The sequence below is a fragment of the Bradyrhizobium sp. NAS96.2 genome (genome assembly GCF_001908235.1).
Taxonomy (GTDB): domain Bacteria; phylum Pseudomonadota; class Alphaproteobacteria; order Rhizobiales; family Xanthobacteraceae; genus Bradyrhizobium.
This window is the reverse complement of the sequence record NZ_LGHK01000215.1, coordinates 1-57,671: the sequence shown is the minus strand read 5'-3', so window position 1 is coordinate 57,671 and position 57,671 is coordinate 1. Positions and strand designations below refer to the sequence as shown.

Sequence of the window (57,671 nt, the reverse complement as noted above, 5' to 3'; positions counted from 1 at the left end):
GGAGACCGTCGAGGCCGCGATCGAGGCCATTCTCGATGCGACGGAGCAGCAGACCCGCGCCGTGGTGTCCTCCTGGAAGGACGGCGTGTTCTACGGCGAAGCGTTGCTCGACGATGACGGCCACGGCCGCACCGACATCAAGATCGCCGCCAAGGTGACCAAAAAGGGCAGTGACATCGAGGTCGACCTCACCGGCTCCGATCCGCAGTCGACCAGCTTCGTCAACTCGTCGCATGCCAACATGCAGGCCGCGGTCGCGATGGCATTTGCCTATCTGATCGACGCCGACATCCCGAAGAACACCGGCGCGTTGCGGCCGCTGAAGGTGGTGGCGAAGCAGGGCACCATCGTGTGGGCCGATCCCGGCCGCCCCGTCACCTTGTGCACCAGCCATCCCTCCAACGAGATCGTCGAAGCCATCATCAAGGCGATGTCGGCATCGTGTCCGGATCGCGTGATGGGCGGATGGGGCCGCAGATTCCGCATCGCGATCCAGGGCGAGGACCCGCGCAACGGACGCAATTTCATCTGGCATATGTTCCAGGCGCGGCCGGGTGGCGGCGCCTCGATCGGTGGCGACGGCTATTCCTCGATCGGCGAATGGCACACCGTCGGCGGTCTCAAATTCGGCAGCATCGAGGTCGCCGAGGTGCGCTTTCCCCTGCATTTCCGCAAGCATGAGTTCCGGCCGGATTCCGGCGGCGACGGCCAGCATCGCGGCGGCCTCGGTGTCGCGCTCGACATGGTGCTGGAGACGCAGAAGCCGGCCAAGGGCAACACCGCCGGCGACGGCGCGCGTCACGGTCCTTGTGGCATGCTCGGCGGCAAGGACGGCGAGCCGCATCACTATCGCCTCTTGTCGGAAGGCCGCGAGCCGCGCGTGCTCAGGACAAAAGAGGTCGGCATCGAGCTGCGCCCCGGCGATTGCCTCGAGATCCGCTCGTCCGGCGGCGGCGGCTGGGGTCCGCCCGAGAAGCGATCGGCGGAGGCGCGGACGCGCGACGTCGCACAGGATCTGGTTTCGAAAGCGTAGAGAAGCGATGTACACGATTGGGGTTGACGTCGGCGGCACCTACACCGACCTGGTTGCGACGGATCAAAGCGGGCGCACCGTTTTCGCGAAATCACCGTCCACGCCGGCCGATCAGTCGATCGGCGTGATGGCGGGGCTCGAAGAGCTGGCGCGCCGCCTCGGCGTCACGCGCGCGGCGATGCTCGCCGCCACCGATCGCCTGGTGCACGGCACGACGGTTGCGACCAATGCGCTCTTGGAACGCAAAGGCGCCAAAGTCGCGCTGCTGACCACCGAGGGGCATCGCGACGTCGTCGAGATGCGCGAGGGGTTGAAGCCGGATCGCTACGATCTGCGCACGCCGCCGCCCGAGCCGCTGGTGCCGCGCGAGCGCCGTTTCGGCGTACGCGAGCGGTTGAAGGCCGACGGCCGCGCCGCGATCGCGCTCGATGCCACAGCGCTCGGCGAGGTCATCGCCGAGGTGAAACGATCGGGCGCGAACTCCGTCGCGGTCTGCTTCCTGCACGCCTATCTCAACCCGGCGCATGAGCTCGCAGCGGTCGAGCGGGTGGCAAAGGAGTTGCCCGATGTCAGCGTGTCGCGCTCCAGCGACGTGCTGCCGCAGATCAAGGAATATGAGCGCGTCTCGACCACGATCGTGAACGCCTATGTCGAGCCGACGGTGCGGCGTTATTTGACCAATCTGGAGCGGAGCCTGCACGGGGCCGGCTTCAAAGGCTCGCTGTTCGTCGTGCTGTCGCATGGCGGCATGGCGCCGGTGGAGGAAGCCTCGCGGCTTGCCGCCGGCACCGTGCTGTCGGGCCCGGCCGGCGGCATCTCCGGCAGCCGCCGCTGCGCCGAGATGCTCGGGATTCCCGATCTCGTGCCGTTCGACATGGGCGGCACCTCGACCGATATCTCGCTGATCGCTGACGGCCAGGCCTCGCTGTCGGCCGACGGCATGCTGGCCGGCCAGCGTATCGCGCTGCGCAGCCTCGATATTGCAAGCATCGCGGCCGGCGGCGGCTCGATCGCCAGCGTCGACGGCAGCCGCACCTTGCGGGTCGGGCCGGAGAGCGCCGGCTCGGTGCCGGGCCCGGCCTGCTACGGCAATGGCGGCACGGCGGCCGCTGTCACCGACGCCAATGTCGTGCTTGGTTATCTCGATGCCGCGGCCTTCATGGGCGGCGCGCGGCCGCTCGATCGCGCTGCGTCGGAGGCGGCCGTCGACCGGATCGCCGGGGCGCTCGAGCTGTCACGGATCGAGGCTGCCGCCGGCATCTACAAGATGATCAATCTGAAGATGGCCGACGGCATCCGCCTGATGACCTTGCGCCGCGGCGTCGATCCGCGCAAGTTCGCGCTGCTCAGCTTCGGCGGCGCCGCCGGCATGCACGCGGCCGAAGTCGCGCGCGAGCTCGAGATCAAGCGCATCATCGTGCCGACGGTTGCCTCCGTGCTCTCGGCCTGGGGCATGCTGACCAGCGATCTGCGCTACGAGGTGAGCCGCACCCATTACGGTACGGGGCGGATTTCCGCCGATGAGGTTCGCGTGCTGTTCGCCGCGCTGGAGGAGCAGGCCGCAGGGCGGCTGCGCGACTGGTTCAAGGGCGACATCGCAATCGAGCGCTCCGCCGAGATGCGCTACGGTGAGCAGGTGTTTGAGATCGACGTGCCGCTCGGCGACCTCGATCTCGGTGCTGCCGACCTCGTCGCGCAGATCGAGGAGCGCTTCCATCGCCGCCACGAGGAGCTCTACACCTACGCTTCGCGCGGGCAGGAGGTGGTGTTCGTCAATGCGCGCGTCGCCGCGGTCGGCAAGATTGCGCGCGGTAGCAGTGATGCCGGAAAGGCCGGCTCGGCCGCGCCCTGTGCGCCGCGCGGCAAGCGGCAGGCTTGGCTCGGTGGCTGGCGCGATGTGCCGGTCTATGCGCTCGACGATCTCAAGCCGGGGCAATCGTTGGCCGGTCCCGCGATCATTGAGGCCGAAACCACCACGGTTCTGGTCGATGACGGTGATCGCGTCACGGTCAATCCGCTGGGCTGGCTCGACATAACATTGCGCTGATCGCCGCGTGGGAACTGCGCTCCCTCTCCCGCTCGCGGGGGAGGGTTGGGGTTGGGGGTCTCTCCACCAGTCACATTGTGGAGACAGCCCCCACCCGGATCGCATCTTCGATGCGATCCGACCTCCCCCGCAGGCGGGAGAGGTGAAGACAGGTCCGTCTCCGCCATCAACATTTCATTTTTCCGGCATTGGCTTGGGCGATAAGCTCCGCTCGCTGGGAGGGAGCGCCGGCCTGGTGCCGGCGTTGTGGCGATGTTGATGCAAACAAAAAGACAAACTGCGCTTTCGATATTCCTTGCTCTCGCAGCACTGCTGGCGGCGGCGCCGTTGTGCGCGCAGCCAGCGACGCAGGCGGCCGGCAACGAGATCCGTGTCGGCAACGTCATGCCCTACACCGGGCCGCTCGCCGCGTTCGCGACCATCGGGCGGGCGGAAGCGGCCTATTTCGACATGGTCAACGAGCATGGCGGCATCAACGGCCGCAAGATCAAGTTCGTCTCGGTCGATGACAGCTCCAATCCGAAGACGGCGATGGAGCAGACCCGCGATCTCGTCGAGAAGCAGGACGTGCTGCTGATGTTCGGCTCGTTCGGCACGCCGAGCAACCTCGCCGTGCGAAAGTACCTCAACGAGAAGAAGATCCCGCAGCTGTTTGTCGCCTCCGGCGACGAGGAGTGGGCGCATCCGAGGGCCTTCCCCTGGACCATGGGTTGGCAGCCGACCTTCCGCGCCGAAGGGCAGATCTACGCCAACTACATCCAGGCCGCCTATCCCTCCCGCAAGATCGCGGTGCTCTGGCAGAACGACCAGTTCGGCCGCGATCTGTTCAGGGGATTGCAGGAAGGGCTCGGCGACACCGCAGGGATGATCGTCGCCGATCTCGCCTTCGACGCGTCGGAGACCGCGATCCAGAACCAGATCGGAATCCTGAAAGGCTCCGGCGCCGACATCCTGGTGTTCGATGGCGCTCCCGCGATCGCGGCGCGCGCGATCCGCGTCGCCGCCGACCTCGACTGGCATCCGGTGTTCATCCTTGACAACGCGTCGGCCTCGATCGCCAGCGCATTGCGGCCGGCGGGCCTGCAGAATTCGCTCGGCGTGATCTCGACCTCGTTCCTCAAGGATGCCGGCGATGCCGCCTGGAAGAACGACCCGCAGATCAAGGCGTGGGACGCCTTCATGGACAAGTATTACCCCGACGGCGACAAGGACGACATCTACGCCGTGTTCGGCTATGCCGCGGCCGACACGCTGATGCAGGTGCTGCGCCAGTGCGGCGATGACCTGTCGCGCGACAACATCATGCGGCAGGCGGCCTCGCTGAAGGACTATCAGAGCCCGATCGCGCTGCCCGGGATCGTCATCAACACCGGACCGAAGGATTTCCGCCCGATCAAGCAGATGCGGCTGGTGCAGTTCGACGGCAACGCCTGGCAGCCGATCGGCGACGTAATCGAAAGCGCGTTCACGGCGGTGCGGGAGGATAATTGAGGCGCGGTGATTGAGGAAGCGTCGTCCCGGCGAAGGCCGGGACCCATTACCCCAGCTGGAATTTGTTTTACTCCGCTGGGGCAAGGTTCTTTTTCATACCACGCAGCGGTGGTTATGGGTCCCGGCCTACGCCGGGACGACGGGGGGAGAGAGCCGGCGCTGGTCCTTACTTCTTCAACCCGTAATTCAGCAGCCCGCCCTTGTTCTTCGCCGGATGCGCGCGCAGGCCTTCCTCGTTCGGCTCGGTGCCCCAGCCCGGGCGGTCGGGGATCACGAGATGGCCGTCGACGAATTCGGGTATATGGGTGAACAGCTCGTGGTCCCAGGCCAGCCGATCGATGTCGGTCTCCATGATCCGCAAATTCGGCACCGCCGCGCAGAAATGCGCGTTCATCATGGTGCAGAGGTGGCCGTAGAAATTATGCGGCGCGACGTTGACCTCGAAATGCTCGGCGGCGGCGGCGATCTTCATCGACTGCCAGACCCCGTTCCACGGCGTGTCGATGATCGCGACATCCATCGCCTGCTCGGTGAAATAGGGCAGGAATTCGCGCAGGCCCAATAGCGTCTCGCAGGACGAGATCGGGTGCGGGCTCTGGCGGCGGATATAGCCGAGCGCCTGCGGGTTGAAGGTGTCGATCTCGACCCAGAACATGTCCATCTTCTCGATGGCGCGCAGGATCTTCAGATAGCCCTCGGTCTTGGCGTTGAAATTGAGGTCGAGCAAAAGGTCAACATCCGGCCCCGCGCCGTCGCGGATCGCTTCCAGATGCATGCAGAGATTGCGCAGCACCGTGCGGTCGATATTGATCTCGGGCTGGAACGGCGAGCCGAAGCCGGGACGCCAGCCCATCGGCTTGCCGTCGGTGTAGACGAAGATGTTGGTCTTCATCGCCGTGAATTTCTTCTCGCGCACCTCGGCGCCGATCGCCTTGACGCCGTCGAGATCGGTGATCGCCGGCTTGTACCAGTCGGGATGGTTGATGCGCCAGGTCGCGCAATGCGACCAGTAGACCCGCACGCGGTCGCGGATCTTGCCGCCGAGCAGATCATAGCAGGGCACGCCGAGCGCCTTGGCCTTGACATCGAGCAGCGCGTTCTCGATCGCCCCGAGCGCGAGCGCTACCACGCCGCCGGCGGCGGGGCGCGTCGCGGCGAACAGCTCGACATAGATCCGCTCGTGCTCGAACGCGTTCTTGCCGACCACCCGCGCCGACAGCCGCTCGATCGCCGCCGTCACGCCGGGGGCGCCAAAACCCTCGTCATATTCGCTCCAGCCGACCAGACCGTCCGTGGTCGTCACCTTGACGAAGTGATAATTCCGCCAGCCGGCATCGCAGGCGAGCGTCTCGACGCTTTTGATCGTGGTGGATTTGCTCATGGTTTCCTGCCCGGCTTTTGTTGATGTTGAGCAAGTTCAACAACGGATCGACAGAGGCGTCAATTCGCGCCAGGGCAGGGCGACAATGCGTATTGGCAAGGCGGCGCTCGCCTGTTCGTTAACCGTCACCCTGAGGAGCGCGCTCTTGCGCGCGTCTCGAAGGGCGACCGGCCCGGCTATATCCGCTCGGATGCAACGGCCCGGCTATATCCGCTCGGATGCAGCGGGGCCGTGCATCCTTCGAGACGCCGCTTCGCGGCTCCTCAGGATGACGCGGAGGGAGTGTTCGGGTCTATGGCCGGAACAGCGTCGGCCGCTGGCGTTCGAACGTCTTGCGGCCGTTCTTGAAACCCATCAGCACGTCGGGCAGTTCGGCGATCGCATTGGTTCCGCTGTCGGTGTCGAGCACGACGATGTCGGCGGGATTACCGACCGCGATGCCGTAATCCCTGAGGTTCATCAGCCGTGCCGGCAGATCGGTGACGAGATCGAGGCAGGCATCGAACTCGCCGATCCCGGCATGCGCGGCATTGGCGTAGAGGTTGGCCATCCGCAGCAGCGATGCGTCGCCGAACGGCGTGAAGGGATTTTGCACATTGTTGGTCGCGACCGAGCACAGCACACCGTTGGCGACCAGCCGGTGCGCGGCGGTCAGGCCGCGCGGCGCGTTGTGGGTGGCGTCGCGCCCCATCAGATAGAGGTCGGTCGCGGGCAGCACGGTGACCGCGACGCCGGCCCCGGCAAGCCGGGCGCTCGCCGCCTTCAGCCGCTCCGGCGGCAGTGCAGACAGCTTGGTCGCGTGCCCGATCGCGACGCGGCCGTGATAGTTGCGCCGCTCGGTCTGCCGGCAGACTTCCTCCATATGCGACCAGGACGGATCGAGGTCGAAGTCGAGATGGAGGTCGACATCGAGGTCGAATTGCTGCGCAAGATCGAAGATGCGCGCGATGTGCGCGTTCGGATCGGTGTCGACATAGGGACAGCCGCCGATCGCCTCGGCGCCGTCGTTGAGCGCGGCGACCAGCAGCTCGTCGGCGCCGGGATCGTTGGTCAGGCCCTCCTGCGGAAACACACAAAGGGAGAGATCGAGCGCCCAGGCGTAGTCCCGCTTCATTGCCTTGACCGCCTCGAAGCCGCGCAGTCCGATCCGCGGGTCGATCTCGACATGTGTCCGCATCCGTGTGGTGCCTGCCGCAATCGCGCGCTCGATCACCTTGGTGCCGCGGGCATGGACGTCCTCGACCGTGAAGTCGCGCTTCATCGCCGACACCGCGCGGATCGCCTCGGAAAGGCTCGCATGGTCGTGGCCGCAGCGACCGAGCAGGCAGGCCTTGTCGAGATGGATGTGGGTGTCGACGAAGCCCGGCAGCACCAGCCGCCCGCCAAGGTCAACCTCGACGGCCTCGCAGGAGAGGCGCGGCGCGATCGCGGCGATCCTGCCGTCGGCGATGCCGATATCGACCGCCGACGCGGATGCGCGCGTCACGGCATGACGGAAGACCAGGTCGAAGGCAGGTTTCGCAGTCATCGCGGAAGAAACATCAGGGTGGTCCTAGCCTAGCGGAAGGGCAAGGAATCGGCAGCATCAGATTGTGTGCAGTTTGCTCGATGGATTGTCTAAAAAATATGCATACACTTTGGCGGCCGGATTGTAGAGTCCCGATCATCCCCGGAGGCCCCACCATGTCCGTTACCGCCAAAGCCGATGCCCGCCCGCTGTCCGATGCCGAGATCGTGGAGGCCTATCTGACCGCGTCGATGATCCCCGATCCCGACGCGGCGGCGGCCTATATGAAGCCGGGCACCGTGATCACCTTCACCGGCGGGCGCGAATTCGACCATCCGCGCGGGCCGACCGGCTTCAACGCCAGGCGCTATCGCTGGGTGAAGAAGCGCATGGACCGGTTCGACGTCTGTCCCGGCACCGGCGAGACCGTCGTCTACAGCGTCGGCACGCTGTACGGCGAATGGATCGACGGCACGCCGTTCGAAGGCAACCGCTATGTCGATCGCTTCGTCGTGAAGGGCGGGCAGATCGTCAAGATGGACGTCTGGAACGACAGCGCCGAGCAGATTTTGCTGCAGCGGGGGATTGAGGCCTGATGCCTCAGCCGTCATTGCGAGGAGCGAAGCGACGAAGCAATCCATGCCTCAGCAAGCGGTGCGGTGGATTGGTTCGCTTCGCTCGCAATGACGAGCGCTGTTACCGCCCCCGCACCGCCTTCGGCAGCTTCACCACCTTTTCGCCGCTCGCCTCGTCGGCATAGGGCGCCAGGATATCCAGCAGATCACGTCCGCGCTGCGGGCTGGGCGCGACCAGCGCGCGGGTCGCCACGGAATCCAGGTGGCTGTGCATCAGCCCCATCACCTTGTCGACGTCGCCCTTCACAAGCGCGGCGATGATCGCGCGGTGCTCGTTGATCGCGCATTCCGATGAATGCGGCCGGCTGTACAGCGACAGCGTCAGGCAGCAGCGGTAGGCGACCTCGCTGACATAGCGCACCAGGATCGGGCTGTTCGTCATGTGGGCGAGCAGGATGTGGAATTCGGTGGCGAGCCGGATCGACACCGCATCGGTGCCGTCGCGGGCGCGATCCTCGGCGTCGACATGGGCATTCAGTTCGGCGATCTGCGGCTTGGTCAGCTTGCCGGCGAGCTGCCGCACCACCAGCCGCTCCAGCTCGATGCGGATGTCGAAGGCATCGCGTGCTTCCTGCCAGCTCGGCGTCGCCACCACCGCGATGCGGTTACGGCGCAGCTCGACGAGGCCTTCGGCCGCGAGTTGCCCGAGCGCATGCCGCGCGATGGTGCGGCTGACGCCGAAGCGTTCACCCAGAGAGTCCTCGGGCAGTTTCGCGCCGGGCTCCAGCGCCTGCTCGATAATCGCGCGCCGCAGTGCGCGGCAGATCACGCTGACCTTGTCGGACGATTCAGCCGTCTTGCTGGTGTCGGCCTTGCTGGTGTCGGCGCGCGCCGCCATTGCCGCGAATCCTTCTCGAAACGAGCTTCGAACGCCTCTTTATCATACCGCTAAAACAATCGGGCGCTGCAATTGCATGCAGTTTGAGCTGTGGATTGCCCAAAAGGAATCCGGCTCCGCGCCCGCCGGTCCCACGATCCCCTTGATTTTTAACGGCCGGGCCGCTGGCATCCAGCTTGCATGCACTTTGCCCTCCGTCACCTTCGGCCGCGGCGCCCGCGCCGTGCCGGCCCTGTCCAAGACCACGCTGCGGATCGCCGGCGGCGAGTTCGTGGCGCTGGTCGGTCCATCGGGCTGCGGCAAATCCACCATCCTGCGGCTGGTCTCGGGCCTGGCGCGACCGACCACCGGCGTTGTCATCGTCGGCGGCCGTGAAGTCGCGGCGCGCGCGATGCGGGTCGGCATGGCGTTCCAGAACAATGCGTTGCTCGAGCAGGTCGGATTGAAAGCGTTTGGCGGCCGCTATCCCTGGCAGCTTTCCGGCGGCATGCTCCAGCGCGCCAATCTGTGCCGCGCGCTGATCCACGAACCGCGCATGCTGCTGCTCGACGAGCCGTTCGGCGCGCTCGACCAGTTCACCCGCGAGGAGCTGTGGGGGATCCTTCACCAGCTCTGGATGACCCACAAGCCGACCGTGCTGCTGGTCACCCACGATCTGCGCGAGGCCGGCTTCCTGGCGAGCCGCATCTGCGTGATGAGCGCGCGGCCCGGCCGCATCCTCGATGACTCCCGTGTCGACTTCGCCCGCCCGCGCACCGTGGCAAGTCGCGGTGGTGCCGATCTTCGTGCTGTGGTTCGGCTCCGGCACCGTGCCGGCGGTGCTGACCTCGCTGTCGATCTGCTTCTTCCCGATCGTCGTCAACATCGCAACCGGGCTTGCCACCACCGAGCCCGAGCTCGAGGATGTGCTGAAGGCGCTCGGCGCCAGCAAGTTCGACATCCTCTGGAATGTCGGGCTGCCACGGACGATGCCGTTCTTCTTCGCCTCGCTGAAGGTCGCGGTCTCCTACGCCTTCGTCGGCGCCGTGCTGTCGGAGACCGTCGCCTCGAACCGCGGCATCGGCAACGTCATGATGACCGCATCCTCCAATTTCAACGTGCCGCTGGTGTTCGCCGGCCTGTTCGTGCTCGCCGGTCTCGGTGTCGCGCTCTACGTCCTGTTCTCGCTGATCGAGGGCCAGGTGACGGGCTGGGCGACGCGCAAGGACAATGTCATCGCGACCTGAGAGACGTCGGCGAATTGAGTTAGCCGTCATTGCGAGCGAAGCAATCCATTCCTCGGCATGGGGATAGATGGATTGCTTCGTCGCTTCGCTCCTCGCAATGACGAAGGAGGGAAGCGATGCAAGCCACGGCAACCCGCCTGTTCTCTGCTTCCGACCACGACATCCGCAACGACGTCGCGCCGGCTGATTTCGTCAGCATCGATCTCGACCGGCTTGGGCGCGATCAGATTCTCGATACGATCCGCTCGACCTCTTGTTCGCACGCGGCAATGCGTCGCTGATCTCCGAGCTTGTGGTCGATGGTCGCCCCGTCGCAAGGGCCGGCCGGTGCCTCGGTGTTGATCTTCCGGCCATCGAGCAGGAACTGCGCGGCATCCATCGCGCGAGTGCCGCCACATACGCGCATGTCTTGCGCGCATGGCCGCGAATTTCGAGCTCGCTGCAACATTGGTTCGAAGCGCAGCTCACCTGCAATTGGCTGCACAATCGTCGTTTCGCGCGAAGCGCCAAGCGCAGCCAAATTCCGCTAATTCCGTCAAGCGGAAGAAAATTCCACTTGCATCACACAGTCGGCGCGGCTTCAAGTTCACCCAACAAGAAAACTGAATCAGCTGCTGTCGCCGGCTGGTCATGTTGGTGAGGAAGCCTGATGGGCGCGTTGTCGCATCTGCGGATTGTCGAGATCGGAAGTGCTGCGGCGACGAGCTATTGCGCGCGGCTGTTCGCCGATTTTGGCGCCGATGTGCAGAAGATCGAGCCGCCCGAGGGCGATCCGCTTCGCCGCACCGCGCCGCTGACGCCGCAAGGGCACAGCGCATGGTTTGCGTTTCTCAATTTCAACAAATCGAGTGTTGTGCTCGCTAAGAGTGACGCGGCGCGCCTGCGCGAATTGATCGAAAGCTGCGACATCCTGCTCGACGGTCGCGGCATCGCTGCGGCCGATTGTCCCGATATCGATCTCGCTGCGATCAAGCGCGACAACCCGGGCCTGATCCATCTCGACCTCGCCTGGTTCGGCGATCGTGGTCCCTACGCTGACTATGTGGCGACCGATTCCACGATCCGCGCGCTGACCGGCCTCGTGAAGCTGGTCGGCCCCGAGCAGGGGCCGCCGATGCACGCGCCGGATTTCCAGATCGGAATCCTGGGCGGGCTATGGGGCTTCATCGCCGCCGCATCGTCGGTGCTCGGCCGCATGCAGGACGGCCGCGGGCGGGAAAGCCATCTCAGCCTGTTCGAGGCCAGCATCGCCGTCACCGAATACATCATGTTCGAGGCGTTCCAGCGCGGCGACATCATGCGGCGGATCGGCGTCATCCGGTTCTGGCCGACCTTTCCGGTCGGCATCTACGAAACCAAGCAAGGCTGGCTCGGCGTCACCACGGTGACCCCGGCGCAATGGCGCGCGTTCTGCGAGATGCTCGGGCTGAACGAATTGCGCGATGATCCGACGCTGGTCATGGGCGTCGACCGGCTGCAGCGCGTCGCCGAGATCGAAGGCAAGATCCTGCCGAAGCTGAAGCAGCGCACCGCGCAGGAATGGTTCACTGAGGGTCTCAAGCGCAAGATCCCGATCGTACCGGTGCCGGAGATATCGGATCTCATCGCCGACGAAGAGAAGCGCGCCCGCGGCGCCATCGTGCCGATCACGGTCGGCGACGAGGCTGGCTTCAGCGCCGGTACGATGCAGCGGCTGACGGCAACGCCGCCGCTGCGCGGTGGCCGCGTGCCTGATATCGGCGAGCAGCAGGCGAGGCACGAGGCCGCGCCGCGCGTGCCGGTGCCGAAGCCGGCGGTAACCAATCGCTTGCCGCTCGCGGGCATCCGCGTCGTCGACTTCTCGATGGGCTGGGCCGGGCCGATCTGCACCCGCACGCTCGCCGATCTCGGCGCCGACGTGATCAAGATCGAGGCGACGCAGTATCCGGACTGGTGGCGCGGCGTCGATCGGCGCCCGGCCTATGTGCTGGAGCAGATGTACGAGAAGTCGGTGCGCTACTGCATCATGAACCGCAACAAGCGCGGCATCACGCTCGACCTGACGCGGCCGAAGGGGCTGGCGCTTGCAAAACGCCTGCTCGCCGATGCCGATCTCGTGGTCGACAATTATTCGGTCGAGGTGCTGCCGAAACTCGGGCTCGGCTATGAGGTGCTGAGCAAGATCAATCCGAAGCTCGTGATGATGTCGATGTCGGCGTTCGGCGTCGGCAGCGTGCACCGCGACTGCCGCGCCTATGGCTCGACCCTGGAGCAGGGCTCCGGCCTGCCGAGCGTAGTCGGCGATCCCGGCGGCCCGCCCGTCATGAGCCACACCGCGTTTGGCGACGCCGTCGGCGGTCTCAATGGCGCTGTCGCGGTACTGACCGCGCTGATCCACGCTAGGCTCACAGGGCAGGGGCAGTTCATCGATCTCGCGCAGATCGAATGCATGATGCCGTTCGCCGCACCCTGGATCGTTGCGCATTCGATCGACGGCAAGCCGCCGGCCAAGTATGGCAACCGCCATCCGGATTTCGTGCCGCATGGCTGCTTTCGCTGCGACGGCGACGACAATTGGATCGTGGTCGCGGTATCTGACGACGCGATGTGGCCGAAACTTGCGCGGCTGCTCGGCCGCGACGATTGGGCGACGAACGAGACGCTCAAGACGGCGGCGGGCCGCCGCGCCATCGAGGCTGAGATCGAGGCAGCGATCTCGGCCTGGACTTCGTCGCGCGACGCGGATGCGGCGATGACCGCGCTGCAATCCGCCGGTGTCGCGTCCGGCGTCGCGCGGCTGCCGATCGATCTGTTGAAGGACCCGCAGCTCCACGCCCGCGGCTTTATCCAGCAGGTCGATCGCGCCTTCATCGGCAAACATCCGCAGCCGTCGATGCCGTTCCGCGAAGGCGAGGCGCCGTTTGCGATCCGCTCGGTGCCGCCGACGCTCGGCGAGCACAATCGTGAGATCCTGTCCGGCATGCTCGGCCTGTCCGATGCCGAGGTCGAGGAGCTCACGCGCGAGGGCATCATCGGCACCGAGATGCTGATGGAGGAGCAGCTGGTGAAAGAGAAGAAGCGGGCGGCGGGTTGATGGAGGCAGGCCAGCCGGCACAGCGCAGGGCGGAGGGTGCGCGCGACGGTGCGCGGCCGCTGCTCTCCGTGCGCGGGCTCGGCATCCGTTTCAAGACCACGCAAGGCATCTGGCAGGCGACGCGCCGGATCGATTTCGACATCGCACCCGGCGAGCGCGTCGGCATTGTCGGCGAGAGCGGCTGCGGCAAGACCATCACGGGCCTTTCGATCCTGCGGCTGTTGCCGGGAAATTTTGCCGGCCTCGATGGCAAGATCCTGTTCGACGGCGTCGATCTCGCCTCCTGCAGCGCGCGGCAGATGCGCGCGATCCGGGGCAAGCGGATTGCGATGATCTTTCAGGAGCCGATGAGCGCGCTCGATCCGGTGTTCACCGTCGGCCACCAGATCGCCGAGACGCTGCGCGTCCACAGCAACATCGGCCAGGAGGAAGCGCGCGCCAAAACGCTCAAGATGCTCCGCCGCGTCGGCATCGCTTCGCCGGAGCGGCGGATCGACGATTATCCACACCAATTGTCCGGCGGCATGCGCCAGCGCGTGATGATCGCGGCGAGCCTGATCTGCGGGCCGCAGCTCCTGATCGCGGACGAGCCGACCACCGCGCTCGACGTCACCGTGCAGGCGCAGATCCTCGAACTGCTCCGCGACATCAGCGAGACCTCGAAGACTGCGCTGATGCTGATCACCCACGATCTCGGCGTCGTCGCCGAGACCTGCACGCGGATGATCACGATGTATGCCGGCGAGGTGATCGAGGACGCCAGCGTCGACGAGGCGCTGGTGCGGCCGCTGCATCCCTATACGTCGGGACTGTTGCGCTCGTTGCCGCATTTGAGCCCGCGCCACGGCCGGCTGCCGTCGATCCCGGGAAGGGTGCCGTCGATCGCTGAGATGCCGGCCGGCTGCCGCTTCCGCGCCCGCTGCGCGCATGCGACCAAAGGCTGCGAGGCCGAGCAGAAGCTGCAGGATGCCGGCGGAGGCAGAAGAGTGCGCTGTCATCGCTTTGCCGAGCTCAACCTGCCGGGCGCGCTGCATCCGCCCGACGCTCCGGCTGCTGCGAAGGTCGCGACCCAATGACCGCAGCATCCGCCGAACAGCGCCGCGAGCCCATCGTCTCGGTGCGCGATCTCCAGGTCCGCTTCCAGACCTCGGACCGCCGCGCCACCGTCAAGGCGGTCGACGGCGTCAATTTCGACGTCCGCCGCGGCGAGACCTTCGGTATCATCGGCGAGTCCGGTTCGGGCAAGACCACGATCGGCCGTGCGCTGGTGTTCCTGCTCAATCCCAGCGCCGGCGCTATCCTGCATGATGGCATCGACCCGACGGCACTATCGCGCACGGAATTCCAGAACCATCGCCGCGACTACCAGATCATCTTCCAGGATCCGAACGCGGCGCTGAACCCGCGCATGACCATCCTGGCTTCCGTGCTTGAGCCGCTGGAGCTTGCTCGTGTCGGCAGCCGTGCCGAGCGCGAGCGGCAGGCGCGGGAGGCGCTGGAGCGCGTCGGGCTGCCGCAGGAATTCGGCGAGCGCTATCCGCACCAGCTCTCCGGCGGGCAAAAGCAGCGTGTCGTGATCGCCCGCGCGCTGACCTTGAAGCCAAAGCTGATCGTCTGCGACGAGGTGGTGGCCGCGCTCGACATGTCGATCCGCGGCGACGTGCTCAACCTGTTTGCCGATCTGCAGCGCGATCTCGGCCTGACCTATGTCTTCATCACCCACGACCTCGCGGTGGTCTCGCATATCAGCGAGCGCGTCGCGGTGATGTATCTCGGCCAGTTCGTCGAGCTCGGACCCACTGAGGAGGTCGCCGAGCGACCGCTGCATCCCTACACGATCGCGCTGCTGTCGGCTGAGCCGCGGCCGCTGCCGTCGGCGATGCGGCAGGAAGGCCGCATCGTGCTGCAGGGCGAGGTGCCGAGCCCGATCGATCCGCCGTCAGGCTGCCGTTTCCGCACCCGCTGCCCGCATGCGCAGCCGCTCTGTACCGAGCGTGTGCCGGAGTGGCGCGAGCTGAAGTCCGATCACTGGGTGGCCTGCCATTTCGCCGACCGCCCGAATTTTTCGCCGAACTAGCAATTGGAGATTCATGCCATGACAATGACGACCAGACGCGAGGCCATGGCACTGATCTCCGGCGCATTGGCCAGCACCACGCTCGGCGGCAGCGCGTTCGCACAAGGCGCGCCGAAGAAGGGCGGCACCTTGCGGATCTCGGCGCCCGCCAACCCGTCGAGCCTCGATCCCGCGACCGGCGGCGCCGGCTCCGATCACGCTTTCCTGTTCACGATGTACGACACGTTGACCGAATGGGAATTCGACACGCTGAAACCGAAGCCGGGGCTTGCCGAGAGCTGGAAGTTCACCGATCCCACCACGCTGGTGCTCAATATCCGCTCAGGCGTCACGTTCCATGACGGCACGCCGCTCGACGCGGAGGCCGTCAAGTTCAACCTCGATCGTAACCGCAGCGATGCGAAGTCGAACATCAAGGCCGATCTGCTGTCGGTCGCATCGGTCGAGGTCACCGGTCCGCAGCAGGTGACCTTGAAGCTGAAGACGCCGGATACCGCGCTGCCCGGCATCCTCTCCGACCGCGCCGGCATGATGGTGTCGCCGGCGGCGCTGAAGGCCGCCGAGGGCGGCGTCGTGACGCGCAAGCCGGTCGGCGCCGGCGCCTATGCGTTCGTGAGCTGGGCCGATGGCGAGAAAATCGTGGTCAAGCGCAACGCGAAATATTGGAAGCCGGACCGGCCTTATCCCGACGGCATCGAATTCTCGATTATTCCGGAACTGACGACGGGCGCGCGTTCGGTTTCGGCGGGCCAGAACGATCTGATCTATCAGCTGCCGCCGCGGCAGAAGGCGATCATCGAGCGCGCCTCCAGCGTCAAGGTGGTGCACGGCCCGACGCTCTACGTATTCCAGATCTTCCTGAACTGGGCCAAGCCGCCGTTCGACAACGTCAAGGTGCGCCAGGCGCTGAACTTCGCGATCGATCGCGAGTCCTTCGTCAAGGCCGCGCTCGCCGGCCTCGCCGAACCCGCCTACATGAACCTGCCGAAGTCGCATTGGGCCTATAACGCCGAGGTCGCAAAACTCTATCCCTACGATCCCGGCAAGGCGCGCAAGCTGCTCGCCGAGGCCGGCTTCAAGGAGGGCACTCCGATCGAGATCGGCGGCTATTCGGACCAGGATTCGGTGCAGCGCGAGGAGATCCTGATCGAGCAGTTCCGCAAGGCCGGCATGAATGTGCGCTTCGTCAACGCGCCGATCGCGGAAGCCTCCGCTGCGTTCTTCGGTCCGGAGAAGAAGGGCTCCGGCCTGCTTGCGGCCTGGACCGGCCGGCCCGATCCGAGCCTGACCTATTCGCTGATGTTTACCAAGGACGCCTATTACAATGGCGGCCGCGCGCCGGTCCCGACGGAGCTGGTGGCCGCGATCAAGGACTCGCGTGCGTCTGAAGATATCGAGGTCAGGCGCAAGGCGTTCGCAACCGTGCAGCGGCTGGTGATGGAGAATGCCTTCGTGGTGCCGCTGGCGTTCCAGTTCGAGCTGGTCGCGATGAACAAGAAGGTGCAGGGCTATCGGCCCAATCTGCTCGGCAAGCCGAAATACGACGACGTCTGGCTGGAAGGCTGAACCCATGGCGCGACGGTCACCGGTCAAGGTCATCGGCAGCCGCCTGGTGCAGGCGCTGCCCGTGATCCTGCTCGCGACCTTTATGGTGTTCGCGCTGCTCAAGCTGGTGCCCGGCGATATCGCCGTGACCTTGGCGGGCGACAATGCCACCGATGCGCGGATCACCGAGATCAGGCAGATCTACGGTCTCGACCGGCCGTTCCTGGTGCAATATGGCGCCTGGCTTGGCCATGTCGTGCAGGGCGATCTGTCGCAATCGCTGTTGACCGGCGAGAAGGTCGCGGACTCGATCGGCCGTGCCTTCCCGAACACGCTGCTGATCGTCGTGATCGCGCTGGTGCTGGCGCTCATCACGGGTATTCCGATGGGCGTGATGGCCGCGATCAAGCCGAACGGCTGGGTCGACAAGCTGATCAGCATGATCGCCTCGCTCGGCGTCGCGGTGCCCGGCTTCTGGCTGGCGATGATCCTGGTCGCGGAGTTCTCGTTGAAGCTGAACTGGCTGCCGGCGACCGGCGCGAAATCCTTCAGCGTCTCGCCGGTCGACGCGGTCCGGCACGCGCTGCTGCCTGCCATTGCGATCGCAGCCTATGGCATGGCCGAGGTGGCGCGTCAGCTGCGCGGCGCGCTGCTGGAGGTGCTGTCATCGCAATATGTCCGCACGCTGCATGCCAAGGGCCTCTCCATATCCCGGATCCTGTGGCAGCACGGCCTGAAGAATGTCAGCGTCAATCTGCTCACGATCATCAGCCTGCTGGTGAACCGCATGCTGGCGGCGACCGTGGTGATCGAGGCGGTGTTCGCCATTCCCGGCCTCGGCAGCCTGATCGTGCGCGGCGCGATCCAGCGCGATTTCCCGATCGTGCAGGGCGTTGTCTTCACCATGGTGGTGGTGGTGATTGCGGTCAATCTGATCACAGACCTCTTGTGCGCCGCGGTCGATCCGAGGATCGAGCAATGACCGACACCGCGCTCGCATCCCTGAAAGCACCGGCCAGGCCGACCCGGCTGCGGCGTTTGCTGCGCTGGCTCGCTGGGGATCTGCGTGCCGCGCTGTCGATCCTGGTGCTTTTGGTGCTCGTCGTCGTCGCGATCGGCGCGCCCTGGATTGCGCCCTATGCGCCGACCGCACAGGACGTCAACAACATGCTGGCGCCACCGGGGCCCTCGCATCTGCTCGGCACCGACGATCTCGGCCGCGATGTCTTCTCGCGGCTGATCTACGGCGCGCCGGCCACCGTCTATGCCAGCCTGCTTGCGGTCGGCGTCGCAGTCCTGATCGGGCTGCCGGTCGGCCTGATCGCCGGCTATTTCGGTGGCTGGATCGACGACGTCATCAGCCGCATCATCGACACCTTCCTGTCGTTCCCCGCCATCGTGCTGGCGATCGCGGTCACCGGCGCGCTCGGCATTGGCCTCACCAACGGCATGATCGCGATCGGCATCACGATGTTTCCGGCACTGGCGCGCATCGTCCGCGCCCGCACCCTGATCGTGCGGCAGGAGCTCTATGTCGACGCGTCCAGGGGCTTCGGCGCGCCGACCTGGCACATCCTGTGGCGCCACGTGCTGCCGAACACGCTGCAGCCGGTCATCGTGCAGGTGACCTTGCTGCTTGCGGCCGCGCTGCTGGCCGAAGCCAGCCTGTCGTTCCTCGGCCTCGGCATCCAGCCGCCGGACCCGAGTTGGGGCGCCATGCTGGCACGCGCCTATCAATACATGGAAATCGCCCCGGAGCAGATGTATGCGCCGGGCCTTGCCATTCTCGTCGTCTCCCTGGCGTTCAATGCGCTCGGAGAATCCTTGCGTGTCGTGCTCGATCCGACCATGAAGGATCGTTAGAGCATGCTCTCCCTCGGCCGCGCGTGCTCTTTCACCTCGCCCCGCTTGCGGGGAGAGGTCGAAATTGGCGCGCAGCGCGAATTTCGGGTGAGGGGGACTCTCCGCGAGCTCACTTGTGGAGGCTCCCCCTCACCCGAAGCCTACGCTTCGCTTCGGCTTCGACCTCTCCCCGCAAGCGGGGCGAGGTAAGCAAACTCACGGAACCATCATGTCGTTCAAGAAATTGCTGATTGCCAACCGCGGTGAGATCGCCATCCGCATTGCCCGCGCCGCCGCCGAGAGCGGCCTTGCCACGGTCGCGGTCTATCCGGCCGATGATGCGGCTTCGCTCCATGTTCGCTCCGCCGACGAGGCGCGCGAGATCCCGGGTCGCGGGGCGCGCGCCTATCTTGATATCGAGGCTGTGATCGCGGCGGCCAAGGCTGCCGGCTGCGACGCGCTGCATCCGGGTTACGGCTTCCTCAGCGAGAACACCCAGCTCGCGCGGCGCTGCGCCGAGGAGAAGATCACTTTCGTCGGTCCGTCCCCGGAAGCGCTCGATCTGTTCGGCGACAAGGCCAAGGCGAAGGCGCTCGCCAAAAAATGCGGCGTGCCGATCATCGCCGGCACGACAGGCGCGACCTTGCTCGACGAGACAAAGGCCTTCTTCGCCTCGCTCGGCGCCAATGCCGCCGTGATGATCAAGGCGATCGCCGGCGGCGGCGGGCGCGGCATGCGCGTGGTCGAGGACGCAGCGAAGCTCGACGAGGCCTATGCGCGCTGCCAGTCGGAAGCCAAGGCGGCGTTCGGCAGCGATGCTGTTTATGTCGAGCGGCTGATCCGGAAGGCCCGCCATATCGAGGTGCAGATCATCGGCGACCGCCATGGCACGATCAGCCATCTCTGGGAGCGCGAATGCACCATCCAGCGCCGCAACCAGAAGCTCATCGAGGTGGCGCCGAGCCCGTCGCTCAGTGAGAGCCTGCGCGCCCGCATCATCGAGGCGGCCAAGCAGCTCGCGACCGCTGCGCGCTACGATAATCTCGGCACCTTCGAATTCCTGGTCGATGACGAAGCCGGCGAAGGCGAGGGCGCCTTCGCCTTCATCGAGGCCAATCCGCGGCTGCAGGTCGAGCACACCGTCACCGAAGCGGTGCTCGGCATCGACCTCGTGCGCTCGCAGCTCGCCGTCGCCGCCGGCGCTACGCTGGCCTCGCTTGGCCTCGCGCAATCGGCCGTGCCGCTGCCGCGCGGCTATGCGATGCAGCTTCGCGTCAACATGGAGGTGATGGACGAGAAGGGGCTGACGAAACCGACCGGCGGCACGCTCAGCGTGTTCGACCTGCCGTCCGGCCCCGGCGTCCGCGTCGATACGTTCGGCTATTCCGGCTACCGGACCAGTGCCGCGTTCGACTCGCTGCTGGCCAAGGTGATCGTGCATTCACCGAGCCCGAAATGGACCGACGTGGTGCACAAGGCGTCGCGCACCTTGCGCGAATTCCGCATCGGCGGCGTCGCCACCAACATCCCGTTGCTCGGCGCCATCCTGGCGCATCAGAGCTTTGGTCGGAACAAGATCAGCACCAACTTCATCGATACCCATGTGGCGGCGCTGGTCGGCGCCGCGAATGAGCATGCTGCGCCGCTGCTCGAGGTGAGCGATGCGGCCGCGACCAAGACTGTGACGGCCGAGGCGGCGCCCGAAGGATCGCTTCCGGTGCCGGCGCCGCTACAGGGCACGATCGTAGCGATCGAGGTTGCGGAGGGTGATCTGGTCCGTCCCGGCCAGCAGATTGCGGTGCTGGAATCGATGAAGATGGAGCATCTCGTCACCGCGCCGAATGGCGGCCGCGTGACGAAGATCGCGGGCGGCATCGGCGTCACGCTGATGCATGGCGAGCCGATCCTGTTCTTGGAGCCCGCCGAGGTTGATGGCCATACCGCGGCAGAGGAGGCCGCGATCGATCTCGATCACATCCGCCCCGACCTCGGCGAACTGATCACGCGCAAGGCGATCACGCTGGACGAGAACCGTCCGGCGTCGGTGGAGCGGCGCCGCAAGACCAACCAGCGCACCGCGCGCGAGAATATCGCGCAGCTGGTCGATGAGGGTTCGTTCGTCGAATACGGCTCGCTCGCGATCGCAGCGCAGCGCCGCCGCCGCAAGGTCGAGGACCTGATCAAGAACACGCCGGCCGACGGCCTGATCGCGGGCGTCGCCACCGTCAATGCGAAAGACTTCGGCGCCGACGGCGCACGCTGCATGGTGATCTCCTACGACTACACCGTGCTGGCCGGCACCCAAGGCCACATGAACCACAAGAAGATCGACCGCATGCTCGGCCTCGCCGAGCAGTGGCGCATGCCGCTGGTGTTCTATGCCGAGGGCGGCGGCGGACGTCCCGGCGATACCGACCGGCTCGGCATGACCGGCCTCGACGGACCGTCCTTCGTGCAGTTCGCAAAGCTCTCCGGGCTCGTGCCCGTGGTCGGCGTGGTCTCGGGCTATTGCTTCGCCGGCAATGCCGCGATGCTCGGCGTCTGCGACGTCATCATCGCCACCAAAAATGCCTCGATCGGCATGGGCGGTCCGGCGATGATCGAGGGCGGCGGGCTCGGCATCTATCATCCGGCCGAGGTCGGCCCTGTCTCATTCCAGTCGCCGAACGGCGTGATCGACATCCTGGTCGAGGACGAGGAAGAGGCGACGACGGTGGCGCAGAAATACCTGTCCTACTTCCAGGGCGCGGTCGCCGATTGGAAGGCGCCGGACCAGCGGCTGCTGCGCCGCGCGATCCCGGAAAATCGCCTGCGGGTCTACGACATCCGCAACGTCATCGACCTGATCGCGGACGAAGGCTCGGTGCTGGAGATCCGCAGGGATTTTGGCGTCGGCATGATCACGGCCTTCATCCGCATCGAAGGCAAGCCGTTCGGCCTGATCGCCAACAATCCGAAGCATCTCGGCGGTGCGATCGATGCGCCGGCCGGTGACAAGGCCGCGCGCTTCATGCAACTGTGCGATGCCTTCGACATTCCGATCGTCTCGCTGTGCGACACGCCGGGCTTCATGGTCGGCCCCGAGGCCGAGAAGACCGCGATCGTGCGCCACGTCGCGCGGATGTTCGTCACCGGCGCCAGCATCACGGTGCCGCTGTTCGGCATCGTGCTGCGCAAGGGCTACGGTCTCGGCGCGCAATCGATGATCGGTGGCGGCTTCCACGCCTCGTTCTTCACGGTGGCCTGGCCGACCGGCGAATTCGGCGGCATGGGCCTCGAAGGCTATGTCCGCCTCGGCTTCCGCAAGGAGATGGAAGCGATCGCCGATCCGGTCGAGCGCGAGAAGTATTTCCAGACCAAGGTCGCCGAGCTCTACGCCAACGGCAAGGCGGTCTCGATCGCCTCGGTGCTCGAGATCGACGAGGTGATCGACCCCGCCGACACCAGGCACTGGATCATGGCCGGCCTGCGCTCGGTGCCGAAGGTAGAGCCGCGGACGCACCGGAAGCGTCCGTGCATCGATGCGTGGTGATGTGAGCCGGATATGTAGATGCGGTGTCGTCCTGGCGAAAGCCAGGAGCCATTACCCCAAATCTCAATCGTTGTGCGACGCTGGGGCCGCTGTCTTGTTCATCAACGAATGCGGTGGTTATGGGTCCTGGCTTTCGCCGGGACGACGGCAGTAAGCCGTAGGATGGGTGGAGCGAAGCGATACCCATCGTTCTGGCGCCGGGATGAGTTGATGGGTTTCGCTTCGCTCTAGCCATCCTACCCGGCGTCCGGTGCGGGCGCATCACTCGTGCAACAAGCTCGGTGTCGTCCCTGCGAAAGCAGGGACCCATAACCACAAATGGCTATTGGTTGGCGATGCTGGAACGACGAGTCCCTTCGAAACGTCCGCCGCGGGGTATGGGTCCCTGCTTTCGCAGGGACGACAGCGTGGATGAGGAGGCGCCTCTGGTCATTGCGCGTGCTACCCCAGCCTCAACTCTGCATACCCCTGCGCCGCCACCGCATCGCATCGCGCGCGGTACGCCGGCGCGCTGCCGCTGTAGCGGGCGACGATGCGGGTCTGCTTGCCCTCGACGTTGCGGTTGATGCCGGTCATCCAGGAATCGACCTCGTTGGAGAGCAGGCCGACACCGAGCGCCTTGACATGATCGGTCCAGCCGGCGGTGCCCTCGGGCGTAGCGTCGAGGAAGGTCAGGCCCTTCGCTTGCGCGAAGCGGAGCAGGCCGGTGACCCAATCCACGCTGTATTCGATGCTGCGTGGGATGTTGCCGAGCGCGGTGTGCGGGCCCATCAGCATCATCATGTTGGGGAAGCCGTCGACCATCAGCCCGAGATAGGTTTCGGGCCCGTGCGTCCATTTCTCCTTCAACCGCGCGCCGTGCGCGCCACGAACATCGATCTTGTCGAAGCTGCCGGTGATGGCGTCGAAGCCGGTGGCGTAGATGATGATGTCGAAGGCGTAGTCCTTCTCGGTCGTCCGGATGCCCTCGGGCGTGATCCGCTCGATCGGCGTCTCCTTGATATCGACGAGGTCGACATTGTCGCGATTGTAGACCTCGTAATAAAAGGTCTCGAGCGGCAGCCGCCGCGTGCCGAAGCCGTGGTTCTTCGGGATCAGCTTCTCGGCCACCGCCTGGTTCTTCACGCGCTCGCGGATCTTGCGTGCGACGAAATCGCTGATCGTCGCGTTCGCCGCGCGGTCGATCAGGATGTCCTTGAAATTGCCCTGCCAGATGCCGAAGCCGCGCTCGCCATAGAGCTTCTCGTAGAACGCCTCGCGCTCTTGCTCGCTCACCTCGAACGCGCCGCGCGGATCGGGCGTATGCACGAAGCAGGCGAAGGTCTCCTTGCAGCGCGCGAAGATCTCGGGATAGCCGGCCCTGATCCTGGCTTGCGTCTCCGCGTCGATCTTGCCGTTGTGCAGCGGGGCCGCCCAGTTGGCGGTGCGCTGGAACACGGTGAGGTGGCCGACCTCGCTCGCGATGGTCTGGATGGTCTGGATGCCGGTGGCGCCGGTGCCGATCACGGCGACGCGCTTGCCGGTGAAATCTACCTTCTGCTTCGGCCAGCGCGCGGTGTGAAACGATTGCCCCTTGAAATCGTCGCGGCCCTCGACGCGCGGCAGGGTCGGCGTCGACAGCGGCCCGATCGCGGTGATCAGGAAGCGGCAGCTGTGCTGCGCGCCGCTTTCCAGCGTGATCCGCCAGTTCCGCGTCTCGTCCTGGTAGATCGCTGACGTGACACGGCTCTCGAACTGGATGTCGCGGCGCAGGTCGAACTTGTCGGCGACGTAATTGCAGTAGCGCAGGGTTTCGGGCTGGCCGGCGAAATGCTCCGACCATTCCCATTCCTCGAGCAGCTCCTTCGAAAACGAGTAGCCATAGGAATAGCTTTCGGAATCGAAGCGCGCGCCGGGATACCGGTTCCAGTACCAGGTGCCGCCGACGCCGGTGCCCGCCTCGAACACGCGAGCGCTGAGGCCGAGCTCGCGCAGCCGGTAGAGCTGGTACATGCCGGACAGGCCGGCGCCGATGATGATGACGTCGTAGTCCAGCGCAGCCGTCTCGGGGCTGTTGTCCTGGTGCGATGCGGCCACCTGTCGTCGCTCCCTGATGGGTTGATTGCGGCAAGGCTAGCCGGTCTCGCTGCTACCGACAAACATCGAAGTGCGGGGCAGCTATCGCGATTTGCCAGGGGCTGCCGGCCTGCGCGCATTCCGCGCGGCGGACTGTCCGTTCCGCGGCTTTACTCAGCCGCGGGATACCCGCTATCGTCGGGGCGACAAGGCGATCGCCCGGCAAGCGGCGACGGAACCAGCGGGAGTGAGGCGATGGGAGAGGCGCTGCGCAGGCCGACGTCGTCAGACGTCAGCAATCCCCGGCTCTATCAGGATGACACCTGGCGTCCGCTGTTCGCGCAGCTCCGCCGCGATGATCCCGTGCATTATTGCGAGGCTTCACCTTACGGCCCGTATTGGTCGGTGACGCGCTACGACGACATCTTCGCGGTCGAGCTCGACCACCAGAACTATTCCTCGGCTTCCGAGCTCGGCGGTATCCAGGTCGCTGACCAGCCCAAGGGGCAGGAGCGGCCGAGCTTCATCCGCATGGACCCGCCCGGCCACACCGCGCAGCGCCGCACGGTGGCACCGATCGTGGCGCCGTCGAACCTCGCCAATTTCGATGCCCTGATCCGCCAGCGTACGGCCAGCGTGCTCGACGCGCTGCCGCGCAACGAGACCTTCGATTGGGCCGAGCGGGTCTCGGTCGACCTGACCAACATGATGCTGGCGACGCTGTTCGATTTTCCCTCGGAAGATCGCGCCAAGCTGACCTGGTGGTCGGATGTTGCGATCGCCAACGTCGAGTCCCCGGACGCCGTGGTGCATTCGGAGGCCGAACGCACCGCCGAGCTGATCAAGATGGGAGAATATTTCCGCAAACTCTGGGACGCGCGGATCGACGCGCCGCCGACCTTCGACCTGATCTCGATGCTGGCGCATTCGCCGGCGACGCGGAATCTGGATGCGCGCGAGTTCATCGGCACAATCGGGCTCTTGATCGTCGGCGGCAACGACACCACGCGCAACTCGATGTCGGCCGGGCTGATGGCGCTGTGCGAAAACCCCGAGCAGTTCGAGCTGGTCCGCGGAAGGCCGGAGCTGATCCCGAACCTGGTGTCCGAGACCATTCGCTACCACACGCCGGTGCTGCACATGCGCCGCACCGCGCGCAACGATGTCGAGCTCGCCGGCCGCCGGATCAAACAGGGCGACAAGGTGGTGATGTGGTACATCTCCGGCAACCGCGACGAGGACAAAATCGAGCGCGCCGACGAATTCATCATCGACCGCGCCAAGCCGCGCCAGCATCTCGCCTTCGGCGCCGGCATCCACCGCTGCGTCGGCGACCGCCTCGCCGAGCAGCAACTGCGCATCCTCTGGGAGGAGGTTCTGGCGCGTGATCTGCGTTTTGAGATCATGGGCCCACCGCAAAGGCTCTATTCCAATTTCATCCGCGGTATACGAAGCTTGCCGGTGAGAATCGTGAATTGAGGCATTATCGCCATCCCCGTCATTGCGAGCCACCCGGTCGGCGCGAAGCGCCGCCGGATGACAGGCTCCGCGAAGCAATCCATCGTGCGTCATGCGCGGAAGCGTGGATTGCTTCGTCGCTCCGCTCCTCGCAATGACGAAGGAGAGCTACCAGGAAAAAAGAATGAAGAACGATCCCGTTGACGTCCTGATCATCGGCGCCGGCGCCTCCGGCGCTGCGGTGGCCTGGAGCCTTGCCGATACCAAGATGCATATCCTCTGCCTCGACCAGGGCGGCTGGATGAATCCTGCCGAATATCCGAGTACCGGGCGCGACTGGGAGGCGAAGTTCTACGGCGAGTGGGCGACCAGCCCCAACGTTCGCCGCCGGCCCGAAGATTATCCGATCAATGACGACAATTCGCCGATCAAGGTCGTGAACTTCAACGCTGTCGGCGGCTCGACCGTGATGTACACCGCACACTGGCCGCGGCTGCATCCCTCCGACTTCAAGGTGAAGACGCTCGACGGCGTCGCCGACGACTGGCCGATCGATTACGACACGCTCACCCCGTTCTTCGAGGAGAACGATCGCATGATGGGCGTCTCGGGCCTGTCGGGCGATCCGCTGTCGCCGCTGAGCCACCCGCCGATGCCGCCGCAGCCGCTCGGGCTATCCGGCCCGCTGCTCGGCAAGGCTCTGAACAAGCTCGGCTGGCACTGGTGGCCGTCGGACACCACGGTCGCGACGATGGACTATGAGGGCAGGGCGCGCTGCATCAATCTCGGCCACTGCACGCCGGCCTGCGCACAGGGCGCCAAGGCCTCGACCGACATCACCTATTGGCCGCACGCCATCCGCGCCGGTGTTGAGCTGAAAACCCATTGCAGGGTGCGCGAGATCCTGACCAATGAGCACGGCATGGCTTCCGGCGTCGTCTATTACGACAAGGACGGCGTCGAGCAATTCCAACCGGCCGAGGTCGTGATCATCGCCTGCAACGGCGTCGGCACGCCGCGGCTGCTGCTCAACTCGGTGTCGGGGAAATTCCCCAATGGCCTCGCCAACTCATCCGGCCTGGTCGGCAAGAACCTGATGTTCCACCCCTATGCGCAGATCTACGGCTTCGTGAAGGAGCCGACGGACAGCAACCGCGCGCCGCCGACCTGCCTGTGGAGCAAGGAGTTCTACGACACCGATCTGTCGCGCGGCTTCGTCCGCGGCTACGGCATCCAGTTCGGCCGCGGCGCCGGGCCGGTGTTCGAGGCAGTCGCGAGCGAGCAGAAGGGCATCCTGCCCTGGGGCAAGGATCATCACCGCGTATTCCGCAGGCTGAACGGGCATCGCCTCGCGGTCTCGGCGATCTGCGAGGATCTGCCGGAGGAGCACAATCGCGTCACGCTCGATCCCGTGCTGAAGGACAGCCATGGCATTCCCGCGCCGAAGATCGACTACACGATCTCAGCCAACAGCCGGAAGATGATGGACCATGCGCTGGCGCGCGGCCGGGAAGTCCTCGATGCCGCCGGCGCCACCGACATCTGCATCAACGATCCGATCCCGTGGGGCGGCTGGCATCTGCTCGGCACCGCGCGGATGGGCACAGATCCGGCGCGCTCCGTGGTCAACGAATGGGGCCGCTCGCACGACGTGAAGAACCTGTTCATCGTCGACGGCAGCATCTTCGTCACCTCGGGCGGCGTGAACCCGACCTCCACCATCCAGGCCCTTGCGCTCTACATCGCCGACCAGATGAAGCAGCGCCTCGCCAATCTGTTCGATTGAGACCGTCCATGTCCGATGCAAAACAACTGACCGCAGCCCAGCGCGCCGATCTCCGCACCGTCGCCGCGATGATCGTTCCTGCCAGTGACGAGTACAAGGTGCCCGGTGCGGACGATGCCGCGATCCAGGCCGACATGCTGGCAACGCTCGGCCGTGATACCGCGCTGGTGGCGCAGGCGCTGGACCATCTGGCTGATCTCGCCGGCCAACCGCTCGCCGAGCTCGACGAAGCCAGGCGCGACGCGGTGGCGCAGGAGTTTCGCAAGCACGGCGGCGCGGCCGCGGCGACGCTCGTCCGCGTGGTGCTGCAATGCTACTACCGCGACGACCGCGTGCTGCGCTCGCTCGGGCTCGAGCTGCGCGCGCCATTCCCCAAGGGCCACGTGCTGCCGGACGGCGACTGGTCGCTGCTCGATCCGGTCAAGGCGCGCGGCGGCACGCTGCGGCGGGCGACTTAGGCCTGACGAGATCAGGCTGATCTGCACCAATGGCGGACCTTCACCTCTCCCTTGGGAGAGGTCGGCGCATTCGCGCCGGGTGAGGGTTTACGGTCTCTCATTGGAGCTGCGGCCCCTCACCCGATTTGCTTCGCAAATCGACCTCTTCCCATCGGGGAGAGGTGCAGCAAGTGCGCGGCCGAGCCGATTCGATCCAAACTCATCTTGCCCTAGCCAACCGGGCAGGTGGGTGGCGTAACCACTTGCGGCGGCGGGAGCCGGTCACCATCTGAGGGGACCAAAGGACTCTCGCCATGCTGGATTTTACCTCAGATGCCGCCGGTGACACGACGTCACCGCGAACGGCTGATGCTGCCCGAGTGGATGCCCAAGTGGATGTGCAAGCCGCATCTCAAGTCGACGACCGGGCTTTGCTGGATGCCTATTCCAATGCCGTGATCGACGTCACCGACCGCGTCGGCCCGGCCGTGGTCCGCGTCGAAACCGGGCCGAAAGTGCGCAATGCGCGTGAGCGCGGCGGGCTCGGCTCGGGCATCGTGATCTCGCCCGACGGCTTCGTGCTGACCAACAGCCACGTGGTCGGATCGTCGAAGGAGATCCGGCTGCGCGACACCGAGGGCTTCGTCACCGACGCCCATGTGCTCGGCGTCGATCCCGACACCGACCTCGCATTGCTGCGGGCCGATGGCGCGCGCGATCTGCCTTACGCGTCGCTCGGCAACTCCAAGACGCTGCGGCGCGGCCAGCTCGTGGTCGCGATCGGCAATCCGCTCGGCTTCGAATCGACGGTCACCGCCGGTGTGGTGTCGGCGCTCGGCCGCTCGATCCGCTCGGTCAGCGGGCGCACCATCGAGGACGTGATCCAGACCGATGCCGCGCTCAACCCGGGCAATTCCGGTGGACCGCTGGTGTCGTCGAAGGGCGAGGTGATCGGCATCAACACCGCGATCATCAACGGCGCGCAGGGCATCTGCTTTGCGGTCGCCAGCAACACCGCGCAGTTCGTGCTGTCGGAGATCATCCGCCACGGCTATGTCCGCCGCGCCTATATCGGCGTCGCCGGCCAGACCGCGCCGGTGCCGCGGCGGCATGCGGTGCTCGCCGGCGTCGAGAACAAGATGGGTGCGCTGTTGATGCAGATCGAGCCGGACAGCCCGGCCGCGCGCGCGGCGCTGTTGCCGGGCGACGTCGTGATCAGGCTCGACGGCATAGAGATCAACGGCGTCGACGACCTGATCCGCGCGCTCGATCACAGCCGGATCGACCGCACGCTGTCGATGGACGTGCTCCGCCTCGGCCGCCTGCGCGCGATCGAGATCCACCCGATCGAGCGCAAGCCCGCGAAGCAGTGATGCCATCCGCGCGCGCGATGCACCCTCTCCTGTCATGTCCGCCGTAGCCTTGGCGAAGGCGGATGTGAGGGGAGAGTGTCCTTGAGGTTACGCCAAAAAACGGGCTTGGCCCTCTAAGTTGCGGCCAGCGGTTTCTTGCCGCGTCCGAGCGCAAATTGACCGACCGGGCTCTCGACATGAAATTCGAGCCCGGTGATTTTCGCAAACAGATCGATGTCGGTCGTGCCGATGGCGCAGCCGCCAAGGCCCATATCAGTCGCCGCCAGATAGAAGGTCTGGATCATGGTGCCGACATCCTTCAGGATCAGCGAATATGCGATTGAGCTGTATTTCCAGGACACCCGCCCAAAACGCGCGGCGATCGTAATCAGGACCTGCGGCGGGCCGGGCGCGTCCATGGCAAACTCGGCCGCCGTCGAGAGCGCCTGGAGCTGCTGGGCGGAAGCGCCGATTGCTACCAGTGCGTGACCGCCCGCATCGTAGTGGTAAAATCCGCGCGCAAGCCCCTCGCAGTTCGAGACCGCCAGGTACAATTCCAGCTCGTAAGCGCTGCCCGCCGATGGATAAGGCCTCGCGCTGTAGGTGACTTCAGGACCGCCGTCAAAATCCGCGCCGCTCTTCCATTCCGATAGCACGCGGGCGGTGGTGTCGAGAAACTGTGCGAGTTCGGCGAGCGTGACCGGGTGCTGGTCGTCGAAATCTCGTATTGAATGGCGTTCACGCAACAGCTTCGCGAAGGGCGAGATCGGCTCCGGCGTGGAGAGTTTGTGGAGGGCGATCTTCTCGCCTGGCCAACGCGGACGCATCGCAGGCAGCGGCGGAACGACGCCCGCATAGGTGAATGCGCCGCCAACTGGATCGGCATGCCGGCCCTCCGTGCTCCGCGTGTGAAACACGAGATCGTGGAAATCCCAGAGAACGAGATTGCCGTCGCCTTCATTCACCCGAAGGCCGTCGCCGTCTTTCGTATTGAGCTTGATCAGCATCCGGCTGTCGAGCAGCAATCCGAGCAGATCGAGGTTCAAGGAGGTGGCGTGGCGGCGAAGCTTGCTGATCTTCTGGGGCTGCGACAGGGCCGCGAGGGTGGCAGCGATCGCGGGATCGCAAATCCGAAACAGCGCCCCGGCGCGCGGCGATTCCAGCACCATCTCGTTGCCGCGCCGGCGCAGATAGGCGAAGCGCGACAACGCGATGGTATCACCGTTCGCCAGCTTTGCGGGTTGCGGCCAGTACTCGGCGACCTGCGGCTCGATGACCACGAGGTCCTGCTCGTCGCGCGGCGAGGAGAGGCGGTATTCGAGAAGCCCTTGCCGCGCCAGTCGCTGCACCAGGGCATGAACCTGCCTCGCGAGGACGCTCTTGCCGGCAAAGGAGGCGAGCGGCAGGCCGGAGGTGAGATGTCCCGCACGGTCGATCGCCGCCGTGCTGAAATGTCCCAGATTGACCGTGTAGCTGCCGATGGCCGCGGCGATGCTTCCGTCCGCCTGCATATGAAGGGAAAAACGACCGTTCAATCGGGCGGCGATGACTGGTGCGATCTTCTTGGCCGGCCTTTTCCGGAGAACGCGCACGGAGGCCAGCCTTCAGGTGTGTGGAAGAAACGGAGTGAGTTCGCTTTCCGGTCGCGCGCGGTCCAATAATCCAAGCTTCACCGGAACATCGTAAAGCCGGCCGGGCGCGAAGCGGCGATAGAAATGCCGCAAGCCCGGAACGAGCACTCTGACGACGGGGACTTCGACGTCGGGCCGCGTCTGGTCGAGCACGAGGAAATCATGTCCCGCGCCGGTGGCAATCTCGATGCAGGCATTGACTTGGTCGCTCGTATTATCGTGAACCTTGAGGCTCGGTGCCGGCGGGACGATCGGATTGTCGCTGGGGATCAGGAAGGGATAATCGTCAAGTCGCAGCGGCGTAACACCGTCAAGCGTCGGCTTCTCGCCGCTTCCGCCGCCCATCATGCCAATTGACATGAACTGGGTCAGCTCTGTGAGGGAACGCAGCAGGGCTATGCGGCGATCGAAATGCGAGCCGGAGCCGAACTCGATATTTTCGTGTCCGTTCTGCATCCAGTGCGTGACCGCCACGTAAGAGGGAATGCCGAGATCGCTGGTGATGTCGAGCACCCACAGCCTGCGCCCCGCATCGGCAAACTGGGCTTGCAGGTCCCGCACATAGGAATCCTCGAACTGCGTGAGGTCGACTTCGGCACGCTGCAGCCGATTGTACCACCAGATGGCGTAGGCATCGCGTTCGACCAGTTCGAGGAAGCCTTGAACGATGGCTTCCTCACGGGTGTTGCCGGCCGCACATCCGTTGGAATCCGTGTGGAAGCCGCCATAGAAAAAATACAGTAGGCCGGTCGGAAGATATTTGAAACGCTTGTCGCGTAACGACCAGACCGGCGACCACTCGGTTCTTGTCGAGGGATCGAACGGCTCAGGAACCGGGTGTGAATCGTCCGGTTGCGGGGCATGCCTGTTCTGAAACTGCGTGTCGCTGAAGAGCTGAACGTCGTTGGGAAGAAGAGCGTCACCGGGAGCGAAATCGGTAAAGCGGCGCTTCGACCTGATCTCGTCACCCTGGAAAATGCCCGAATAGCGCTCGATCGCCTCCATCAGCGCGCTGGCCTCACCCTGCTCGGCTGTGGAACCCTTACCGAAGCTGCCGCCGCTCAGTCCGGATCTGAGCTGGTCAACGTTCCAGGCCGGCGCGGAGAAGTTGTGGTAGGCGAAAAAATTTGTATTCATCGGCAGATCGGCCTCGATCCGCTCGAGCCGCGAAACGACGCCGGTCAGCGGACTGACGTGTTTGCGGAACCGCGCTACGGTGGTTCGCGACGTCACGGTGCGGTATCCGCCGCTCGTGAATATGAGCTTTCTGCCCTCGACAATCTCGATCGACGTTGCCGCCCGGCGCGGGCTCTGCAGTTTCTTGCTGCCGCAAGTCGGACATTGCGGGCGTTTCGCGACGAAGTGCTTGGCGATGACGGCACCAGTCAGGTCGAAGCTTGCAATGTGATCGCGCAGGTCGGTGCGAAAGCCCGAGGCAATCGCCTTCGAGATCTCCAGGGCAGCGAAGTGGACTGCGGTCTGTCCAACGGTGTCGTGGACCAGGGGCGATACGGCGACCGCTTGCGCCGGTCCGCGATCGAGAAATCCCTTGATCTCCCGATTGCGTATCATGCGATCGAACAGGCAAGTCCAGCAGGCGCTCTGGCCCGGCTTGAACACGGGTCCCACCAGCGGAATCACGCCGGATGGCTGTACCAGGAGCCACGGCGTCCCAGCGGCGGCGCGCTCCCCGTTCAGCGCGGCGAGCCGCCGATCAAGGTAGTCGTTCACCAGCGTGATGATGAGCTTGGGTGACCGCTTGGTGATCCGAACGCCAAGCTTGCTCAAGGCCGCGCTCAGTTCCCCAGCGCCTTTGACATCGATCGATTCCACCTGCACGGGGCAATCGCGGAGATTCTGGTCCGCAACCTCGGGAGGCAGGCCGAGGCTTGCCCAATATCCATCAACGGCGCCTGCGAATGCGTGCGATGCTCCATTAACGACGTATCGGCGCTCCAACAGCCGCCTGATCGCTTCCTCGACCTTGTCGGCGGGAAAACTCTTTGAAAGCCGGCGAACGATCTCTGGCGCAGCCTTTCCATTTTTTCCGATCGCCGCGGCTACCGCACAATACAGATCGCCGTGCAGGAAGAACTTGCGAGTCTCGGAATAAAGACAGACCACATTGGGAGGAATGACATAGGCGGTGAAGTTCGGCGCGAAGCGCAAGACGCCCTTGCGGGTCTGCCTCGCGGCGCGGCTCTTGCGATTGACTGTCATCGGGTCAGCACGCCGATCCTGTTCCCGTCACTGCCGGTTGCCGACGCTCGGCAAACCACAGTCCCGCTCAACTTGTGCGCCGAGCTCGACTATTCTTCGAATAAGTTGGATCACACTCGCCCGCCATCGGCAAGCTGGCCGGCCAGGCGCGGTAAAGGTCGCAACGACAGCAAGAAAATGGCCGGGTCGTTCGCGGGCCCGGCCAATGAAATCGCGACGTGTCGATGCATAATCAGGGAGCGCTGCTTCCTAGCACCAGCGGCAGCGGCCCCACGATGCACAGCACCCTGCGCATGTCACCCATGGCACGCCTATCCCGATCCAGCCGACGCCGCAGCCGCCACATCCACCGCAACCGACGCCGCAGCGGCAACCTCTGCACGCTCTACATCCGCCGCAGCCTCTGCAGCCTCCGCAACCTCTGGCGCCTCCGCAGCCATGACAACCACCGCATCCCCGCGCGAGCAGCACACCGCCCGCGACGCTTCCATGGTCGATGAGATTGAGGTGGAAGGTGGCGAGGCTGACGTCGGCCAGTTCTTCCTCGCTGAGCGCGGTCACCTGGCCGGGCGCGAAGCTCGGCCTGTGTTGAACGTCGCCGGTCGGTACGGCCGAAGCCGATGCACTTCCCGCCAGCGAAAAGGTTAGACCGGCTACTCCCAGCGCCGGCATCGCGGCTTTGGTCATTCGCTTCTTTTTCGAAGCTTGCTTCACCCGCTGCATGGCCGCATCCTCCAAAGTTGGAAGAAGGATCTCCGTAAGGCGCAATCCTACGCCGAGCCAACAAGGCAGGCAAGATTTAGGGATACACGATTTAGGGATACACGAAATGTAATGAGGCTAGCTTGCGTTCATCTTCATGAACAATATCGCGCAATTTCATCGATGGCACCTAATATCCACGCCCACGAGCGGATGGCGACGGGTGCGGTTTGATGCGGTGCGCAATTGCCGGCCCGCTTGCACAGGGAAATTAACTTGGTCGATCAGCCCGGACGCTTCGCCTGGTATGAACTCCTGACGACGGACCTGCGGGCGGCAGCCGCCTTCTATGGCAAGGTCGTTGGCTGGGCGACGAAAGATGCGTCGACGCCGGAGCTCGCCTATACGGTGCTCGCTGCGGGCGACGCGCCGGTGGTTGGGCTCATGGAGCTCCCCGAAGAGGGGCTGCGATTGGGCGCAACGCCGAGATGGGTCGGCTACGTCGCCGTCGATGACATGGATGCGAAGGCCGCGCAGATCCGCCGTCTTGGCGGCGCCATCCTGGTATCGCCGACCGACAGCAATATCGGTCGAATTTCAGTGGTCGCCGATCCGCAAGGCGCGACGTTTGCGCTGGTCACTGGACTGACATATGGCCAACGGCAACCTGGCGGATTGGACGAGCCCGGGCGCGTGGGCTGGCATGAGTTGCTGGCTGAAGACCGGAGCAAGATCTTTGCATTTTACGGCGAGCTTCTTGGCTGGCAGAAGGCCCATGCTGCAGCCGATCCGGCAGACGTGTATGAATTGTTTTCGGCGGGAGGGCAGACGATCGGCGGCATGCTCACCAAGCTTCCGAGCGTATCGCAGCCCTGTTGGCTCTACTACTTCAATGTTGACGACATCGGCACGGCCGCCAAGCGCGTTCATGCTGGCGGAGGCCGGGTCCTCCAGGGTCCGATCGAGTTGCCCGGTGGTTGCTGGATCGTTCGATGTGCCGATCCCCAGGGCGCCCTGTTTGCGTTGCAGGGCACTTGGGATCAGACCCGCACCGAACGCCCCTCCACCTCGGAAATCGGTTGGTCTGCCAGCTGGGGTGGCATTGCTTCAAAGGGCAGGATGGTGCTTCACAAGACGAAGCGCTGATGCATGATCCGGAAAAGTGCGAAGCGGTTTTCCGAAAAGATCATGCTCAACAAGAAGCTAAAGCGTGATCACGATTCGACTTAATCTCATCGCGCTTTCGCTGCTCACCACCAGTATGGCCACCGCCACGCCTCATAGAGGCGCCACGACGACACCAGGGGCGGGCCGTAGGGATCGACCCGGTCGTCTTCAGGGCGATAGCGATATCGTGGAACAATGTAATAATCCCACGGCGTTGGCCTTATCACGGGCGTCGGGATAACAATCCTTCTTAGTTCCCTTCGCGTCCGTGCTTCAGCACCAGACGTCCCGAGGTTACCCAGCAACAAGGCCGCTCCGAGAGCGCACGCGACGGTCATTATCTTCATGCATCGGCCTCCTTGCTTGAGAGTGCAAAAGGACTGAAAACAAGGCAAGCTAATTCCCCTCTCGACTGGCTTGAATCGCTGCTTGTGGCGCCTCTCGGACTTACGGCAATGTCCGCTTTCGTGCTCCTGTTGGGGCCACAGCAGACATCCAACGCGCATGATCTGAGCCGCCTCGATCTATGAGTACACGGCCTGGCCAGTGATAGTCGATTATTCCACGTCCTCCGGACCTGCGTCGGTCCACCGGAACACGACCCGTCATTGGTCATTGATACGGATCGAGTGCTTACCCGCCAAGTCGCCCTTGCAATGGCATGGTGGGTGAGAATTTTCGGCCGCAATCGCGACGGCCGGGGACGCCGTTGCGTAGGCGCCGGGGCGTTCGCGAGATTTCGGAATAATAGAAGATATCGCTGATTTGCCCGACGCGTCAAGTTGCTTGTTCGAGTGCCGGCGGGCGCCCGGCTACTTTGCATGGGGTTGTTTTCGATATTTTGGGGGAGCTCGCTGCGCGCCACCTTCTCCCACATCCGCCTTCGCCAAGGCTACGGCGGACATGAGGGGAGAAGGGATGAGGAGTTTGCGACGGCGCTACCGCAGAGCCGCCAGCAGCTCGTCGGGCTGTTCGACCATCATCATGTGGCCGGCACCCGGCAGCACGACGGTACGGGCGTTCGGCGTCGCGGCGGCGAGGGCCTTGCCGGCCTTGGCGGGCGTCATCATGTCGCGCTCACCGAGGATGAAGGTCGCGGGCACCTTGACCGCGGCAGCCGCCGTGAGCGCGTTCTGGTAGGCGTTGCAGGCGTTGAGGTCGTTGTAGAGCACGCCGGGCTTGGCCTCCTGCAGCACCCGCTGCGCGCCCTGGTGCATCCACAGGCCCGGCGCGAGGCTGCCGCCGAGCTCGGCCTTGAAGCCGAGGCCCCAGATCGAGACCATGTCGATCGCGGCGACGTCATTTGCTTCGGCGGCCTTCAGCAGATCGGGGCCGACCGTCATGGTCGCGGCGGTGCCGATCAGCGCCAGGCCCGAGACCTTGTCGGGATGGCGCGCCGAGGTCTCGATCGCGATCAGCGATCCCATCGAGTGCCCGATCAGCCGGGCCTTCGCTGCGCCGGCGGCCGCGATCAGCGCGGCGATCCAGTCGGCCATCTCGGCGATGGTCGGCAGCGGCTTGCCGGCGGAGCGGCCGTGGCCGGGCAGATCGGGCGCCAGCACCGCGAAACCGTGATGGGCGAACCAGCGGCTGTGCAGCGCCCAGGTGGAAGAGTCGAAGCCGGCGCCGTGGATCATCACGACCGCCGGCAGCGATGCGTCGAACGGCTTGCCGCCGGTGGCGATGAAGGTGTCTGCCCCGTTCACTGAAAGCTGCATGGCGCTTAAGTCCTTTGCGAGGCGCGCAGCGCCTGGCCGAGATCATCGATGATATCGTCAGCGGTTTCGATGCCGACCGACAGCCGCACCAGCTCCTCGCCGATGCCGGCGGCCTTCAGCTGTTCGGCATCCATCTGCTGATGGGTGGTGCTGGCGGGGTGGATCACCAGCGTCTTGGCGTCGCCGACATTGGCGAGATGGCTGATCAGCTTCAAGGACTCGATGAACTTCTTGCCGGCGGCGCGGCCGCCCTTGATGCCGAAGCTGATGATCGAGCCGGCGCCGCGCGGCAAGAGCTTCTTCGCCAGCGCGTAGTCGGGATGCGTCTCCAGCGCCGGATGCAGCACCCAGTCGACCGCCTTGTTCGCGGCGAGGGCTCCCAGCACCGCGTTGGTGTTGCTGACGTGGCGGTCCATCCGGACGCCGAGCGTCTCGATGCCCTGCAGCAGCTGGAATGCGTTGGTCGGCGACAGGCAGGCGCCGAAATCGCGCAGGCCCTCGGTGCGGGCGCGCATGATGAAGGCGGTCTTGCCGAACTGCTCGTCGAAGACGATGCCGTGATAGCCGGCATAGGGCTCGGTCAGCTGCGGGAATTTGCCGGAGGCGCGCCAATCGAACCGGCCGCCGTCGACGATGACGCCGCCGATCGCGATGCCGTGGCCGCCCATCCATTTGGTCGCCGAATTCATCGTGATGTCGGCGCCGAGCTCGATCGGCTGGCTCAGATAGGGCGTCGCGAAGGTGTTGTCGATCAGAAGCGGGATCTTCGCATCATGCGCGATCTGCGCCACCGCGGGGATATCGAGCACTTCGAGGCCGGGATTGCCGATGGTCTCGCCGATCACGAGTTTTGTATTCGGCTTGATTGCGGCACGGAATTCATCGAGCGCGCGCGGCTTCACGAAGGTCGTGGTGATGCCGAACCGCGGCAGCGTGTGCGCCAGCAAATTGATGGTGCCGCCATAGAGCGAAGCGGAGGCGACGATATGGTCGCCGGCGTTGAGCAGGGTTGCGATCGCAAGATGCATCGCGGCCATGCCGCTGGCGGTGCAGATCGCGCCGACACCGCATTCGAGTGCGGCGATACGCTCCTCCAGCACTGCCGTCGTCGGATTGGAGATGCGGGTGTAGATATGTCCGGCGCGTTCGAGGTTGAACAGCGCCGCGGCATGGTCGGCGTCCTGGAAGACGTAGGACGTGGTCTGGTAGATCGGCACGGCGCGTGCGCCGGTTGCGGGATCGGGGCGCTGGCCGGCATGCAGGCTCAGGGTTTCGAAGGCAGGCGGCTTTGGTGCGGGCATGCGAAACTCGTCAGGTCAGTCGATGAGGATATTTGGTCTGCAGGTCTATACGTGAACTGCGGTGCGAACGCGGCCGACATTGCCGAACACGCGCAAATAGCGCTCGACCTCTGTGGGAATGCCGGTCGCCTTCTCCGGATTGTCGGAGAGTTTTACGGCCGGGCGTCCGTCGACCGACGTCACCTTGCAGACGATCGAGATCGGGTCGAGTTCGGCGGAGCCGTCGGGCGCGCAGCCGATGAAGTCATTGGTGAGGTTGGTGCCCCAGCCGAAGCTGACGCGGACACGCCCCTTGAAGTGATGGAACGTCTCCTCGATCGAGCCGACATCCATCGCGTCCGAGAACACCAGCAGCTTCTCCTTGGGATCGCGGCCTTTCTGCTTCCACCATTTGATGATCTCTTCGCCGGCGGTGATCGGCGGTGCGCTGTCGGGCCGGAAGCCGGTCCAGTCGGCGACCCAGTCCGGCGCGTCGCGCAGGAACGGCTTGGTGCCGAAGGCGTCGGGCAGGGCGATCAGGAGGTTGCCGCCATAGGCATGACGCCATTGATCGAGGATCTGATAGGGCGCCCAGCGCAATTCCTCGTCGGAATTGGCGAGCGCAGCAGCCACCATCGGCAGCTCATGCGCGTTGGTGCCGATCGCCTCGAGATCGTTGTCCATCGCGAGCAGCACGTTCGACGTTCCGGTGAAGGAGGAACCGAGGCCTTCCTTCACCGCCTCGACGCACCAGCGCTGCCACAGGAAGCCATGACGGCGGCGCGTGCCGAAATCGGACAGCCGCAGACCGTCGAGCTTGCGCAGCCGCTCGACCTTGGTCCACAGCTTGGCCTTGGCGCGGGCGTAGAGCACGTCGAGCGCGAAGCGGCCGTAGGTCTTGGTCGCCGCGCGCGAGCGCAGCTCGTTGAGGATCGCGAGCGCCGGGATCTCCCACATCGTGGTGTGGGTCCACGGCCCGTGGAAATGCAGCTCATACTGGCCGTCGACCTTGTGCAGCTCGTACTCGGGCAGGCGGAAGGTCGAGAGCCAGTTGATGAAATCGGGTGAGAACATCTGGGTCTTGCCATAGAATGTGTTACCGGCGAGCCAGATCAGTTCCTTCTTGGAAAAGCGGATGGTGCGGGCGTGGTCGAGCTGGGCGCGCAGCTCACCCTCGTCGATGACCTCGGCGAGCCGGATATGGGTCGAGCGGTTGATCACCGAAAAGGTCGTGCGGGTGTCCGGATAGGATTCCCGGATCATCTGCTGCATCAACAGCTTGTAGAAATCGGTGTCCAGCAGGCTGCGCACGATCGGGTCGAGCCGCCAGCCGTGGTTATAGGTCCGGGTCGCGATATCTGTCACGGTCATGTGGGAACCTTAGCCTGCCCCGCGGCGCCCGCCCAGTGGGTATCGGGCGGAACATGGCAGGTCAGCGCGCTATGGTCTGCCGTATACGGCCGACCGTGGCGGCGACATCGGTCCAGGCCGGCTTGCCGGGGGCAAACTGGCCGCGGAGGAAGGAGGCGAGCTCGGCGATCTGGCCGTCGGTCATGCTGTCCTTGAAGGCCGGCATGTAGCCGAGGTCGGTCACCGCCGGCTTGGCGATGCCGTGCAGGACGACCTGGATCAGATTGTCTGGCGCGTCGCTATGGAGGTTGCTGTTCAGCGCCAGCGACGGCCGGCTGCCGAACAGCGGCGGGCCGCCGACCTCATGGCAGACCGCGCAGGCGCCTTGATAGATCCGCGCGCCCGCCGAGGCGGCCGTGGTCACTACGGTGCTAGCCTCGAGTTTCGCAGCAATGGCATCGTGGGCAGGCCGGTCGGCGGTCTCGTTGAACGAGGCGAGGTAGACGGCCATCGCGCGGATGTCCTGATCGGGCAGCGCGGCGAGCTCCTGCACGATCGGCGCCATCGGCCCCGCGGCGACGCCGTGCAGGCGGGACTCGCCGGTGCGCAGATAGGCGTACAGCTCGTCCTCGCTCCAGGGGATCGGCGCCTTCGACAGCGACGTCAGCGCCGGCGCTTCCCAGCCTTCGGCGAAGCCGCCGGCGAGATAGGCGCGCTGTTGCTCCGCTCCGAGAGCATTACGCGGCGAGTGGCATGCGCTGCAATGGCCGAGGCCTTCGATCAGATAGGCGCCGCGATTCCATATCGCCGATTTCGATGGATCGGGTTCGAATGGGTGCGGCTGATGGAACAACGCATTCCATCCGGCGAGCAGCGGCCGCAGGTTGAATGGAAAGGCGAGTGCGTTCGCCGGCGTCTCGGCGCGCACCGGCGCCTGCGCCATCAGATAGGCATAGAGCGCCTGCAGGTCGGCATCATCAGTCTTGGCGAAATGCGTGTATGGAAACGCCGGATAGAGATGGCGACCGTCGCGATGAATGCCCTCGCGCATCGCACGCTCGAACGCGGGGTAGGACCAGGCGCCGATGCCGGTGTCGACATCGGGCGTGATGTTGGTGGTGTAGATCGTGCCGAACGGCGTCTCGAGCGGCCGGCCGCCGGCGTTCGCGATGCCGTGCTCCGAGGTGTGGCAGACGGCGCAGGCGCCGAGCGCCGCAAGCTCCTTGCCGCGCGCGATCGTCGCTGCGGAATAGACCGAGGCATCAGGCCGGGCGATCGGCGCGATCGCGCGCCAGGGCAGCACGGCCGCTCCGATCCCGATCGCCGCAGCGCAGAGTGCGGCAATGCCGGCGAGTACGCCGCCGCGTTTTGCAAATGGATTCTGCCATCTGCTGAGATCAGTGGTCTGCGCGGGCGGCGGAAGCGGTGCGGCCGCAGCAGGCTGCTCGCCGCGCAATCCCTTCAAAATGCGCTCCGGCGTGAACGGCAGCTCGCGAAAGCGCACGCCGGTCGCGTCATAGATCGCGTTGGCGATTGCGGCGGCGCTCGGCACCGACGCGGACTCGCCGACACCGAGCGGCGGCTGGTCCTGCCTCGGCAGCATCAGCACATCGATCTTGGGCAGCTCGGGGAATTTGATAATGGGGTAGGCGCCCCATTCCCGTGCCGTCACCGCGCCGCGCTCGAAGGAGACCTCCTCCATCAGCGCGCGGCTGGTCGACTGGATGACGTTGCCTTCGATCTGGTGCCGCACACCGTCGGGATTGATCATCAATCCGGAGTCCTGGCCGGCGACGACGCGCGTCACGCTGACATCGCCGGTCGCCTTGTTGACGGCGACATCGGCGATCCACGCCGACCATGCCGCGCCGTAACCTGGAAACTTGCTGTGCACGTACAGCGCATAGGCAAAGCCGCGGCCGCGCACGATGTCGCCGTCCGCCTCGGGCTCTTGCCGCACCGGGCGCGGCGTCCAGCCGGCGCGCTCGGCGACCGCGTTGACGAGATCGATCGCGCGTTGATCCTTGAGATAGCGCAGCCGGTATTCGATCGGGTCGACCTCGGCCTCGGCGGCAAGCTCGTCGATATAGGATTCATGCGCAAAGGTATTCGGCAGCGCCGAGACGCCGCGAAACCAGGACGCGCGCACGATCGGCGGCATGTCGTTGGCGACCACGCGCATGTTCTCATAATCGTAGGGTGGGATCGCGGTGCGGTCGCCCATCTCGAACACATCAGGTGTCGGCGCGATCCGCCCGGTGAGCAGCAGTGCCAAGGTCGGCGCGCCGTTCGAGGGATAGCGCGTGGCAAAGTCGTAGCCGGCGACGCTGCCGTCGGCATTGAGCCCGCCATTGACGTCCATCAGCTGCGCAGTGCCCTTCGGCTCCCACGCGTGTTCCTGCTCGCGGGTGAGCTGCACCCGCACCGGGCGGCCGACCGCGCGCGACAGCAATAGCGCATCGGCGGAGACGTCGTCGGCGCAGTTGCGGCCATAGCAGCCGGCGGCCTCCATCCGGATCACGTCGATCTCGGATTCCGGCCGCTGGATCAAGAGCGCGAGATCACCGCGCAGGATGTGCGGGTTCTGCGTGCCGGACCAGACGCGCATCGCGCCCTCACTGTAGTCGGCGACGGCGCAGGACGGACCGATCGAGCCGTGCATCTGGTAGGGCCAAACGTATGTCCGCTGCATCGGCTTGGCCGCGGCCTTGATCGCGGCATCGACGTCGCCCTTGTCGATCAATTGCCGCGGCGTTGAGGAATTGGCCCGCAGCGCCTGCTCGATGTCGGAGAGGTCGGTCAGCGCCGGTCCCGGCTTCCAGCTCACCTTGAGCTGCGCGGCGGCCTTGATCGCATTCTCCTCGCGCTCGGCGACGACGCCGACGAAGTCGCCGATCCGCACCACGGCGATGAGGCCGGGAACATCGCGCACCGAGGCTTCATCGACCGCGATCAGGCTGGTGCCGACGAACGGCCCGGCATCGACGCCGGCATAGGGCGGCCGCACGACGCGACCGTGCAGCATGCCCGGCACGCGCACATCGTGGACGTAGACGAGTTCGCCGGTGGCCTTCGCCGGCAGGTCGACGCGCGGCACGGACTTGCCGACCACGGAATAGGCGCTCACTTCCTTGACCGCAACGTCGTCGGCGAGCTCGAGCCGGATGGTCTCGTCGGCAATCAACTCGCCATAAGTAACGCTACGATTGTCGTGACCGCGGATCAGGCCGTCCTCGATCATGAGTTGATCGACCGGCAGCTCGAGCCGCTCAGACGCACGCGTGAGCAAGAAGTGCCGCGCTTGCGCTGCGGCCTTGCGCAGGGGAATGGCGGTGATTTGGATGGTCTCGCTCGCGATCGTCGCGCCCTGGTTCGGCACCACGGCGGTGTCGCCGAGGATCACGACCACGCGGGCAAAGGAGACGTCGAGTTCTTCGGCGACGATCTGGCCGAGTGCGGTGCGGATGCCGGTGCCGAGATCGACATGGCCGTTATAGGCGTTGACCGAACCGTCAGCCGTGACGGTGATAAAGGTCTCGAATGCGCCTTCCGCGCCCAGCACTGCCGGGCGAACGACCGACAGCGAGCCGCGCTTGCGTTGCTCGGGAGATCGTGCGTCCGCCATCAGTCGCGCGCCTCGAGCGCGTGGCCGGCGGCGCGCATCGCGGCGCGGATGATCTCGATATGCGCGCCGCAGCGGCAGAGATTGTAGCGCAGCGCTTCGAGCACCTCGTGCTCGGACGGATTGGGATTGCGCGTCAGCAGCGCCTTGGTGGTGATGATCATGCCGTTCAGGCAATAGCCGCACTGCGCGGCCTGTTCGCGGATGAAGGCGTCCTGCACCGGATCGGGATGCTCGCGCGTGCCGAGACCTTCGAGCGTGACGATGCTGCGCCCCGCGCAGCCTTCGATCGGAATCACGCAGGAACGCGCGGCGACGCCGTCGATCAGCACCGCGCAGGCGCCGCACTCGCCGAGCCCGCAGCCATATTTCGGTCCGTTCAATGCGAGATCGTTGCGCAGCACGTAAAGCAATGCGGTGTCGGGCGCGGCGTCGACATCATGATTCCTGCCGTTCACGGTCAGGCGCATTGCCCCGGTTCTCCCCTGATGTTTGCGCTGCAACGTTAGCGTCCGATCGCGGGCGAGGATAACGTTTGTATACAAACGTGCAAGCGGCGGCATGCCGCGCTGCAGCGAGTGCACGCTTTATGAACAGGGTGCGCAAGCGAATGGCAGGGTTTGATTGCAAAGGCCGCTTGACAGGCTTGATACCTGCGCGCAGGATCATTCGTATACGAACGATATAGGCAGGGAGGCGGAAGCGCAGTATGATCGACCGCCACCACAAGTCCAGGCTTGGTCACGATGGCTGACACAATGACCGTCGCCGCCGGCGACAAGATCCGCTGCGATGCCTGTCCGGTGATGTGCTACATCAAGCCGGGCGCGGCCGGCGCCTGCGATCGCTACGCCAATCACGACGGCACGCTGGTGCGGGTCGATCCGCATGTCGTGCTGGAGCGCACGCTCTCGCATGGCGGCAAGCTGGTTCCGTTCCAGGTCAGCGGCGACTGGGACGGCAAGATCGTCCGCCAGCCCGACCTCTTCGTCACCGCGATCGGCGCCGGGACGACCTATCCGGACTACAAACCGGCGCCCTTCATCGTGTCGTCGGAGGTCGACGGCGTCGACATGGTCACCGTGGTGACCGAGGGCATTTTCTCCTATTGCGGCGTCAAGGTGAAGATCGACACCGACCGCTATCTCGGGCCGGAAACCGCGACCGTGCGCGCGGACGGCGAGGCGGTCGGCCATGTCACGACCAGCGAATATGGCTCGCAGATGCTCTCGCTCGGCGGCGTGCATCATCTGACCGGCGGCTCCAAGAAGGAAGGCCGCGTCACCTGCGACACGCTGATGGATCTCTCCAACTGCAAGGCAGTGGAGCTCGTGATCGATGGCGGCGCCACCGTCGTGGTGCAGGCGGGCAAGCCGCCAATCGTCAACGGTGTGGCGGAAGAGCGCATGCGGGTCGGCTGCGGTTCGGCGACCATCGGCATGTTCGCCAAGCAGTGGCACGGCAAGGTCGATGAAGTCGTGGTGGTCGACGACCACATCACCGGCGTGCTCAGCGAGCACCAGGCCGGCAAGCTGCTCGACATCGCCGACACCGGCATCAAGATGAAGGGCCGCCGCTCGACGCCCGGCCGCTATTTCCAGGTCGCCGATCCCGGCACCGGGTGGGGCGGCACCAACATCTCCGATCCGCTGTCGATCCTCGGGCCCTTCAATGCCAAGGAGGCGCGGCCCGGGCTCACCATGCTGATGGTGTCGACCACAGGCGAGCATGCGTCCTACTACGTGCTCGATGAAGCCTTGAGGCCGGTCGAGACCGAAATGCCCGCCGATCTCAGATTTTCGGTCGAGCGCATTCAGGAGAATTGCGAGCCGGCGCTGTGCACTGTGCTGTTCATGGGCGGCGCGGGCGGATCGCTGCGCGCAGGGGTCACCGACAATCCGGTGCGGCTGACCCGCTCGGTCAAGGACGCTCTCACGAGGGTCACGAGCGGCGGCGCACCGGTCTATGTCTGGCCCGGCGGCGGCATCACCTTCATGGTCGATGTCACCCAGATGCCGGCCGGCGCGTTCGGCTATGTGCCGACGCCTGCGCTGGTGGCGCCGATCGAGTTCACGATGCGGCTGTCGGATTACGCGGCGCTCGGGGGCCATGTGGACTATGTCCGGCCGCTGTCATCGCTCCGGGACAGCGCCGAGGTCCGGCCGATGCCGTTTCTCCCGGGGCGGCGCGCATGAAAAGGCTCCCGCAAATCGCGCTTCTTCCTGACGGCAAGCGGCTGCATTTGCAGGACGGTCCCATTGATCTCGTCATCGAAGCCAAGGGCAGGGACGCCAACGTCAGCACCGCCTATCAGGCTGCGGCGCAGCGCTTCACCGGTTTGCTCGATGAACTCTGCGTGGAGCTTGCCGAGCTGCGCAGTGCGGCGCGTCCCGATCATTGCGCGCTGAATGGCGTGGTCGCGCGGCGCATGCATGCGGCGGTCGCGCCGTTTGCCGCCGACTGCTTCATTACCCCGATGGCGGCGGTCGCTGGCTCGGTCGCCGAGGAAATCCTCAGCGCGATGGTCGGGGCGGCATCGCTCGATCGCGCCTATGTCAACAATGGCGGCGATATCGCGCTGCATCTCGGCGATGGCGAACAGTTCAGCGTCGGCCTGATGGACCGGCCGGACCGCCATGGCGTGATGCACACGATGACCGTAGATAGCGACATGCCGGTGCGCGGCATCGCGACCAGTGGCCGCCACGGCCGCAGCTTCTCGCTCGGCATCGCCGACGCCGTCACCGTGCTGGCGCGGACGGCATCGCAGGCCGATGCCGCGGCGACCGTGATCGCCAATGCGGTCGATCTGCCCGGCCATCCCGCAATCATCCGTCTTCCCGCCAACGAATTGCAGCCCGACAGCGATCTCGGCGTACGGCTGGTGACGCGCGATGTCGGGGTTTTGGCCGAACACGAGGTCGAGCAGGCGCTGGAGGCGGGGGCGGCGCAGGCGCGCATGCTCCTGACGTCGGGATTGATCGAGGGCGCGGCATTGCGTCTATTGGGCGAAACGCGAATTGTCGGTGCAACTGGGTTTGGGACGCCGGCGCCGCACGCGTTTCAGGGACAAACGATAAACAACATGCTGCAGGCATGACCGGGAGCGAGGCCAGATGAGCGCCGTCATTCGCAAGATCGTCACCGTGGTCGAGGAGACCCATCTGGAGATGGGCAAGACCATCGCACCGCCGACCCGGCGCGCCGCCGCCATCGCCGTGATCGAGAACCCCTTTGCCGGCCGCTATGTCGAGGATCTGTCGCCGCTGATCGCGATCGGCGAGGAACTTGGCGAATTGCTGTCGAAGCGGGCAGTCGCCGCGCTCGGCATCGATGGCGCCAAGGCGCACAGCTATGGCAAGGCCGCCGCCGTCGGCGAGAACGGCGAGCTCGAGCATGCGGCCGCGATCTTGCATCCGAAGATGGGCGCGCCGGTGCGCAAGGTGCTCTCCAAGGGCGCGGCGCTGATCCCGTCGTCGAAGAAGCGCTCGGGTCCCGGCACCACGCTGGACATTCCGCTCGGGCACAAGGATGCAGCTTTCGTGCGCAGCCATTTCGACGGCATGGAGGTCCAGATCAACGACGCGCCGCGGGCCAACGAGATCATGGTCGCGGTCGCGGTGACCGACAGCGGGCGGCCGCTGCCGCGGGTCGGCGGGCTGACGGTTGACGAAATCAAAGGCGAAGACGGATTGCGATAATCTCTTTCAAAACTGGAGGACGGGATGCGTGGTTATTTCGTAGGGGCGGGATTGGCGATCGCGGTCGCGGCCATGACAACGGGCGCCATGACGACGCAGGCCATGGCGCAGAGCGAAATCAAGATCGGCGAGATCAACTCTTACTCCTTGCTGCCGGCGTTCACCGAGCCCTATCGCAAGGGCTGGCAGCTTGCGGTGGAAGAGATCAATGCGGCCGGTGGCATCAGTGGCAAGAAGCTCGTCGTCATTTCCAAGGATGACGGCGGCAAGCCGGCCGATGCGCAGACCGCGGCCAACGAGCTGGTGTCGAGCGAAAACGTCGCGATGCTGACAGGCACGTTCCTCTCCAATATCGGCCTCGCGGTCTCTGACTTCGCCAACCAGAAGAAGGTGTTCTTCCTCGCCGCGGAGCCGCTGACCGACGCGATCACCTGGTCGAAGGGTAATCGCTACACGTTCCGCCTGCGGCCCTCCAACTACATGCAGGCGGCAATGCTTGTGGAAGAAGCCGCAAAGCTTCCCGCAAAGCGCTGGGCGACGATCGCGCCGAACTATGAATACGGCCAGTCCGCGGTCGCGGTGTTCAAGAAGCTGATGTCGGAGAAGCGGCCCGATATCCAGTGGGTCGACGAGCAGTGGCCGCCGCAGGGCAAGATCGACGCCGGCCCGGTGGTGCAGGCGACTGCCGCAGCGAACCCCGAGGCGATCCTCAACGTCACCTTCGGTGCCGACCTCGTCAAGCTCGTGCGCGAGGGCAACACCCGTGGCCTGTTCAAGGGCCGCACCGTGGTGAGCTTCCTGACCGGCGAGCCGGAATATCTCGATCCGCTGAAGGACGAGACGCCGGAAGGCTGGATCGTGACCGGCTATCCCTGGTACTCGATCAAGACGCCCGAGCACGACGCGTTCCTGAAGGCTTATCAGGCCAAGTACAACGATTATCCGCGGCTCGGTTCGATCGTCGGCTACCAGACCATCAAGGCGGCCGCGGCGATCCTTGCGAAGGCCGGCTCGAGCGATCCGGAGAAGCTGATCGCGGCGGCGGAAGGCATCTCGATGCCATCGCCGTTCGGCGAGATCACCTTCCGCAAGATCGATCACCAGTCGACGCTCGGCGCTTTCACCGGCAAGACCGCGCTGAAGGACGGCAAGGGCATCATGGTCGACACCGCCTATCGCAAGGGTTCGGATTATCTGCCCGGCGATGCCGAGATCGAGAAGCTGCGGCCGAAGGATTGATTTTCTTCTCCCTCGCCCCGCTCTTGCGGGGAGAGGGCGTAGGCGGCCTTGGCCGCCGTCTAGAAGGAACGCCGATGCGAAGCATCAGCTCTGGTGAGGGGCTGTCTCCACGAGTTGTGCTCGCGGAGAGTCCCCCTCACCCGAAACTGAAGCTCGCGCTTGAGTTTCGACCTCTCCCCGCAGGCGGGCGAGGTGAAGGAAAGTGACGCTTGTGATCTCCAACGCGGACCGCCCATGGCCTTCTACGTCGTCCAGTTCCTGACCGGTCTTGCCAGCGCGGCGTCGCTGTTCCTGGTCGCTTCGGGCCTCTCGATCATCTTCGGCGTGACGCGGATCGTGAATTTCGCGCATGGCGCGTTCTACATGCTCGGCGCCTATGTCGCCTTCACGCTGACCGAGCGCTTTTCCAGCGCGTTCGGCTTCTGGGGCGGCATCGTCGTCGCCGCACTGGCGGTTGCCGCGATCGGCGTGCTGGTCGAGATGGTGCTGCTGCGCCGGATCTACCATTCGCCCGAGCTGTTCCAGCTGCTCGCCACCTTCGGCCTGACGCTGATGGTCGAGGACCTCGTGGTGCTGATCTGGGGCCCGGACGATCTGGTCGGCCGCCGCGCGCCGGGCTTCAAGGGCGCGATCGATTTCTTCGGCCAGAACATTCCAAGCTACGATCTGTTCCTGATCGTGCTCGGTCCGGTGGTGCTCGGCGTGCTCTGGCTCTTGTTCCAGCGCACCCGCTGGGGCGTCCTGGTGCGCGCGGCGACGCAGGACCGCGACATGGTCGCAGCGCTCGGCGTCAATCAGAAATGGCTGTTCACCAGCGTGTTCGCGCTTGGCGTCTTCCTCGCCGCGCTCGGCGGCGCGCTGCAGATTCCGCGCGATGCGGTCAATCACGCGATGGATCTGCGCGTCATCGTCGAGGTCTTCGTCGTGGTCGTGATCGGCGGCCTCGGCAGCATCATCGGCGCCTTTGTCGCGGCGGTGCTGGTGTCGGAGCTCAACGCGTTCGGCATCCTGATCTTCCCGAAGATCTCCATCATCCTGGTGTTCCTGGTGATGGCGGTGGTGCTGATCGTCCGTCCGTGGGGCCTGTTCGGCAAGCCGGAGGCGCCGGCGCGGCGCACGCCGGGCCTCACGGTCAATCCGTGGCGGCCGCTGACCACGAATGAACGGCTTGCGGCGATCGCCGTGCTGGTCGTCGCCGCCGCGCTGCCGTTCGTCGCCGGCAATTACCTGCTCACCGTCGGCTCGGAGATCGCGATCTTCGTGATCTTCGCGGTCAGCCTGCACTTCCTGATGTCGGTCGGTGGGCTCGCCTCGTTCGGCCATGCGGCGTACTTCGGCCTCGGCGCCTATGGCGTGGCGCTGCTCGCCAAGATGGCGGGCCTGCCGATGATCGCCTGCCTGCTGCTCGGCCCGCTGCTCGGGTTACTCGGTGCCGCCGTGTTCGGCTTCTTCGCGGTGCAGCTCTCGGGCGTCTATTTCGCGATGCTGACCTTGGCGTTTGCCCAGATCGTGTGGTCGATCGCGTTCCAGTGGGTATCGGTCACCGGCGGCGACAACGGCATTCTCGGGGTCTGGCCTTCGAGCTGGGCGGCGAGCCCGTCGCATTTCTACTGGCTGTCGCTCGGCATCGCCGCGCTCGCGGTGGTGATCCTGCGCATCATCGTGTTCTCGCCGTTCGGCTTCGCGCTGCGTGCGACGCGCGACTCGCCGCTGCGCAGTGAAGCCGTCGGCATCAACGGCAAGCGCATCCAGTGGACCGCCTTCGTGATCGCGGGCACCGTCGCCGGCCTCGCCGGCGCGTTGTTCGCCTATCTCAAGGGCAGCGTGTTCCCCGACAACATGGGGATCTCGCTGTCGGTCGATGCGCTGGTCATGGTGCTGCTCGGCGGCGTCGAGACGGTGTCGGGCGCGGTGGTCGGTGCCATCGTCTACAAGGCGCTCAACATCTGGCTGGTCAGCCAGACCGATCTCTCCAAGCTGGTGCTTGGCGGTTTCGTCGTGCTGATCGTGGTCGCATTCCCGAAGGGCATCGTCGGCACGCTGGAAGCCTTCATGCATCGCCGCCGCAAATCCTCGTCATCGGCGTCGTCGCCCTTGCTGACCTCCCGCATCGAGAGCGCCGAATGAGCATGGTTCCCACATTGCTGTCGGTCGAGGGGCTGACCAAATCCTACGGCGGCGTGCACGCGGTGCGCGGCGTCGCGTTCGAATTGCGCGCCGGCGAGATCCTGGCGCTGATCGGACCGAACGGCGCCGGCAAAAGCACCTGCTTCGACATGCTCAACGGCCAGAACATTCCCGATAGCGGCCGCATCCGCGTGCTCGGCGCGGAGACCACCGGCAAGAAGCCGCGCGTGATCTGGCGCATGGGCGTCGGCCGCACCTTCCAGATCGCGGCGACATTCCCGACCATGACGGTGCGTGAGAATGTGCAGGTCGCGCTGGTGTCGCATGGCCAGCATTTGTTCAATCTGTGGGCTTCGACCGCGCGTCACGCGCGCGAGGAGGCCGGGCGTCTGCTCGACCTGGTCGGGATGGGCGCCTATGCGGAGCGGCCCTGCGGCGAGCTCGCCTATGGCGACGTCAAGCGGCTGGAGCTTGCGATCGCGCTCGCCAACCAGCCAAAACTGCTGCTGATGGACGAGCCGACCGCCGGCATGGCGCCGCGCGAGCGCGTCGAATTGATGCGGCTGACGGCGCGGATCGCGCGCGAGCAGTCGATCGGCGTGCTGTTCACCGAGCATGACATGGACGTGGTGTTCGAGCATGCCGACCGCATCCTGGTGCTCAACCGCGGCACGTTGATCGCCGAAGGCTCGCCCGAGGAGGTCCGCGGCAATGCCCAGGTGCGGGCGATCTATCTCGGCGAAGGCCTGCTCTACGACGCGCGCCATCGCGAGGGAGCATCGGCATGAAGCTCACGGTGAACGATCTCAACAGCTTCTACGGTCCGGCGCATATCCTGTTCGACATCGCGCTCGAGGTCGGCGAGGGCGAGGTGGTGGCGCTGCTTGGCCGCAATGGCGCCGGCAAGTCGACCACGTTCCGCTCCATCGTCGGCCTGGTCGAGAACCGCTCCGGCCGCGTGATGTTCGAGGGCAGCGACGTCTCTGATCTGCCGACGCATGCGATCGTGCGCGGCGGGCTCGGCTATGTGCCGGAGGAACGGCGTATCTTCACGGATCTGACGGTCGAGGAAAATCTCGAGGTCGGCCGCCAGCCGAAGCGGGCGGGCGCGCCGCAATGGGACCGCGAAAAACTGTTCAAGCTGTTTCCCAATCTCGGCGAGATGCGCGGCCGGCCCGGCGGGCGCATGAGCGGCGGCGAGCAGCAGATGCTGACGATCGCACGGACATTGATGGGCAATCCGTCGCTGGTGCTGCTCGATGAACCCTCGGAGGGGCTATCGCCAAAAATTGTCGAGCAGATGGTCGATGCGATCCTGGCGATGAAGAAAGAGGGTGTCAGCATCGTCGTGTCAGAGCAGAATTTGCATTTCGCCCGGCTGATCTCCGATCGCGCCTACATCATCGAGCGCGGCCGGATCTGTTTTGGCGGCACCATGGCGGAACTCGATGCGCGTCCGGATATCCGCGATGCGCATCTGTCGCTGTAAAGGGCGGGGTGGAACGATGGCGAGGACTGCTGCACAGAAGCGAGGCGTCAAGGCGGCCAAGCCTGGTTACGTGCTCGACGAGCAGATCGGCTTCATCTTGCGCCAGGTGTCGCAGCGGCACGCCGTGATCTTCGCCCGCGAGATCGGCATCAATTTGACACCGACGCAATGGGCGGCGCTGTCGAAGCTGTCGGAGGTCGGCGCCTGTTCGCAGAACCAATTGGGGCGGCTGACCTCGATGGACGTTGCGACCATCAAGGGCGTGATCGATCGCCTGACCGCGCGCGGCCTGACCGAGACCTCGCCCGATCCCAATGACGGCCGCCGCCTGCTGGTGAGCCTGACGCGCGCCGGCCAGCAGATGGCCGACAAGGCCGCGCCGAATGCGTTGGTCATTTCCAGGGAGACGCTCGCGCCACTCGACGCCAAGGAGCGCGAAACGCTGATCGCGCTGCTCGGGAAATTGCGGTGACGCAAATCTGAGACCGTCACCCCCGCGCAACGGCTTTGCCGTTGTCGCTGGAGGTGCTCGCCTCTTCGGCGAGCCTCGAAGGGCGACGGCCCGGCTTTGGCCGCGCAGACATAGCCGGGCCGTGCATCCTTCGAGGCTCGCAAGAGCTCGCACCTCAGGATGACGGCACATCCATCGGTACCTACTTCGCTACGATCTCCGGCACCTTGCCTGCGGGCGGGGTGTTGCGGCTGCGCTGGGTGCGGACGATGCCGTCGATGATGGTCATGCCGATGCCGGGGAGATCGCCGAGCTGAACGCTCTCCAGGATGTTCTTGCCCGGCGAATGCTGCGCCTTGTCCATCAGCACGAAATCGGCGGAGCGGCCGACCTCGATCAGGCCGCAGTCGAGCTCGCGCATCCGCGCGGTGTTGCCGGTGGCAAGGCAGAACGCCAGCTCGGCGGGCAGCTCGCCGAGCGAGGACAGCAGCGAGACCATCCGCAGGATGCCGAGCGGCTGCACGCCGGAGCCGGCCGGCGCGTCGGTGCCGAGGATGACGCGGTGCAGATCGCCCATCTCGCGCGCGGTGCGCAGCGTGAACAGCGCCGAGCGCTCGTTGCCGTTGTGCACCAACTCGAGCCCGCGCTTGCAGCCCTCGCAGATGCAGCGGATCTGGTCGTCGGGCAGCGCGGTGTGGCCGCCATTGATGTGGCCGACCACGTCGGTGTCGGCTTCCAGCACCACGTCCTTGTCGATCAGGCCGGAGCCGGGAATGGAAGGACCGCCGGTGTGGATCGTGCTTTGAATGCCGTATTTGCGCGCCCAGCCGACCATCTTGCGTGCGGTCGGCCCGTCCTTCACGCCACCTAGCCCGACCTCGCCGAGCAGCTTGACGCCGGCGGCGGCCATTTCCTTGAAATCGTCCTCGACCATCTCGCATTCGATCACGGGCGCGCCGGCATGCACCTTCACGCCGCCGGGCCGCAGCGTCCAGAACGCGCGCTGCGCGAAGATCGCCATCGCCTTCACGCCGACGACGTCGCGCGGCCGTCCGGGCATGTGCACCTCGCCGGCGGAGATCATGGTGGTGACGCCGCCATGCAGATAGCTGTCGATCCAGTTGATCTGGTTCTGCCGCGGCGTCCAGTCGCCGGCGACGGGATGGACGTGGCTGTCGATCAGGCCGGGCGCGACCGTCGTTCCCATGGCATCGACGATCGTGGTGGCGCCTTCGGTATCGACGTCCTTGAGGCGGCCGATCGCTGATATCTTGCCGTTCTCGGCGACGATGGTATCGGCATCCAGGATCGGCTTCTCCAAAGCTCCCGACAGCAAGAGCCCGATATTGCGGATCACCAGCTTGCTGGGGCCGGTGGCCTGGGGCGCGTCGTGAGCCATGGGTGTTTTCCTTCTGCTTTCTTTCCGAAACTGCCCGGGAATTTGAGCCCGGCTTGACTTTTCGATCAAGCCGGATTATTCGTTTGTATACGAATGATCGTATACAAACGATCCGGCCGGTCAACAGGGTTCTAGTCCTTCCCCGCCGCAGCACAAATCAGGGATTGGTGCGATGAGCAATTTCAACCAGGAAAGCGTCCTCAGCGTTCATCACTGGACCGACACGCTGTTCTCCTTCAAGACCACGCGCAATCCGTCGTTCCGCTTCCGCAACGGCGAGTTCACCATGATCGGGCTCAAGGTCGGCGAGAAGCCGCTGCTGCGCGCCTACAGCGTCGCCAGCGCGAATTACGAGGACACGCTCGAGTTCTTCTCGATCAAGGTTCCGGACGGTCCGCTCACCTCGCGCCTCCAGCACCTCAAGGAGGGCGACGAGATCATCGTCAGCCGCAAGGCGACCGGCACGCTCGTGATCGACAACCTCGAGGACGGCCGCAACCTCTATCTGATCGGCACCGGCACCGGCCTCGCGCCGTTCCTCAGCGTGATCAAGGATCCCGAGACCTATGACCGGTTCGAGAAGGTCGTGCTGCTGCATGGCTGCCGCCGGGTCAAGGAGCTCGCCTATGGCGAGATGATCACCGAGACGCTGCCGCAGGACGAACTGATCGGCGAATTGGTGCGCGACCAGCTGATCTACTATCCGACCGTGACGCGCGATCCGTTCCGCAACCGCGGCCGCATCACCGACCTGATCACCTCGGGCAAGCTGTTCGCCGATATCGGCCTGCCGGCGCTCGATGCCGCGCATGACCGCGTCATGATCTGCGGCTCGCCGGCGCTGGTCGCCGACACCCGCACGCTGCTGAATGGCCGCGGCTTCGTCGAAGGCAATCACGGCGAGCCGGCGCAGTTCGTGGTGGAGAAGGCGTTCGCCGAGCGTTGATCTTCGCAGTGATCCCTAGCCCCGTCATTGCGAAGGGTTCGCGACAAGGTTGCACGGCAATATTGCGCTGAAGCGACGAAGCAATCCATCTTCCGGTACAGCCGGAAGCAATGGATTGCTTCGCGTCGTTTCCAGTGATGCGGATGGCGTTACGGCCTGACCGCCGGCGTCTCCACCGGCATGCCGCGCGCCCGCGACATCAGATAGAGCTCGAGCTCGACCAGCTCCGGCGAGCCGTAATCATAGGCCTGCGCCCGGATGCCGGTGATGCAGGCGCGCAGCCGCCGCTGCAACGATCCGAGCGCCTGCCACTCCAGCCGGTACAGCGGATAGCCGGTCGGTTGTCCCTGCGTGATCGCGCTGCCCGCGAGCTTCTTGTCCCAATTATCGTCGTGGCAGTTGGCACAGGCCAGATTGAGCTGGCCCTGCCGCTGCATGAACAGCGCATGGCCCTTCTCGACGAACGGCGCGAGCTCCGGATCGTCGCCGGGCTCGATCGGCACACCGCGCGATTGCTCCGCGATATAGGCAGTCAGCGCCAGCAGCTCGCGGCTTTCATAGGCAAACGGCGAGGCCTGCTGGTGGTTGGTGCGGCAGAGGTTGATCCGCGCTTCGAGGTCGACCGGCTTGCCAAGGGCCTTCTCGAAGGCCGGGTAGTGCGCCGCGACGCCCTTCATGCTGACGCGCGCATCGTTGTGACAGTCCGCGCAGGCCTTGTCCGCGCTGCCGGCCTTGCGCTTCCACAGCGTCTCGCCGTCGAGCACCGAGAGCATGCCGGGATTGGCGGTGTCCTCGTCCTGCATCGCCTTGGTGTCCGCGCTCATGAAGCTGTAACCGGAGCGGCGCTGGTCCAGCGGGATCTCGGCGGCGAGCGCCGCGCCCGCCATCGCCGTTAGCAGCGCGATGCAGGCCGTAATCCTCATTCGACCGTGATCGAAGCCTGTGCGGTCTCCGAAAACCCCTTGTCGCCGATCCATTCGAACTCGAACTTGCCGCTCTCGGTCACGGTGGTGAAGAAGGTGAAGAACGGATTGGCGGCGATCGCCGGAAACAGGTCGGCGCGGAACAGTTCGGTGCCGTTGAAGCGGCAGGTGAAGCTCGTGATGATGTCGCGCGGCACCACGCTGCCGGAAGCGGTGTGGCGATAGCCGGTCTCCATGATGTGCGACATCAGCGTCTTGATCTCGATGACGTCGCCGCGCTTGGCCTTCTTCGGCACGTTGATCAGGGCCGACGGCATCAGATCGCCTCCTCGGTGCAGGCGGCAAGCGTCACCACGACGTCTGCGGTCGCCGACCAGAACGTGTCGTCGGACAGCCGCGCGATCGCCGTCACCTTCTGGCTGTCCGCAAGGCGGATGCGGGTCGACACCTGGGCGCGCCCGGCGCGCGGCCCGAGATAGAAATTGCCGATGTTCGGCTGCGGGTTCTTCTCGTTGAAGACGTGGATGCTCTTCACATATTCGTCGGCCGTCATCGGGCTGGTGACGCTCACCGTCATCGGCACGGTGTTGCCGTTCTCGACCAGCGGCGGGATGTCGAGCTTGACCTTGCCGGTGCGCACATTGGCTTCGCCGACGACGTTGCGGATCGCGGCCTGCAGCATCGCTGGCGTCGCGTTGGCCGGGCGCACGATCACCATTGCCGCCGCGCCGCCGGTGAGGCCGAAAAACGTTCGCCGGGTGTGCTCAGAATTCGCCATGCTTGGTCCTAGTTCCGCAGTGTCACCAGATAAGCCACGATATCCTCGATCTGCTCCGCCGACAGGATCGGCTTGCCGCGCCATGGATTGCCGACGCGCGTGAGGCCGTCGACGCGATAATAGGACGGCATGATCGTCGTCGCATTGAGATGCGCCGCATCGACCAGGCGGAGCCGCAACTGTCCTTCCGACCAGCGGCTGCCGCTGCCCGTGAGGTTCGGCGCGAGGTCGCCCTGGAACGCCTGTTCGGGAAATGGGCCGCTGTGGCAGAGGATGCAAGTGCTGGAACGCTCGACCACGAGCGCACGGCCGTGGGTCGCGTCGCCCTTGGTTCCCGTCAGCGGTTGCGGGATAGCATCGCCCACCACGGTGGTGGGCCGCAATTCCTCAGCTCCTGCGAGCGCGCAAGCTGCGAACGCGATCGTTGCAAGCGATACGATGAGGGAGCGCCTAGCCAAAGGCCTCTCCCGTGATCGCCTTGAACCAGTCGAGCGCGTGTTCGGCCTCGCGCTGGCGCACCTCGCGTGGCGCGTCGACCGGGCTCGTGGTCACCTCCGCCTCGGCGTACTGATCCTCCTTGGGCTGATAGATGCCCTTCAGCGAGAACGCGTAGCCTGGAGCGACCGTGTTGTAGCAGGCGCCGTCGAGTCGCTGCGTCTCCGGCGCCTTGCCCGCAAGTGCGTTGACGATTGCCGCCGCGCAGGCCCGGCCTTGCGCCGCCGCCGCGGAGGCGGATTTCGGAATGCCGCCGGCGATTGCAGCGTCACCGATGACGTGAATGTTGGGCACAAGCTTGGAGGTAAAGGTCACCGGATCGATCGGGCACCAGCCGGTGTGGTCGGCAGCACCGGCGATCTCGGCGATGCGGCCGGCTCTTTGCGGCGGGATCACATTGGCAACCGCCGCGGTGTAGTTGCCGAAGTCGGTGACGATCTCGTTGGTCGCCGGATTGACCGACGTGACGCGGCCGCCTTGTGACAGCGCAATCCGCTCGATCATGCCGGGATAGAGCTCGCTCCAGGCTTTCTCGAACAGTTTTTGCTGCGAGTAATTGTCCTTGGCGTCGAGCACCAGGATTTTCGACTTCGGCTTTTTCGCCTTCAGGTAATGCGCGATCAGGCTGGCGCGCTCGTAAGGCGCGGGCGGACAGCGCAGCGGCGCGGCCGGCACCGCGATCACGACGAGGCCGCCATCGTCCATCGCCTCGAGCTGCCTGCGCAGCAGCATGGTCTGCTCGCCAGCCTTCCAGGCGTGCGGCATCTTTTCGGCGGCGGCCTCGTCGTAGCCGGAGAGGGCATCGAAGTGCATGTCGATGCCGGGGGCGAGCACAAGCCGGTCGTAGGAGAGCGTTGTGCCGTCAGTGAGAGCGATGCTGCGCGCCCGCGCGTCGACCTTGCTGGCCGCCTGCGCGGCAACCGTGATGCCGTCGGCCACAACCTTGTCATAGGTGAATTGCTGCGAGGTGAGCTCGCGCAGGCCTGCGATCACCTCGTTGCTGAACGGACAGGCGGTAAAAGTCCTGTTCGGCTCGATCAGCGTGACCTGGAGTTTTGCATCGAGCCGACGCAGCGCCCGCGCACAGGCCGCGCCGCCGAAGCCGCCGCCGATCACCG

General features: G+C 65.3%; 43 protein-coding genes and 2 pseudogenes (1 of these 45 running past the window's edge). 28 read left to right on the top strand and 17 right to left on the bottom strand.

Annotated features, from left to right (window positions below; all coding sequences use genetic code 11):
- The 3 genes from AC628_RS35145 to AC628_RS35135 form a co-directional block, all read left to right on the top strand.
- On the top strand, positions 1 to 1,033 hold the 3' portion of the coding sequence (locus tag AC628_RS35145; protein ID WP_083633254.1) for a hydantoinase B/oxoprolinase family protein. Its footprint begins 623 nt before the window's first position; 1,033 of the gene's 1,656 nt are visible here — the last part of the coding sequence; its start codon lies beyond the left edge, outside the window; its stop codon occupies positions 1,031 to 1,033.
- Positions 1,034 to 1,040: 7 nt separating this feature from the next.
- Complete coding sequence (locus tag AC628_RS35140) at positions 1,041 to 3,080, top strand: hydantoinase/oxoprolinase family protein (protein ID WP_074131279.1); 2,040 nt, start codon at positions 1,041 to 1,043, stop codon at positions 3,078 to 3,080.
- Positions 3,081 to 3,338: 258 nt separating this feature from the next.
- A complete protein-coding gene (locus AC628_RS35135; RefSeq protein ID WP_074131287.1) occupies positions 3,339 to 4,571 on the top strand; it encodes an ABC transporter substrate-binding protein in 1,233 nt (410 codons plus the stop codon).
- 166 nt (positions 4,572 to 4,737) lie between these two features.
- On the opposite strand, the gene AC628_RS35130 is transcribed toward AC628_RS35135, so the two are convergent.
- Complete coding sequence (locus AC628_RS35130) at positions 4,738 to 5,952, bottom strand: mandelate racemase/muconate lactonizing enzyme family protein (RefSeq protein ID WP_074131278.1); 1,215 nt, start codon at positions 5,950 to 5,952, stop codon at positions 4,738 to 4,740.
- A gap of 292 nt (positions 5,953 to 6,244) precedes the next feature.
- Positions 6,245 to 7,480, bottom strand: a complete 1,236-nt coding sequence (locus AC628_RS35125) for an amidohydrolase family protein (protein WP_074131277.1) — start codon at positions 7,478 to 7,480, stop codon at positions 6,245 to 6,247.
- A gap of 155 nt (positions 7,481 to 7,635) precedes the next feature.
- Here AC628_RS35125 and AC628_RS35120 point away from each other — a divergent pair, with 155 nt between their 5' ends.
- Entirely contained in the window at positions 7,636 to 8,055 is a 420-nt protein-coding gene (locus AC628_RS35120; protein ID WP_074131276.1) for a nuclear transport factor 2-like protein, read from the top strand.
- Positions 8,056 to 8,155: 100 nt separating this feature from the next.
- On the opposite strand, the gene AC628_RS35115 is transcribed toward AC628_RS35120, so the two are convergent.
- On the bottom strand, positions 8,156 to 8,932 hold the full coding sequence (locus AC628_RS35115) for a GntR family transcriptional regulator (protein WP_074131275.1): 777 nt from the start codon (positions 8,930 to 8,932) through the stop codon (positions 8,156 to 8,158).
- A 142-nt stretch (positions 8,933 to 9,074) separates the two neighbouring features.
- Between AC628_RS35115 and AC628_RS35110 the strand changes: the two are divergent.
- From AC628_RS35110 to AC628_RS35070, 10 genes and pseudogenes are all read left to right on the top strand, one after another.
- A pseudogene (locus tag AC628_RS35110) lies at positions 9,075 to 9,695 on the top strand (ABC transporter ATP-binding protein); the annotation flags it as partial.
- A pseudogene (locus AC628_RS35105) lies at positions 9,694 to 10,158 on the top strand (ABC transporter permease); the annotation flags it as partial. The pseudogenes AC628_RS35110 and AC628_RS35105, both read left to right, overlap by 2 nt.
- Positions 10,159 to 10,274: 116 nt before the next feature.
- The gene (locus AC628_RS44910; protein ID WP_210190300.1) at positions 10,275 to 10,439 is read left to right on the top strand and encodes a hypothetical protein; all 165 of its coding nucleotides are present in this window, start codon (positions 10,275 to 10,277) and stop codon (positions 10,437 to 10,439) included.
- Positions 10,440 to 10,807: 368 nt separating this feature from the next.
- Positions 10,808 to 13,231, top strand: coding sequence for a CaiB/BaiF CoA transferase family protein (locus AC628_RS35100; RefSeq protein WP_074131274.1), 2,424 nt, complete (start codon positions 10,808 to 10,810; stop codon positions 13,229 to 13,231).
- Positions 13,231 to 14,307 (top strand): ABC transporter ATP-binding protein, encoded by a 1,077-nt coding sequence (locus AC628_RS35095; protein ID WP_074131273.1) that lies wholly within the window; start codon positions 13,231 to 13,233, stop codon positions 14,305 to 14,307. The genes AC628_RS35100 and AC628_RS35095 overlap by 1 nt, the downstream gene beginning before the upstream one ends.
- Positions 14,304 to 15,308, top strand: a complete 1,005-nt coding sequence (locus tag AC628_RS35090) for an ABC transporter ATP-binding protein (RefSeq protein ID WP_074131272.1) — start codon at positions 14,304 to 14,306, stop codon at positions 15,306 to 15,308. Before AC628_RS35095 ends, AC628_RS35090 begins: the two co-directional genes overlap by 4 nt.
- Positions 15,309 to 15,326: 18 nt before the next feature.
- Positions 15,327 to 16,874, top strand: a complete 1,548-nt coding sequence (locus AC628_RS35085; RefSeq protein WP_074131286.1) for an ABC transporter substrate-binding protein — start codon at positions 15,327 to 15,329, stop codon at positions 16,872 to 16,874.
- Between the two features lie 4 nt (positions 16,875 to 16,878).
- The gene (locus AC628_RS35080; RefSeq protein WP_074131271.1) at positions 16,879 to 17,835 is read left to right on the top strand and encodes an ABC transporter permease; all 957 of its coding nucleotides are present in this window, start codon (positions 16,879 to 16,881) and stop codon (positions 17,833 to 17,835) included.
- Complete coding sequence (locus AC628_RS35075; protein ID WP_074131270.1) at positions 17,832 to 18,716, top strand: ABC transporter permease; 885 nt, start codon at positions 17,832 to 17,834, stop codon at positions 18,714 to 18,716. Before AC628_RS35080 ends, AC628_RS35075 begins: the two co-directional genes overlap by 4 nt.
- A gap of 208 nt (positions 18,717 to 18,924) precedes the next feature.
- Positions 18,925 to 22,227 (top strand): carboxyl transferase domain-containing protein, encoded by a 3,303-nt coding sequence (locus tag AC628_RS35070; protein WP_074131269.1) that lies wholly within the window; start codon positions 18,925 to 18,927, stop codon positions 22,225 to 22,227.
- Positions 22,228 to 22,668: 441 nt separating this feature from the next.
- Here AC628_RS35070 and AC628_RS35065 read toward each other — a convergent pair whose 3' ends face one another.
- Complete coding sequence (locus AC628_RS35065; protein ID WP_074131268.1) at positions 22,669 to 24,303, bottom strand: flavin-containing monooxygenase; 1,635 nt, start codon at positions 24,301 to 24,303, stop codon at positions 22,669 to 22,671.
- Positions 24,304 to 24,537: 234 nt separating this feature from the next.
- Between AC628_RS35065 and AC628_RS35060 the strand changes: the two genes are divergently transcribed.
- From AC628_RS35060 to AC628_RS35045, 4 genes are all read left to right on the top strand, one after another.
- The gene (locus AC628_RS35060; RefSeq protein WP_074131267.1) at positions 24,538 to 25,761 is read left to right on the top strand and encodes a cytochrome P450; all 1,224 of its coding nucleotides are present in this window, start codon (positions 24,538 to 24,540) and stop codon (positions 25,759 to 25,761) included.
- A 163-nt stretch (positions 25,762 to 25,924) separates the two neighbouring features.
- Positions 25,925 to 27,526 carry a GMC family oxidoreductase gene (locus tag AC628_RS35055; RefSeq protein WP_074131285.1) on the top strand — a complete coding sequence of 534 codons (1,602 nt, stop codon included), beginning with the start codon at positions 25,925 to 25,927 and terminating at the stop codon, positions 27,524 to 27,526.
- 8 nt (positions 27,527 to 27,534) lie between these two features.
- Positions 27,535 to 27,984 (top strand): gluconate 2-dehydrogenase subunit 3 family protein, encoded by a 450-nt coding sequence (locus AC628_RS35050; protein WP_074131266.1) that lies wholly within the window; start codon positions 27,535 to 27,537, stop codon positions 27,982 to 27,984.
- A gap of 293 nt (positions 27,985 to 28,277) precedes the next feature.
- Positions 28,278 to 29,336 (top strand): S1C family serine protease, encoded by a 1,059-nt coding sequence (locus AC628_RS35045; protein ID WP_143201970.1) that lies wholly within the window; start codon positions 28,278 to 28,280, stop codon positions 29,334 to 29,336.
- A gap of 113 nt (positions 29,337 to 29,449) precedes the next feature.
- Here AC628_RS35045 and AC628_RS35040 read toward each other — a convergent pair whose 3' ends face one another.
- Positions 29,450 to 30,826, bottom strand: coding sequence for a SagB/ThcOx family dehydrogenase (locus AC628_RS35040; RefSeq protein ID WP_074131264.1), 1,377 nt, complete (start codon positions 30,824 to 30,826; stop codon positions 29,450 to 29,452).
- 93 nt (positions 30,827 to 30,919) lie between these two features.
- Complete coding sequence (locus AC628_RS35035; protein WP_074131263.1) at positions 30,920 to 33,166, bottom strand: TOMM precursor leader peptide-binding protein; 2,247 nt, start codon at positions 33,164 to 33,166, stop codon at positions 30,920 to 30,922.
- A gap of 978 nt (positions 33,167 to 34,144) precedes the next feature.
- On the opposite strand from AC628_RS35035, the gene AC628_RS35025 reads away from it, so the two are divergent.
- On the top strand, positions 34,145 to 35,014 hold the full coding sequence (locus AC628_RS35025; protein ID WP_245321489.1) for a VOC family protein: 870 nt from the start codon (positions 34,145 to 34,147) through the stop codon (positions 35,012 to 35,014).
- A 959-nt stretch (positions 35,015 to 35,973) separates the two neighbouring features.
- Here AC628_RS35025 and AC628_RS35015 read toward each other — a convergent pair.
- The 5 genes from AC628_RS35015 to AC628_RS34995 form a co-directional block, all read right to left on the bottom strand.
- Entirely contained in the window at positions 35,974 to 36,753 is a 780-nt protein-coding gene (locus tag AC628_RS35015; protein WP_074131260.1) for an alpha/beta fold hydrolase, read from the bottom strand.
- Positions 36,754 to 36,758: 5 nt separating this feature from the next.
- Positions 36,759 to 38,054 carry an O-acetylhomoserine aminocarboxypropyltransferase gene (locus tag AC628_RS35010; RefSeq protein WP_074131259.1) on the bottom strand — a complete coding sequence of 432 codons (1,296 nt, stop codon included), beginning with the start codon at positions 38,052 to 38,054 and terminating at the stop codon, positions 36,759 to 36,761.
- A 45-nt stretch (positions 38,055 to 38,099) separates the two neighbouring features.
- Entirely contained in the window at positions 38,100 to 39,404 is a 1,305-nt protein-coding gene (gene pncB, locus AC628_RS35005) for a nicotinate phosphoribosyltransferase (RefSeq protein ID WP_074131258.1), read from the bottom strand.
- A 61-nt stretch (positions 39,405 to 39,465) separates the two neighbouring features.
- On the bottom strand, positions 39,466 to 43,008 hold the full coding sequence (locus AC628_RS35000; protein WP_074131257.1) for a molybdopterin cofactor-binding domain-containing protein: 3,543 nt from the start codon (positions 43,006 to 43,008) through the stop codon (positions 39,466 to 39,468).
- On the bottom strand, positions 43,008 to 43,475 hold the full coding sequence (locus tag AC628_RS34995) for a (2Fe-2S)-binding protein (protein ID WP_074131256.1): 468 nt from the start codon (positions 43,473 to 43,475) through the stop codon (positions 43,008 to 43,010). Before AC628_RS34995 ends, AC628_RS35000 begins: the two co-directional genes overlap by 1 nt.
- Positions 43,476 to 43,751: 276 nt before the next feature.
- Here AC628_RS34995 and AC628_RS34990 point away from each other — a divergent pair, with 276 nt between their 5' ends.
- From AC628_RS34990 to AC628_RS34955, 8 genes are all read left to right on the top strand, one after another.
- Entirely contained in the window at positions 43,752 to 45,200 is a 1,449-nt protein-coding gene (locus tag AC628_RS34990) for a 6-hydroxynicotinate reductase (RefSeq protein ID WP_074131255.1), read from the top strand.
- Positions 45,197 to 46,105: a UPF0280 family protein gene (locus AC628_RS34985; RefSeq protein ID WP_074131254.1), complete on the top strand. Its 909-nt coding sequence runs from the start codon at positions 45,197 to 45,199 to the stop codon at positions 46,103 to 46,105. Before AC628_RS34990 ends, AC628_RS34985 begins: the two co-directional genes overlap by 4 nt.
- Before the next feature lie 16 nt (positions 46,106 to 46,121).
- A complete protein-coding gene (locus AC628_RS34980; protein ID WP_066516275.1) occupies positions 46,122 to 46,706 on the top strand; it encodes an amino acid synthesis family protein in 585 nt (194 codons plus the stop codon).
- A 24-nt stretch (positions 46,707 to 46,730) separates the two neighbouring features.
- Positions 46,731 to 47,945 carry an ABC transporter substrate-binding protein gene (locus tag AC628_RS34975; RefSeq protein WP_074131253.1) on the top strand — a complete coding sequence of 405 codons (1,215 nt, stop codon included), beginning with the start codon at positions 46,731 to 46,733 and terminating at the stop codon, positions 47,943 to 47,945.
- A 234-nt stretch (positions 47,946 to 48,179) separates the two neighbouring features.
- On the top strand, positions 48,180 to 50,072 hold the full coding sequence (locus tag AC628_RS34970) for an ABC transporter permease (RefSeq protein WP_074131252.1): 1,893 nt from the start codon (positions 48,180 to 48,182) through the stop codon (positions 50,070 to 50,072).
- Positions 50,069 to 50,860, top strand: a complete 792-nt coding sequence (locus AC628_RS34965; RefSeq protein ID WP_074131251.1) for an ABC transporter ATP-binding protein — start codon at positions 50,069 to 50,071, stop codon at positions 50,858 to 50,860. Before AC628_RS34970 ends, AC628_RS34965 begins: the two co-directional genes overlap by 4 nt.
- Positions 50,857 to 51,561, top strand: coding sequence for an ABC transporter ATP-binding protein (locus tag AC628_RS34960; RefSeq protein WP_074131250.1), 705 nt, complete (start codon positions 50,857 to 50,859; stop codon positions 51,559 to 51,561). The genes AC628_RS34965 and AC628_RS34960 overlap by 4 nt, the downstream gene beginning before the upstream one ends.
- Positions 51,562 to 51,577: 16 nt before the next feature.
- Positions 51,578 to 52,033 carry a MarR family winged helix-turn-helix transcriptional regulator gene (locus AC628_RS34955; RefSeq protein ID WP_074131249.1) on the top strand — a complete coding sequence of 152 codons (456 nt, stop codon included), beginning with the start codon at positions 51,578 to 51,580 and terminating at the stop codon, positions 52,031 to 52,033.
- Positions 52,034 to 52,214: 181 nt separating this feature from the next.
- Here AC628_RS34955 and AC628_RS34950 read toward each other — a convergent pair whose 3' ends face one another.
- A complete protein-coding gene (locus tag AC628_RS34950) occupies positions 52,215 to 53,411 on the bottom strand; it encodes an amidohydrolase family protein (RefSeq protein ID WP_074131248.1) in 1,197 nt (398 codons plus the stop codon).
- Positions 53,412 to 53,583: 172 nt separating this feature from the next.
- On the opposite strand from AC628_RS34950, the gene AC628_RS34945 reads away from it, so the two are divergent.
- On the top strand, positions 53,584 to 54,357 hold the full coding sequence (locus AC628_RS34945) for a ferredoxin--NADP reductase (protein WP_050629679.1): 774 nt from the start codon (positions 53,584 to 53,586) through the stop codon (positions 54,355 to 54,357).
- A gap of 149 nt (positions 54,358 to 54,506) precedes the next feature.
- Here the strand turns inward: AC628_RS34945 and soxA are convergent, their stop codons facing one another.
- From soxA to AC628_RS34920, 5 genes are all read right to left on the bottom strand, one after another.
- Positions 54,507 to 55,280, bottom strand: coding sequence for a sulfur oxidation c-type cytochrome SoxA (soxA, locus tag AC628_RS34940; protein ID WP_074131247.1), 774 nt, complete (start codon positions 55,278 to 55,280; stop codon positions 54,507 to 54,509).
- Positions 55,277 to 55,597, bottom strand: coding sequence for a thiosulfate oxidation carrier complex protein SoxZ (soxZ, locus tag AC628_RS34935; RefSeq protein ID WP_074131246.1), 321 nt, complete (start codon positions 55,595 to 55,597; stop codon positions 55,277 to 55,279). Before soxZ ends, soxA begins: the two co-directional genes overlap by 4 nt.
- A complete protein-coding gene (locus AC628_RS34930) occupies positions 55,597 to 56,058 on the bottom strand; it encodes a SoxY-related AACIE arm protein (RefSeq protein WP_074131245.1) in 462 nt (153 codons plus the stop codon). The genes soxZ and AC628_RS34930 overlap by 1 nt, the downstream gene beginning before the upstream one ends.
- Positions 56,059 to 56,066: 8 nt before the next feature.
- The gene (gene soxX, locus AC628_RS34925) at positions 56,067 to 56,441 is read right to left on the bottom strand and encodes a sulfur oxidation c-type cytochrome SoxX (protein WP_245321487.1); all 375 of its coding nucleotides are present in this window, start codon (positions 56,439 to 56,441) and stop codon (positions 56,067 to 56,069) included.
- Positions 56,442 to 56,508: 67 nt separating this feature from the next.
- Positions 56,509 to 57,671: NAD(P)/FAD-dependent oxidoreductase (locus AC628_RS34920; protein WP_074131244.1), on the bottom strand; the 1,163-nt coding region annotated here is incomplete at its 5' end.

What these genes read in the sequence shown, in the direction of transcription:
- AC628_RS35140 (WP_074131279.1), top strand. Translation starts at nt 1,041, where the DNA reads ATGTACACGATTGGGGTTGACGTCGGCGGCACCTACACCGACCTGGTT.
- AC628_RS35135 (WP_074131287.1), top strand. Translation starts at nt 3,339, where the DNA reads ATGCAAACAAAAAGACAAACTGCGCTTTCGATATTCCTTGCTCTCGCA.
- AC628_RS35130 (WP_074131278.1), bottom strand. Translation starts at nt 5,952, where the DNA reads ATGAGCAAATCCACCACGATCAAAAGCGTCGAGACGCTCGCCTGCGAT.
- AC628_RS35125 (WP_074131277.1), bottom strand. Translation starts at nt 7,480, where the DNA reads ATGACTGCGAAACCTGCCTTCGACCTGGTCTTCCGTCATGCCGTGACG.
- AC628_RS35120 (WP_074131276.1), top strand. Translation starts at nt 7,636, where the DNA reads ATGTCCGTTACCGCCAAAGCCGATGCCCGCCCGCTGTCCGATGCCGAG.
- AC628_RS35115 (WP_074131275.1), bottom strand. Translation starts at nt 8,932, where the DNA reads ATGGCGGCGCGCGCCGACACCAGCAAGGCCGACACCAGCAAGACGGCT.
- AC628_RS44910 (WP_210190300.1), top strand. Translation starts at nt 10,275, where the DNA reads ATGCAAGCCACGGCAACCCGCCTGTTCTCTGCTTCCGACCACGACATC.
- AC628_RS35100 (WP_074131274.1), top strand. Translation starts at nt 10,808, where the DNA reads ATGGGCGCGTTGTCGCATCTGCGGATTGTCGAGATCGGAAGTGCTGCG.
- AC628_RS35095 (WP_074131273.1), top strand. Translation starts at nt 13,231, where the DNA reads ATGGAGGCAGGCCAGCCGGCACAGCGCAGGGCGGAGGGTGCGCGCGAC.
- AC628_RS35090 (WP_074131272.1), top strand. Translation starts at nt 14,304, where the DNA reads ATGACCGCAGCATCCGCCGAACAGCGCCGCGAGCCCATCGTCTCGGTG.
- AC628_RS35085 (WP_074131286.1), top strand. Translation starts at nt 15,327, where the DNA reads ATGACAATGACGACCAGACGCGAGGCCATGGCACTGATCTCCGGCGCA.
- AC628_RS35080 (WP_074131271.1), top strand. Translation starts at nt 16,879, where the DNA reads ATGGCGCGACGGTCACCGGTCAAGGTCATCGGCAGCCGCCTGGTGCAG.
- AC628_RS35075 (WP_074131270.1), top strand. Translation starts at nt 17,832, where the DNA reads ATGACCGACACCGCGCTCGCATCCCTGAAAGCACCGGCCAGGCCGACC.
- AC628_RS35070 (WP_074131269.1), top strand. Translation starts at nt 18,925, where the DNA reads ATGTCGTTCAAGAAATTGCTGATTGCCAACCGCGGTGAGATCGCCATC.
- AC628_RS35060 (WP_074131267.1), top strand. Translation starts at nt 24,538, where the DNA reads ATGGGAGAGGCGCTGCGCAGGCCGACGTCGTCAGACGTCAGCAATCCC.
- AC628_RS35055 (WP_074131285.1), top strand. Translation starts at nt 25,925, where the DNA reads ATGAAGAACGATCCCGTTGACGTCCTGATCATCGGCGCCGGCGCCTCC.
- AC628_RS35050 (WP_074131266.1), top strand. Translation starts at nt 27,535, where the DNA reads ATGTCCGATGCAAAACAACTGACCGCAGCCCAGCGCGCCGATCTCCGC.
- AC628_RS35045 (WP_143201970.1), top strand. Translation starts at nt 28,278, where the DNA reads ATGCTGGATTTTACCTCAGATGCCGCCGGTGACACGACGTCACCGCGA.
- AC628_RS35040 (WP_074131264.1), bottom strand. Translation starts at nt 30,826, where the DNA reads ATGCAGGCGGACGGAAGCATCGCCGCGGCCATCGGCAGCTACACGGTC.
- AC628_RS35035 (WP_074131263.1), bottom strand. Translation starts at nt 33,166, where the DNA reads ATGACAGTCAATCGCAAGAGCCGCGCCGCGAGGCAGACCCGCAAGGGC.
- AC628_RS35015 (WP_074131260.1), bottom strand. Translation starts at nt 36,753, where the DNA reads ATGCAGCTTTCAGTGAACGGGGCAGACACCTTCATCGCCACCGGCGGC.
- AC628_RS35010 (WP_074131259.1), bottom strand. Translation starts at nt 38,054, where the DNA reads ATGCCCGCACCAAAGCCGCCTGCCTTCGAAACCCTGAGCCTGCATGCC.
- pncB (WP_074131258.1), bottom strand. Translation starts at nt 39,404, where the DNA reads ATGACCGTGACAGATATCGCGACCCGGACCTATAACCACGGCTGGCGG.
- AC628_RS35000 (WP_074131257.1), bottom strand. Translation starts at nt 43,008, where the DNA reads ATGGCGGACGCACGATCTCCCGAGCAACGCAAGCGCGGCTCGCTGTCG.
- AC628_RS34995 (WP_074131256.1), bottom strand. Translation starts at nt 43,475, where the DNA reads ATGCGCCTGACCGTGAACGGCAGGAATCATGATGTCGACGCCGCGCCC.
- AC628_RS34990 (WP_074131255.1), top strand. Translation starts at nt 43,752, where the DNA reads ATGGCTGACACAATGACCGTCGCCGCCGGCGACAAGATCCGCTGCGAT.
- AC628_RS34985 (WP_074131254.1), top strand. Translation starts at nt 45,197, where the DNA reads ATGAAAAGGCTCCCGCAAATCGCGCTTCTTCCTGACGGCAAGCGGCTG.
- AC628_RS34980 (WP_066516275.1), top strand. Translation starts at nt 46,122, where the DNA reads ATGAGCGCCGTCATTCGCAAGATCGTCACCGTGGTCGAGGAGACCCAT.
- AC628_RS34975 (WP_074131253.1), top strand. Translation starts at nt 46,731, where the DNA reads ATGCGTGGTTATTTCGTAGGGGCGGGATTGGCGATCGCGGTCGCGGCC.
- AC628_RS34970 (WP_074131252.1), top strand. Translation starts at nt 48,180, where the DNA reads ATGGCCTTCTACGTCGTCCAGTTCCTGACCGGTCTTGCCAGCGCGGCG.
- AC628_RS34965 (WP_074131251.1), top strand. Translation starts at nt 50,069, where the DNA reads ATGAGCATGGTTCCCACATTGCTGTCGGTCGAGGGGCTGACCAAATCC.
- AC628_RS34960 (WP_074131250.1), top strand. Translation starts at nt 50,857, where the DNA reads ATGAAGCTCACGGTGAACGATCTCAACAGCTTCTACGGTCCGGCGCAT.
- AC628_RS34955 (WP_074131249.1), top strand. Translation starts at nt 51,578, where the DNA reads ATGGCGAGGACTGCTGCACAGAAGCGAGGCGTCAAGGCGGCCAAGCCT.
- AC628_RS34950 (WP_074131248.1), bottom strand. Translation starts at nt 53,411, where the DNA reads ATGGCTCACGACGCGCCCCAGGCCACCGGCCCCAGCAAGCTGGTGATC.
- AC628_RS34945 (WP_050629679.1), top strand. Translation starts at nt 53,584, where the DNA reads ATGAGCAATTTCAACCAGGAAAGCGTCCTCAGCGTTCATCACTGGACC.
- soxA (WP_074131247.1), bottom strand. Translation starts at nt 55,280, where the DNA reads ATGAGGATTACGGCCTGCATCGCGCTGCTAACGGCGATGGCGGGCGCG.
- soxZ (WP_074131246.1), bottom strand. Translation starts at nt 55,597, where the DNA reads ATGCCGTCGGCCCTGATCAACGTGCCGAAGAAGGCCAAGCGCGGCGAC.
- AC628_RS34930 (WP_074131245.1), bottom strand. Translation starts at nt 56,058, where the DNA reads ATGGCGAATTCTGAGCACACCCGGCGAACGTTTTTCGGCCTCACCGGC.